General features: G+C 70.6%; 16 protein-coding genes. 10 read left to right on the forward strand and 6 right to left on the reverse strand.

Going from position 1 to position 44,239, the window contains the following annotated elements:
- A partial coding sequence (locus BM060_RS33430) for a non-ribosomal peptide synthetase (RefSeq protein WP_256257874.1) occupies window positions 1-6,218 on the reverse strand: 6,218 nt, incomplete at its 3' end.
- Entirely contained in the window at window positions 6,218-18,604 is a 12,387-nt protein-coding gene (locus BM060_RS28010) for a non-ribosomal peptide synthetase (protein WP_074985167.1), read from the reverse strand. The genes BM060_RS28010 and BM060_RS33430, both read right to left, overlap by 1 nt.
- A 278-nt stretch (window positions 18,605-18,882) precedes the next feature.
- Between BM060_RS28010 and BM060_RS28015 the strand changes: the two genes are divergently transcribed.
- Genes BM060_RS28015 through BM060_RS28050 form a run of 8 tightly spaced genes read left to right on the forward strand, consistent with a single transcriptional unit; the run spans window position 18,883 to window position 25,036 of the window.
- Entirely contained in the window at window positions 18,883-20,070 is a 1,188-nt protein-coding gene (locus BM060_RS28015; RefSeq protein ID WP_074985169.1) for a PepSY-associated TM helix domain-containing protein, read from the forward strand.
- Window positions 20,067-20,606 carry a PA2404 family protein gene (locus BM060_RS28020; protein WP_074985171.1) on the forward strand — a complete coding sequence of 180 codons (540 nt, stop codon included), beginning with the start codon at window positions 20,067-20,069 and terminating at the stop codon, window positions 20,604-20,606. Before BM060_RS28015 ends, BM060_RS28020 begins: the two co-directional genes overlap by 4 nt.
- Window positions 20,603-20,935: a hypothetical protein gene (locus tag BM060_RS28025; protein ID WP_283939431.1), complete on the forward strand. Its 333-nt coding sequence runs from the start codon at window positions 20,603-20,605 to the stop codon at window positions 20,933-20,935. The genes BM060_RS28020 and BM060_RS28025 overlap by 4 nt, the downstream gene beginning before the upstream one ends.
- Window positions 20,932-21,501 carry a DUF6162 family protein gene (locus tag BM060_RS28030; RefSeq protein WP_074985174.1) on the forward strand — a complete coding sequence of 190 codons (570 nt, stop codon included), beginning with the start codon at window positions 20,932-20,934 and terminating at the stop codon, window positions 21,499-21,501. Before BM060_RS28025 ends, BM060_RS28030 begins: the two co-directional genes overlap by 4 nt.
- A gap of 31 nt (window positions 21,502-21,532) precedes the next feature.
- Entirely contained in the window at window positions 21,533-22,474 is a 942-nt protein-coding gene (locus tag BM060_RS28035) for a metal ABC transporter solute-binding protein, Zn/Mn family (protein WP_074985176.1), read from the forward strand.
- Window positions 22,471-23,220, forward strand: a complete 750-nt coding sequence (locus BM060_RS28040; protein ID WP_074985179.1) for a metal ABC transporter ATP-binding protein — start codon at window positions 22,471-22,473, stop codon at window positions 23,218-23,220. The genes BM060_RS28035 and BM060_RS28040 overlap by 4 nt, the downstream gene beginning before the upstream one ends.
- The gene (locus BM060_RS28045; protein WP_074985181.1) at window positions 23,217-24,122 is read left to right on the forward strand and encodes a metal ABC transporter permease; all 906 of its coding nucleotides are present in this window, start codon (window positions 23,217-23,219) and stop codon (window positions 24,120-24,122) included. Before BM060_RS28040 ends, BM060_RS28045 begins: the two co-directional genes overlap by 4 nt.
- A gap of 14 nt (window positions 24,123-24,136) precedes the next feature.
- Window positions 24,137-25,036: a metal ABC transporter solute-binding protein, Zn/Mn family gene (locus tag BM060_RS28050; RefSeq protein ID WP_074985183.1), complete on the forward strand. Its 900-nt coding sequence runs from the start codon at window positions 24,137-24,139 to the stop codon at window positions 25,034-25,036.
- Between the two features lie 164 nt (window positions 25,037-25,200).
- Here the strand turns inward: BM060_RS28050 and BM060_RS28055 are convergent, their stop codons facing one another.
- The 4 genes from BM060_RS28055 to BM060_RS28070 form a co-directional block, all read right to left on the reverse strand.
- Window positions 25,201-25,956: a thioesterase II family protein gene (locus BM060_RS28055; RefSeq protein WP_074985185.1), complete on the reverse strand. Its 756-nt coding sequence runs from the start codon at window positions 25,954-25,956 to the stop codon at window positions 25,201-25,203.
- The gene (locus BM060_RS28060) at window positions 25,957-26,175 is read right to left on the reverse strand and encodes an MbtH family protein (RefSeq protein WP_074985188.1); all 219 of its coding nucleotides are present in this window, start codon (window positions 26,173-26,175) and stop codon (window positions 25,957-25,959) included.
- Between the two features lie 328 nt (window positions 26,176-26,503).
- Entirely contained in the window at window positions 26,504-27,922 is a 1,419-nt protein-coding gene (locus tag BM060_RS28065; RefSeq protein WP_074985191.1) for an aspartate aminotransferase family protein, read from the reverse strand.
- Between the two features lie 231 nt (window positions 27,923-28,153).
- Window positions 28,154-41,125 carry a non-ribosomal peptide synthetase gene (locus BM060_RS28070; protein ID WP_074985193.1) on the reverse strand — a complete coding sequence of 4,324 codons (12,972 nt, stop codon included), beginning with the start codon at window positions 41,123-41,125 and terminating at the stop codon, window positions 28,154-28,156.
- 299 nt (window positions 41,126-41,424) lie between these two features.
- Between BM060_RS28070 and BM060_RS28075 the strand changes: the two genes are divergently transcribed.
- Together BM060_RS28075 and BM060_RS28080 are read left to right on the forward strand one after the other, a co-directional pair.
- Entirely contained in the window at window positions 41,425-41,976 is a 552-nt protein-coding gene (locus tag BM060_RS28075) for an RNA polymerase factor sigma-70 (RefSeq protein WP_074985195.1), read from the forward strand.
- Window positions 41,977-42,263: 287 nt separating this feature from the next.
- Window positions 42,264-43,847 carry a sensor domain-containing diguanylate cyclase gene (locus BM060_RS28080; RefSeq protein WP_074985197.1) on the forward strand — a complete coding sequence of 528 codons (1,584 nt, stop codon included), beginning with the start codon at window positions 42,264-42,266 and terminating at the stop codon, window positions 43,845-43,847.
- The last annotated feature ends 392 nt before the right edge of the window (window positions 43,848-44,239 follow it).

The raw sequence follows: 44,239 nt of genomic DNA on the forward strand, positions 1-44,239 counted from the left end.
GCCTGGCTGGCGTCCGGCGCCGGCAGCGCGCGGCGGTCCAGCTTGCCGTTGGCGGTCAGCGGCAGGCTACCGAGGAACAGCAGGTGCGTCGGCACCATGTGTTCCGGCAGGACCGCCTTGAGCGCCGCGCGCAGTTCGTCGCGCAAGCCTTCGCATTCTCGACTGGGGACTATGTAGGCCACCAGTTGCGTACCGCCCGGCCCTTCGTGGGGCAGTACTGCCACCTCGCGCACCTGCGGTTGCTCCAGCAGGCGCGCCTCGATCTCGCCCAGCTCGATGCGGAAACCACGAATCTTCACCTGGTGATCGATGCGGCCGATGTACTCGATCACCCCATCGCGACGGAAACGCGCCAGGTCGCCGGTGCGGTACAGGCGCCCACCCTCGCCGGAGAACGGGTCGGCCACGAAGCGCGTACTGCTCAGGTCCGCACGATTCAGGTAGCCCCGCGCCAGGCCGGCGCCACCGACGTAGAGTTCGCCGATGCAGCCCGGCGCCACCGGCTCCAGCTGGGCATCCAGCAGGTACCACGACAGGTCCGGGATGGGCTCGCCGATGGGGCTGGCGGCACCGCCCTCCAGATCGGCCAGGGTGATCGGCCGGTAGGTGACGTGCACCGTGGTCTCGGTGATGCCGTACATGTTGATCAGGCGCGGCGCCTGGTCGCCGAAGCGTTCGAACCAGGGACGCAGCGCAGTGACTTCCAGCGCCTCGCCGCCGAACACCACATGGCGCAGCGCCAGGTCGATCTCCCGCGCCGGGTCGCACGCCACCTGTTGCAGCTGCTTGAACGCCGAAGGCGTCTGGTTCAGCACGGTGACGCGCTCGCGGCACAGCAGCGCCAGGAAGTCCTCCGGCGAGCGACTGATTTCGTGCGGCACGATGACCAGCTTGCCGCCGTACAGCAGCGCACCAAAGATTTCCCACACCGAGAAGTCGAAGGCATAGGAGTGGAACAGCGTCCAGGCATCGTCCTCGCCGAAGCCGAACCAGTGGTTGGTGGCTTCGAACAGACGCAGCACATTGCGGTGCGGCAGCAAGGTGCCCTTCGGCTTGCCGGTGGAGCCGGAGGTGTAGATCACGTAGGCCAGGTTATCGACCGTGGCGCGATTGGCCGGGTCGCTTTCCGGGTAGCCCGCCAGCCAGTCGGCGCCGCCCTCCAGCAGCAGGGTCTGCACACCGGGCGCCGCGGGCAGTTGCCCCTGCACCTCAGCCTGGGTCAGCAGCATGCCGATGGCGCTGTCCTCGATCATGTAGGCCAGGCGGTCCTGCGGGTAGCGCGGGTCCAGCGGCACGTAGGCGCCGCCGGCCTTGAGGATCGCCAGCAGGCCGACGACCATCTCCAGGCTGCGTTCCACGGCCAGCCCCACCAGCACGTCCGGGCCCACACCGGCCTCGATCAGCCGATGCGCCAGGCGGTTGGCCCGGGCGTTAAGCTCGCCATAGCTCAGGGCCCGGCCCTGCAAGGTCACCGCCACCGCCTGCGGGCGCAACGCGGCCTGGCGGGCGATGCCCTGATGCAGGCATTCCTCCACCGGGAAACTGCGCAGGTCCGGGTTCCAGGCCCGCAGCACGGCGTCACGCTCGGCCGCGTCGAGCAGTTCCAGCTCGCCGATGCGCGCCTCCGGGTGTGCCACCATGGCCTGCAGCAGGTTGACCCAGTGCGCGCCGATGCGCTCGGCGCTGGCGGCATCGAACAGGTCGCAGGCGTAGGTCAGCTCGGCGCTCAGGCCCTGGGCGGTCTCGCAGGTGTCCAAGGTCAGGTCGAACTTGGCGGTCCGCACCTCCCAGACCATGTCCTCGATGCGCAGCCCGGCCGGTCCCACGCTGCGCGCGCCGCTGTGGTGCTCGCGCTGGTGGTTGTACAGCACCTGGAACAGCGGCGCATGGCCAAGGCTGCGCTCCGGCTGCAAGGCGTCCACCAGTTGCTCGAAGGGCAGGTCCTGATGGCCCTGGGCCTCGACCACAGCCTGCCGCACCTGCCCCAGAAGGCTGCGGAAGCTTGTTTGCGGGTCGACTTCGGCGCGCAGTACCTGGGTGTTGACGAAGAAGCCGATCAGCCCTTCGGTCTCCAGGCGGTTGCGGTTGGCGATGGGCACGCCGACGCGGATGTCCGCCTGGCCGCTGTAGCGGTGCAGCAGGGCCTGGAACGAGGCCAGCAGGAGCATGAACAAGGTGCTGCCCTCGGCCTGCGCCAATTGCCCAAGGGCCTGTTCCAGCCCGGCCGGCAGGGCGATGCGCAAGCGTCTGCCACGCTGGCTGCGCTGGCTCGGCCGCGGGCGGTCGCCGGGCAGCTCCAGCAGCGGCTGCTCGCCGCCCAGGCGCTCGCGCCAGTAGGTCAACTGGCGCTCGCCCTCGCCGGCGGCCAGCCACTGGCGCTGCCAGGCGGCGTAGTCGGCATACTGGATCGGCAGCTCGGCGAACCTCGGCGCCTGCCCGGCGCTGCGCGCGGCATAGGCCTGCAGCAACTCCTCGACCAGCACCTGCAGCGACCAACCGTCGGCGACTATGTGTTGCAGGGTGAGGACCAGCACCCGGTCCTCGGCCTGGCTTTCCAGCAGCAGGACACGCAGCAAGGGGCCGTTGCGCAGGTCGAAGGGCCGGTGCGCCTCCGCTTCGACCAGGGCGCGCAGCGCCACCTCGTCCGTGCCCGGCGCCAGCTTGCGCTGCTCGATGGCCAGCGCCAGCCGCGGGTGGATCAGTTGGCGCGGCTCGCCGCCGACCTCATCGAAGGTGCTGCGCAGGCTTTCGTGGCGCAGCAGCAGGTCGTCCAGCGCCGCCTGCAGCGCCGCCACGTCCAGCTCGCCGCGCAGGCGCAGCGCCAGGGGGATGTTGTAGGCCGGGTTGTCCGGCTCCAGCTGCCAGAGGAACCACTGGCGCTCCTGGGCGAACGACAGCGCTGCAGCCTCGCCGCTGCGCCGCGGGATGCGCGCTTCGGCCTGCGGCGCCAGCCCGCCCAGGGCGGCAGCGAAGCCGGCCAGGGTCGGCTGTTCGAACAGCAGCCGCAGCGGCGCCTGGACGCCCAGGCGGCGGCGCACCCGTGAGACCACCTGGGCCACCAGCAGGGAGTGCCCGCCGAGGTCGAAGAAGTGGTCTTCACGGCCGATGCGCTGCACGCCCAGCAGTTCGCTCCAGATCGCCGCCAGGGTCTCCTCCAGCTCGCCCAGCGGGGCGCTGAAGGCAGCCTGCGCCAGAACCGCCTCGGGTTGCGGCAGGGCCTTGCGGTCGACCTTGCCGTTGGGGGTCAGCGGCAGTTCGGCCAGGAACACCCACTGCGCCGGCACCATGTAGTCCGGCAGGCCGGCCAGCAGGGCTTGCCTGAGCTGCTCGCGCAGCGCCGGCAGGGCATCGGCCTTGTGTCCGGCCGCCGGCACCAGATAGGCCACCAGTTGAGCGCCGCCGGGGCCGGGCTGGGCCACCACCACAGCGGCGTGCACGGCGTCCTGTTGCAACAGGTGCGCCTCGATCTCGCCCAGCTCGATGCGGAAGCCGCGGATCTTCACCTGGTGGTCGATGCGACCCAGGTACTCGATCACTCCGTCGGCGCGGTAGCGCGCCAGGTCACCGGTGCGGTACAGGCGTTCGCCCAGCCCGAAGGGGCTGGCCACGAAGCGTTCGGCGGTGAGCGCCGGGCGCTGGAGATAGCCGCGCGCCAGCCCCTCACCGCCGATCAGCAGTTCGCCGGCGACGCCTGGCGCGCAAGGCTCCAGAAACTCATCGAGGATGTACAGGCCGGTATTGTCGATGGGTGCCCCCAGGTACGGGCGGCCCTGGGCCGGCACACGGTACTGCGCCGACCAGATGGTGGTCTCGGTGGGGCCGTAGAGGTTCCACAACTCTGGCGCCTGTTGCAACAGGCGTTGCGCCAGCTCCTCGGGCAGCGCTTCGCCGCCGCAGAGCAGGCGGCAGCCGTGCAGCAGCGGCGCACGCTCGCTGTCCAGCAGCATGCGCCAGGTCGCCGGGGTGGCCTGCATCACGTTCACGGCGTGGCGCTGCACCAGGTCGAGCAGTGCTTCGGGGTCCTGCGCGGCGTCGCTGGCGGCCAGCACCACGCAGGCGCCCCGGGCCAGCGGCACGTAGAGTTCCAGGCCGAAGATGTCGAAGGAGAAGGTGGTCAGCGACAGCAACCGGTCGCCCGCCGCCACGCCGGGTTGGCGGGCCATGCTGGCGACGAAGTTGGCCAGCGCGGCATGCCGTAGCATCACGCCCTTGGGCTTGCCGGTGGAGCCGGAGGTATAGATCACGTAGGCGAGGTTCTGTGCCCCGGCCACTGGCGCCAGGTCGCCATCGGCGCGATCCTGCAGCAGCGCGTCCAGGTCGTCCAGCAGCAGGGCCGCGCAAGGCTGCTCGAGGGCGAGCTGTTCAAGTACCTGCTGCTGCGTCAGCAGCAATGCCAGGCCGCTGTCCTGCACCATATAGCGCAGGCGATCGGCGGGGTAGCGCGGGTCCAGCGGCACGTAGGCGCCGCCGGCCTTGAGCACCGCCAGCAGGCTCACCACCATGGCTACGCCGCGCTCCAGGGCGATGCCCACCAATTGCTCGGCGCCCACGCCACGCTCGCGCAGAAGGTGCGCCAGGCGGTTGGCCCGGGCATTGAGTTCCGCGTAGCTCAGGCGTGCCTCGCCGAACAGCAGCGCCGGCTCGTGGGGGGTCAGCGCGGCCTGGCGCTCGAACAGCTGGTGCACGCCCAACTCGGCGGGGAACCCGACCGGCGCCGGGTTGCACTGGAGCAGCAGGGCCTGGCGCTCGTCCGCATCGAGCATCGGCAGTTCGCCCAGGCGCTGCTGCGGGTCGCGCACCAGCGCCTGCAGCAGGTTGCTCCAGTGGCGGCCCAGGCGCTCGACGCTGGCGGCGTCGAACAGGTCCAGGGCGTAGGTGAACTCGGCGCGGATACCCTGCGCCGTCTCGTAGGTTTCCAGGCTCAGGTCGAAGGGCGCGCCGGGCGCCTCCCACGACAACTGCTCCACCACCAGCCCCGGCAGATCGGCCAGGCGCGCGCCATGGCCGGCGACGCCCTGGTGGTTGTACATCACCTGGAACAGCGGGCTGTGGCCGAGGCTGCGCTCCGGCTGCAGCGCCTCCACCAGTTGCTCGAAAGGCAGGTCCTGGTGGGCCTGGGCCTCCACCGCCACGCGCCGCACCTGCTGCAACAGCTCGCGGAAGCTGCGTTGCGGATCCACCTCGGCGCGCAGCACCTGGGTGTTGACGAAGAAGCCGATCAGCCGTTCGGTCTCCACCCGGTTGCGGTTGGCCACCGGGACCCCGACACGGATGTCGCGCTGGCCGCTGTAGCGCTGCAGCAGGGCCTGGAACGATGCCAGCAGGAGCATGAACAGAGTGACGTCCTCGCGCCGCGCCAAAGCCTTGAGCGCCTCGCTCAGTTCGGCCGGCAGCTGCACTGCGCTACGCGCGCCACGGTAGCTCTGGCGCGGCGGGCGCGGTCGGTCGCAGGGCAGTTCCAGCACCGGTTGCACGCCGCCCAGCCGGGCCTGCCAGTAGGCCAGCTGGCGCTCGCGCTCGCCGGCTTCCAGCCAGTGACGCTGCCAGATGGCGTAGTCGGCATATTGGATCGGCAGGTCCGCCAGATTCGCCGTACCGCCCTGGCGGTGGGCAGCGTAGAGGGCGATGAGCTCTTCCACCAGCACGCCCATGGACCAGCCATCGGCCGCCGCGTGGTGCAGGGTCAGTGTCAGCACGTGATCATCCGCCGCCAGGCGCAGCAGACGTGCGCGCAGCAGTGGGCCCTTGCGCAAATCGAAGGGCTGACGCGTCTCGTTTTCAACAAAAGCGGCAATGGCCATGGCCACGTCGCCCACGCCCACCTCGCTCACCGGCAGGTCCACCGACGACTCGGCGAGGATCAGCTGGCGTGCGTGGTCCTGCTCCTCATCCTCGACGAACAGCGTGCGCAATGCCTGGTGCCGGCTCACCACGCCGGCCAGCGCGGCGCGCAGCGCCTCAAGGTCCAGCTCGCCGCGCAGGCGTAGCGCCGAGGGGATGTTGTAGGCCGGGCTGTCCGGCTCCATCTGCCAGAGGAACCACTGGCGTTCCTGGGCGTAGGACAGCGGCAGGCTGTCGAACGCCGAGGCCACCTCGGGAATCGGCAGGTTCGCCGGCGAGACGCCCTCTTCCAGCATCTTCTGCAGGTAGGCCTTGCGCTTGTCGAGCGGCAGGGTGATGAAGCGCCTGGCGATCCTCAGGGCGACATTCATATCCATCAAGCTTCCTCCATTTCGTCAAGCAGGGCTTCCAGCTTGTTCAGTTTCGATGTGTCGACCTGTTCGCCGGCGCCTTGCAGCTGCTCGACGAAGACGGCCAGGGTGGGGAACTGGAACAGCAACTGCGGGGTGAGCTTCAGCCCCAGCTCCAGCTGCAGGCGCGAGACCACGCCGACCGCCAGCAGCGAATGGCCGCCCAGTTCGAAGAAGTGGTCGTCGCGGCCCACGCGCTCGAGCCCCAGGACCTCGCACCAGATGGCCGCGACCTGGTTCTCCAGCTCGCCCTGCGGAGCCACGTAGTCTTCTTGGCGGGTGCTGGCATCGGGCAACGGCAGGGCCTTGCGCTCGACCTTGCCGCTGGGCGCCAGCGGCAGCCGCTCCAGCAACATCAGGTGCGCCGGCAGCATGTATTCCGGCAGGCGCTCGCGCAGGTGCGCGGCCAGGCGGGTGCGCAGGTCCTCGGTGTCGCCGGGCCACGCGCGCGGCACCGCGTAGGCCACCAGCTGCAGGCCGCCGGCTGCGGGTAGCGCCAGTACCAGGGCCCGGGCCAGGGCCGGGTGTTCGCCCAGGCAGGCCTCGATCTCACCCGGCTCGATGCGGTAGCCGCGGATCTTCACCTGTTGGTCGGCGCGGCCGAGGTACTCCAGCACGCCGTCGGCGCTCCAGCGCGCCAGGTCGCCGGTGCGGTACAGGCGCCGGCCGGGAGCGCCGAACGGATCGGGCACGAAGCGCTCGGCGGTCAGCCCCGGGCGGCCGTGGTAGCCGCGGGCGAGCAGTTCGCCGCCCACCGCCAGTTCGCCCACCACGCCTTCGGCCACCGGCTGGCCGGCGCCGTCGAGCACGTACAGGGCGCGCCCGGGCAGGGTGCGGCCGATCGGCAGACTGGCCGGCAGCGCGGCGGCGCCGTTCAGGTAGGCGGCGCAGTCCAGACTGGTGACCGTGACCGTGGCCTCGGTGGGGCCGTAGGTGTTGAGCAGGCGCACGTGCTGCAGCCCGGCTGCGCGCCAGGCCGCCAGGCCTTCCGGCGGCATGGCCTCGCCGCCGCTGTGGACCTGGCGCAGGCGCCCATAGTCGCGAGGGCCGCGCGCGGCGAAGTCGCGGGCGAGCATGCCCCAGTACGCCGCAGTGAGGTACAAGGTGGTGATGCCCAGGTCGAGGATCTGCCGATACAGCGTCTCGCTGTCCCACACCTGTGCGTCGCGCAGCACCACCGAGGCGCCCCGGGCCAGTGGCGGGTAGAGCTGCTCGACGAAGGCGTCGAAGCTGAAGCTGGAAAACTGCAGCATGCGGTCCTCACGGTCGATGCCGTAGAAGTCCGCCGCCACTTCGACGTGGCGGGCCAGGGCCTGGCGGCTGATGGCCACGCCCTTGGGCCGACCGCTGGAGCCGGAGGTGAACATCACGTAGGCGAGGTTGGCCGGCTGCGCGCGCGGCGCCGGGTCATGGGCCGGGTGGGCGGCCCAGGTGGCCTCGTCGTCCAGCGCCAGGCACGCCAGCGATGCCGGCAGCGCCAGGCCGGCCAGCAACTCGGCCTGGCCCAGCAGCAGGCGCAGGCCGCTGTCCTGGATCATGTAGCCCAGGCGCTCGGCCGGATAGTCCGGGTCCAGCGGCACGTAGGCGCCGCCGGCCTTGAGCACCGCCAGCAATGCCACCACCAGCTCCAGGCCACGCTCCATGGCCACGCCCACCAGCACGTCGGGGCCGACACCAGCCTCGATGAGGCGGTGCGCCAGGCGGTTGGCGCGGGCGTTCAGCTCGCCATAGCTGAGTTCGCGGCCATCGAACAGCAGCGCGCAGGCCGTCGGCTGGCACGCGGCCTGCTCGGCGAAGCGCAGTTCGACGTCGCGCTCGTCGGCGTAGCGCCCGGGGTTGTACGCCCAGTCGCGCAGCAGGCGCTGGCGTTGTTCGCCCTCGATGAGTTCGAACTCGCCCAGCGCGGCCTGCGCGCCAAGCGCCGGCATCTGCGCCAGCAGGTGCGTCAGTTGACGGTCCAGGCGCTCGATGGCGGCCGCGGTGAAGTGCGCACGGTCGTAGCCGTACTGCAGCTCCAGGGTGCTGCCAGCGTTGACGCCCAGGCTCAACGGGTAGTTGGTCTGCTCGTGGCTGGCCATGGCGCCGAAGGTCAGGCCTTCGCTGGCCTGTTCCTGGAGCACGGCGGCCACCGGGTAGTTCTCGAACACCAGGATGTTGTCGAACAGCGCCTCGCCGCCCTGCCCGGCCCAGCGCTGGATGTCGTACAGTGGCGTGTGCTCGTGCTCGCGCAAGGCCAGGTTCTGCTCCTGCACCTGCTGCAGCCACTGCCCGAGGGGCTGCTCGGCGCGCGGGCTGGCGATCACCGGCAGGGTGTTGATGAACAGCCCGACCTGTTCCTCGACACCGCGCAAGTCTGCCGGTCGACCCGCCACGGTGGCGCCGAAGGCCACCGTGGCCTGGCCGCTGCAACGCTGTAACAGGAGCAGCCAGGCGGCCTGCACCAGGGTGTTGAGAGTGACTTTCTGGGCCCGGGCGAACTCGGCCAGGTCGCGGGTCCGCTCGGCATCCAGCTCGCAGCGGAACTCGGCGTGGCCGCTGCCACCCAGCTCGCCGGCAACCAGGGCGCGGGCCAGTCGGGTGGGCTCCTCCAGCGGACGTAGCTGTTCGCGCCAGAAGGCTTCATCGCGCTGCGCGTCACGCGCCTGCAGCCAGGCGATGTAGTCACGGTAGCGTCCCGCCGGGCGCCGCGGCTCGGCGCCGTGGTAGCGCTGCAGCACCTCGCCGAGCAGGTGCGCGTTGCTCCAGCCGTCCATGAGGATGTGGTGATTGGTGTAGATCAGGTGCCAGGCATGTTCGCCGCTGCGCACCAACGCCAGGCGCAGCAGTGGGGCGCGACCGAGGTCGAAGCCCTGCTCGCGCTCGGCGGCGGCCAAGCCGTCGAGGGCCTCGGTGAGGTCCGCGCGACCGCGCCAGTCGACCAGGCTGCAGGGCATCTCGACATGGCGGCGGACAAATTGCAGCGGCACCTCGCTGCCCTGCCAGAGGAAGCCGGTGCGCAGGCTGTCGTGGGCGTCCAGCACGGCCTGCCAGGCCTGGTGGAAGCGCTGCGGGTCCAGGCCCTCCACGTCCAGGCGCAGCTGGTTGATGTAGTCGCCGGCGTCCTGCCGGTACAGGCTGTGGAACAGCATGCCCTGCTGCATCGGCGACAGCGGGTAGAGGTCGTCGATTTCGCCGAGGGCCAACGGCAGGTGATCCAGCTGCTCCTGCCGCAGGTGTGCCAGGGGGAAGTCAGAGGGCGTGGCGCCCTGCCCCGGCGCCGCGCAGCAGTGCGCCAGCAGCACGCGCAGTTCCTCGGCGTAGGCGTCGGCCAGGGCCTGGATGTCGGCCTCGGCGAAGCGCTCGCCGCTGAAGCTCCAGTCGATGCGCAACTGCCCGCCATAGACCCGGCCGTTGAGCGCCAGCCAGTTGGCCATGGGCGCGTCGGGGCTCTGGTCGGCGCCGGCGGCCTCGCCGCTGGGCACGAAGAGCGCGTCCTGGGCGGCGGCAAAGCTGGCGTCGAACTGGCCCAGGTAGTTGAAGGTGATGCGCGGCTGCGCCAGCCCGGCCAGCTCGATCTCGCCCTCGCGATGGCGCAGCAGGCCGAAGCCGAGCCCCTTGTTCGGCACCGCGCGCAGTTGTTCCTTGACGCGCTTGAGCGCTTCGCCCGGCTCACCCGCCGGGCTCAGGCGCAGCGGGAAGACGCTGGTGAACCAACCGACCGTGCGGCTCAGGTCGATGTCGTCGAACAGTGTCTCGCGGCCGTGGCCTTCGAGCAGCACGGCGGTTTCGGGCTGCCCGGTCCAGCGGCAGATCACCCGCGCCAGCGCGGTCAGCAGCAGGTCGTTGACCTGGGTGCGGTAGGCCGCCGGCGCTTCCTGCAACAGACGACGGGTGGCCTCGGCATCCAGCTCGGTGTGTACCGAACGGGCATGGCGGTTGGTCTGATCGCCCTCGGGGTTGGCGCCGGGCAAGGCAAGGTCAAGGCCACGCAGCTGTTCCAGCCAGTAGCCGCGCTCGGCCTCCAACGCGCCGCTGGCGGCATGGGCCTGCAGGCGCTCGGCCCAGTGCTTGAAGGCGCTGGTCTTGGCTGGCAGGACGATCGCCTGCCCGGCCTTGGCCTGGCGGTAGGCGCCTTGCAGGTCCTCGAAGAGCACGCGCCAGGACACCCCATCCACCACCAGGTGGTGGATCACCAGCAGCAGGCGCTGGCTGCCGTCCGCCTGAGTGGCCAGCAGCGCACGCAGCAACGGCCCCTGGGCCAGGTCCAGGCTGCGCTGGGCGGCCTCGGCGTGCCGGCGCAACACCTCGTCGCCGGCCATCTCGACCTGGCGCAGCAGCCCCTGGGCCACCTCGGCCTGGTGCTCGGCGCGCCAGTTGCCCTGTTCCTCGCGGAAGTTCAGACGCAGTGCGTCATGGTGCTCCACCACGGCCTGCAGAGCGCGTTCCAGCGCTCCGGCATCGAGGCGCTCACGCACCTCCAGCAGCACCGACTGGTTCCACCAGTGGCGCTCAGGGATGGCCTCGGCGAAGAACGCCCGCTGCACCGGCAGCAGCGGCGTGGCACCGCGCACCGGCCCCTGGTCGATGCCGACGGCGCCACCGAGGCTGGCCAGCGGTGCCAGCTCGGCAATGCTCTGCGCCTGGAACAGCGCCTTGGGGGTGAAGTGGATGCCGGCCTGGCGCGCGCGGCTGACCAGTTGCAGGGAGACGATCGAGTCGCCGCCGATCTCGAAGAAGTTGTCGTCCACGCCCACCTGCGGCAACCCCAGGACATCGGCCCAGATCGCCGCCAGGCGTTTTTCCAGTTCGTTGCGCGGGGCCACGTAGGCGCCCTGTTGCTCCTGCGCGACGGGCACTGGCAGGCCCTTGCGGTCGAGCTTGCCGTTGGGCGTCAGCGGCATGCGCTCGAGGAAAAGCAGGTGCGCCGGCAGCATGTATTCCGGCAGCCGCTCCCGCAGGGCCTCTCGCAGCGCCGTACGGCAGGCCGCCTGGGTATCGCCCGGCGCCGCCAGGGCGGCATCCTGCGGCACCACGTAGCCGACCAGTTGCATGCCGCTACCGCCGCTCTGGGCCACCACCACCGCCTCGCGCACCGTCGGCAGCTCGCGCAGGCGTGCCTCGATCTCGCCCAGCTCGATGCGGAAGCCTCGGATCTTCACCTGGTGATCGACCCGGCCGAGGTAGTCGACCACGCCGTCGGCGCGGCCACGGGTCAGGTCGCCACTGCGGTACAGGCGGCTGCCGGGGGCGCCGAAGGGGTCCGGGACGAAACGCTCGGCGGTCAGCGCCGGGCGCTCCAGGTAGCCGCGGGCCACGGCCTCGCCGCCCAGGTACAGCTCGCCCGCCACGCCGATAGGCAGCGGGTTGAGCTGCGGGTCGAGGATGTAGCCGCAACGATTGCCGATCAGCTCGCCGATGGGCATGTAGGCGGCGCCACAGGGGTCGCCGCGGCGCGCTTTCCAGAGCAGCGGGGTGACCACCGTCTCGGTCGGACCGTAGCCGTTGAACAGGTACTTCGGTTGCAGCGCACGCCAGGCCAGGTCGTAGCTGGTCTGGGCCACCGCGTCTCCGCCGCAGCAGTAGATGCGCACCGGCGGCGGATTGCCGACGCGCTCGGCGTGCTCGGCCAGTTGCTGCATATACACCGGCGGGAACACGGCCACCGTCACCCCGTAGTGGCGCAGCTTCTCGTAGGCCTGTTCCGGCAGCCACAGCTCGTCCTCGCGCACCAGCACCCGCGCGCCGTACACCAGCGGGTGCATCCAACCCTCGTGGGCGCCGTCGAAGGCGAACGACATGAAGTGCATCTCGCAGTCGTCCGGGGTCATTTCGTAGCGCTCGCCGTTGGCCAGGATGTGCGCGGCCAGCGGCCCGTGCTCCACCGCCACGCCCTTGGGCAGGCCGGTGGAACCGGAGGTGTAGATGACATAGGCCAGGTTGCCGCCGGCCAGGTCCGTCTGCGGTTCGTGGTCGGGGCCGGCGTGCCAGTCGAGGTCGCGGTCCAGGGCCAGGCTGGTCAGCCCTTCGGGTAGCGGCAGGCGCGGCAGCAGGCGGCTGTCGCTGAGCAGCAGCTGCGCGCGGCTGTCCTGCATCATGTACAGCAGGCGTTCGCGGGGATACTCGATGTCCAGCGGCACGTAGGCTCCGCCGGCCTTGAGCACGCCGAGGAAGGCCACCACACTTTCCAGGCTGCGTGGCAGGGCGATGGCCACCCGCGCCTCGGGGCCGACGCCACGGGCGATCAGCGAGTGGGCCAGGCGGTTGGCGCGACGGTCCAGCTCAGCAAAGCTGAGGCTGCTGTCGCCGAACAGCAGCGCGGTGGCCTGCGGCGTGCGCCGCGCCTGGTCGGCCACCAGCTGGTGCACCAGGCGCTGGCGCGGGTAGCCGGCGCCGGTCCGGTCCCAGAGCGCACGGAGCTGCCGCTGCTCGTCGGCATCGAGCAGGCCGATGCACCCCAGCGGCTGCTGCGGGTCGGCGATGAACGCCTCGATCAGGTTCAGCCAGTGGCGGTGCAGGCGCGTCACGCCCTCCTCGCTGAACAGCGCGCTGTCGTAGCTGTAGTGCAGGCTGAGGCCGGCGCCCAGGCCCAGGGCAACGGTCAGCGGGTAGTTGGTCTGCTCGTGGCTGGCCAGGGCGCCGAAACGCGGGCCCTCGCCGGCGCCGCGCGCCAGCACCTCGGCCACCGGATAGTTCTCGAACACCAGCAGGCTGTCGAACAGCGCCTCGCCGCCCAGGCCGGCCCAGCGCTGGATGTCCACCAGCGGCGTGTGTTCCTGCTCGCGCAGCGCCAGGTTCTGCGCCTGTACCGCCCGCAGCCAGGCCGCCACCGTCAGCTGCGGCGCCGGACTGCCGACCACCGGCAGGGTGTTGATGAACAGCCCGATCTGCCGCTCGATGCCCGGCAGCTGCGCCGGGCGGCCGGCGACCGTGGCGCCGAAGGCCACGCAGTCCTGGCCGCTGTAGCGCTGCAGCAGCAGCGCCCAGGCTGCCTGCAGCAGGCTGTTGAGAGTCACCTGGTGACCCACGGCGAAGCGTTTCAGGCGCTCGGTATGCGCCGGCTCCAGGGTCCATTGCAGGCTGCGCATGCCGGCCTCGCCGGCGCGCGGCTGCGGCGCCGCGGCCTGGGCCAGGCGGGTCGGCTCCTGCAGCTCGGCCAACTGGCCTTTCCAGAAAGCCTCGCTGGCGGCCTTGTCCTGCGCCTGCAGCCAGCCGATGTAGTCGCGGAAGCGCCCGGGGCTGCCGCCCGGGGCACGCCCGGCGTAGCGCTCCAGCACTTCGCCGAGCAGCTGCGCATTGCTCCAGCCGTCCAGCAGGATGTGGTGGTAGGTGTGCACGAGGTGGTAGCGCTGCTCGTCGCAACGCACCAGTTGCAGGCGCATCAGCGGCGGCTGGCGCAGGTCGAAACCGCGCTGGCGTTCCTGCTCGGCGAGCCGGTCGAGGACCACGGCGCAATCGGCGCGGCCGCGCCAGTCCAGTGTCTCGAACGGCAGTTCGACGTGGCGCAGCACCGCCTGCAGCGGCTGCGCCAGGTCGCCCTCGCTGAGGAAACCGGTACGCAGGATGTCGTGGGCATCCAGGGTAGCCTGCCAGGCCTGGCGGAAGCGCTGCGGATCCAGCACCTCGATGTCCAGGCGCAATTGGTTGACGTACTGCTCGCTGTCCTGCTCGTAGAGGCTGTGGAACAGCATGCCCTGCTGCATCGGCGATAGTGGATAGAGGTCGTCGATTTCCCCGAGTGCCAGCGGCAAGCGGTCCAGTTGCGCCTGGTCCAGGCCCGCCAGGGGGAAGTCCGAGGGCGTCGCCCCGACGTGGCGCGGGTCGCGGCAGTGGTCGATGAGCGCTTGCAGCTCGCGCGCGTAGTCGTCCACCAGGCGCTGCACGCTGGCCGCTGCGAACATCTCCTGGCTGAACGCCCAGCTCAGGTTCAGCTCGCCGCCGTAGACCTGGCCTTCGATGCTCAGCCAGTTGGCCAGCGGCGCGCGCGGGTCCTGGGCCTGGCCGGCGCTTTCCGCGGCCGGTACCAACAGCGCGCTTTCGTCGAACTGGCGGTCGAACTGGCCCAGGTAGTTGAAGGTGATGCGCGGCTGCGGCAGCGCCGCCAGGGTCTGGGCACTTTCGGCGCCGGCCAGGTAGCGCAGCAGGCCGTAGCCGACGCCCTTGTCCGGCACGCCGCGCAGTTGTTCCTTGATTGCCTTGATCGAGGCGCCGAGGTCGGCGGCCGGGGCCAGGCGCAGCGGGAACAGGCTGGTGAACCAGCCGACGCTGCGGCTCAGGTCCAGCCCGCCGCCCAGGTCCTCGCGGCCGTGGCCTTCCAGTTGCACCAGCACGCTGGCCTCGCCGCTCCAGCGGCAGATCACCCGGGCCAGGGCGGTCAGCAGCAGGTCGTTGACCTGGGTGCGGTAGGCCGCCGGGGCTTCCTGCAGCAATTGGCGGGTGCGCTCGGCGTCCAGGGTCAGGGCTAGCTTGCGTTCGTGGCGGTTTTCCAGCGCGCCTTGCGGGTTGTCGCATGGCAGCGTGCGCGGGGCGTCGGCCAGTTGTGCCTGCCAGTAGGCCAGTTCGCCTTGGCGTTGTCGGGCCTGATCCTGCAACTGGCGGGTCCAGGCCTGGTAGGCGCTGCTGCGCGGCGGCAGCTCGGCGTCCGGCTGTGCGTACAGGTGCTGCAGGTCTTCCAGCAGGATGCGCCAGGACACACCGTCCACCACCAGATGGTGGATCACCAGCAGCAGGCGCTGGCCGCCGTCGGCCACGTCCACCAGCAGCGCGCGCAGCAGCGGGCCCTGTTGCAGGTCCAGGCTGCGCTGGGCTTCTTCGCAGAGCGCGGCCAGCGCCTCGGGCGAAGCGGCCTGGCGGCGCCACAGTGGGTTTTCGGCCTGTTCGGCATAGGCCTGATGCCAGGCACCGTCTTCCTGGCGGAAGCGCAGGCGCAGGGCGTCGTGGTGCGCCAGCAGGCGCAGCAGCGCGCGCTCCAGGCGCTCGCCGTCCAGCGGCTGGCGGGCCTGCAGCAGCAGCGACTGGTTCCAGTGCTGGCGTTCGGGGATGGCCTGCTCGAAGAACCAATGCTGCACCGGCGCCAATTCCGCCTCGCCATGGGCTGGTGCCTGTTCCACCGGAGTAGCCGCCAGGGGCTGGGCGACCTGGGCCAGGCCGCGCACGCTCTGGTGCTGGAACAGGTCGCGCGGGCTCAGCTGCAGCCCCGCCTGGCGCGCCCGGCTGACCACCTGGATGGCGATGATGGAATCGCCGCCCAGGGCGAAGAAGTTGTCGTCCAGGCCGACCTGGGGAATGCCCAGCAGGTCCTGCCAGATGGCCGCCAGGCGCTGCTCCACCTCGTTGCGCGGTGCCACGTAGTCGGTCTGGGCCACGGTCACGTCGGGCTTGGGCAGGGCCTTGCGGTCGAGCTTGCCGTTGGGGCTCAGGGGCATCTGTTCCAGAACAAGCCACTGCGCCGGGACCATGTATTCCGGCAGGCTGCTGGCCAGGTGCGCGGCCAGGGTTTCGCGCCAGTCGTCCTGCTCGGCATCGAGCACGACGTAGCCGACCAGTTGCTTGCCGTCCACGGCCAGCACCGCCGCTTCGCGCACCGATTCGTGTTCCAGCAGGCGCGCCTCGATCTCGCCCAGTTCGATGCGCAGGCCGCGCAGCTTCACCTGGTGGTCGATGCGGCCGGCGTACTCGATCACGCCGTCGACGCGGTAGCGGGCCAGGTCGCCGGTGCGGTACATGCGCTCGCCAGCCGCGAAGGGGCTGGCGACGAAGCGTTCGGCGGTCAGCGCCGGGCGCTGGTGGTAGCCGCGGGCCAGGCCTTCACCGGCCAGATACAGCTCGCCCAGCACGCCTACCGGTACGGGTTCCAGATTGCCGTCGAGGATATGGCAGCCCAGGTTGGCGATGGGCTGGCCGATCGGGACGGCGTCCTTGCCCTCCTCCACACAGGTCCAGTGGGTGACGTCGATGGCGGCCTCGGTAGGGCCGTAGAGGTTGTACAGGCCGGCTTGCGGCAGCTTGGCGAAGACCTGTTGCTGGGCATCCACCGGCAGCGCCTCGCCGCTGCAGATGATGCGTTTCAGGCTGGAGCAACTGGTGACTGCGGCGTCCTGCAGGAAGGCCTGCAGCATCGAAGGCACGAAGTGCAGCGTGGTGACGCCTTCGCGGTTGATCAGCTCCACCAGCTTCGCCGGGTCGCGGTGATCGCCCGGTGCTGCGACCACCAGGCGCGCGCCGGTCATCAGCGGCCAGAAGAATTCCCAGACCGAGACGTCGAAGCTGAATGGCGTCTTCTGCAGCACGGCATCGCCGGCGTCCAGGCCATAGGCTTCCTGCATCCAGCACAGACGGTTGGTCAATGCGCGATGGCGGTTTCCGGCGCCCTTGGGCTTGCCGGTGGAGCCGGAGGTGTAGATCACGTAGGCGAGGTTTTCGCCGTCCAGAACCACAGCGGGATTGGCCTCGCTGTAGCCTTCCAGCCAATCGCCGTCCTGATCCAGATCGATACGCTGCACGCCCTCGGCCAGCGGCAGATCGAGGTGCGACTGGCTCAGCAGCAGCTTCACGCCGCTGTCTTCCAGCATGTAGGCCAGGCGCTCGGCGGGGTATTCCGGGTCCAGCGGCACGTAGGCGCCGCCAGCCTTGAGGATGGCCATCAGGCCGACGACCATCTCGATGGAGCGCTCCACCGCGATGCCCACCAGGCTGTCCGGGCCGACGCCATGCGCTTTCAACAAGTGGGCAAGCTGGTTGGCCCGGCGGTTCAGTTCCGCATAGCTCAGGCGTTGCTCGCCGAAGGCCAGCGCCGGTGCATCCGGGTAGCGCTCGGCCTGTTCCTCGAACAGCTGGTGCACGCCGCGTTGCAGCGGGTACTCCGTGGCCGTGGCGTTCCACTGCTGCAGGATCAGTTCGCGCTCGCCGACATCCAGCATCGGCAGCTCGCCGACCGCGCGCTGCGGGTCGTCGATCATCGCCCGCAGCAGGTTCTGCCAGTGCCGCGCCATGCGCTCGATGGTCGCCGGCTCGAACAGGTCGGTGGCGTAGGTCAGCGCGGCGTACAGGCGGCCGCCCTTTTCGTAGGTGTCCAGGGAAAGGTCGAACTGGGTGGTGCGGCTCTGCCAGTCCAGGCGGCTCAGGCGCAGGCCGGCCACGTCGTCCAGGGCCTCGATGTCGGCCACCTGCGGCTGATGGTTGTACATCACCTGGAACAGCGGGCTGTGGCTGAGACTGCGCTCCACCTGGAAGGCCTCCAGCAGGCGTTCGAACGGCAGGTCCTGGTGGGCCTGGGCGCCCAGCACGCTGTCGCGCACCTGGGCCAGCAGGCCCTGCACCGGCGTCTGCGCGTCGAATACCGCGCGCAGCACCTGGGTGTTGACGAACAGGCCGATCAGCCCTTCCACCTCGGCGCGGTTGCGGTTGGCGATGGGCGCGCCGACGCGCAGGTCGCCCTCACCGCTGTAGCGCTGCAGCAGCACGTCGAAGCCGCCCAGCAGCAGCATGAACAGCGTCAGCCCCTGTTGCCGCGCGGCGGCGCGCAGCGCTTCGGCCAGGGCCGGTTCCACGGCGAATTCGTAGCGGGCGCCGCGGTAGCTGGCCTGGGCCGGGCGCGGGTGGTCGGCCGGAAGTTCCAGCACCGGGTGACGCTCGCCGAGCTGCTTGCGCCAGTAGTCCAGCTGGCGCTCCTGTTCGCCGGCCTCCAGCCAGCTGCGCTGCCACAGGGCGTAGTCGGCGTACTGTACCGGCAGCGCCGACAACTGCGCTTCACGGCCCTCGGCATAGGCGCTGTAGAAACGGCCGAATTCCTCGATCAGCAGGTTCATCGACCAGCCGTCGGAGACGATGTGGTGCAGCGTCAGCAGCAGCACGTGTTCCTGCTCGCCCAGGCGGATCAGGCGCACCCGCAGCAGCGGGCCGCGGCCCAGGTCGAAGCTCTGCAGCGACTCGCGCTGGGCTTCCTCGCGCACGCGCGCTTCCCGTTCATCCGCGGCCAGGGCGCTGAAGTCCTCGTAGGCCACCTGCAGCTCGCCGGGCATGGGCGCCAGCAACGGGGTGCCGTCCGCATCCGCGACGAAGACGCTGCGCAGGGTCTCGTGGCGCTCCACCAGGCTGGCGAAGGCGCGCTCCAGGGCCTGGCGGTCCAACGCCCCTTGCAGGCGCACGGCGCCGGGCAGGTTGTAGGCGCCGCTGTGCGGGTCCAGCTGCCAGAGCAGCCACATGCGCTGCTGGGCGTAGGAAGGCCGCTTGCGCTCGGCGCTCTCCACCCCGGCCGGAATCGGGAACAGCGAGAAGTCGACTCCCTCGGCGCCCAGGCTGTCGAGGAACATCCGACGTTTTTCCGGGGGCAGCTCGATAAAGCGGCGGGCGAGTTTCAGGGAGTGGTCTGCGTTCATCGGTTCTCTTCCGTGCACGTGGGCAGCGAGCGCCTTGGGCTCGAGTGGACTCAAGGGGGAACGGACCAGGTACGGGGAAAATTACCCTGCGAGAGAGGCAGGAGCGGGTCTTGCGACCAGTGGGATTTCCCCGAACTATCAGCGACTTATGCAAGACAAAAGTTTTTTGCATCTACCCCTAAATTCCCCGCGCAGCACCTCGTTTCACCCGAATAACGAGCATTGCGCGCAGCCACCGATGCCGCCCATGAGCCCCAGCGAAAGCCTGCAGAACCCCCATGGCAAAGAAGTCCCGTTCAAGACTCTGGTTCCTCGTCCACAGCTGGTTGGCCCTGCCCATCTGGTTCTTCGTCCTGCTGGTGTGCCTGACCGGCACCCTGGCGGTGGTCAGCCAGGAACTCGTCTGGCTGGCCAAGCCGGAGGTGCGCGCCAGCATGCCCAGCGCCGACGCCCAGGAACTCAGCTTCGACCAGTTACTGGCGGCGATCGCCCGGCAGCAGCCGGAGATCCGCGTGGAGACGCTGAACTTCCCGCAGGAGAACCATTTCGCCCTCACCGCCCGGGTCAGCTTCCCCGACGGCTCGCGCGCCAGCCTGTACGTCAACCCCTACAGCGGGACGATCCAGGGGCAAAGCACGAACTTTGACTTCCGCCAGTTCACTCGCGCCCTGCACGGCTGGTGGCTGGTGCCGTTCAACCACGGCTACAGCTGGGGCTGGTACCTGGTCTCGGTGCTGGGCCTGCCGATGCTCGCCTCGCTGGTCACCGGGCTGGTGGTCTACAAGCGCTTCTGGCGCGGCTTCCTCAACCCGCGCCTGCGCCTGAATCAGGGCGCGCGGATCTTCTGGGGCGACCTGCACCGGCTGGGTGGCATCTGGTCGATCTGGTTCATCGCGGTCATTTCCATCACCGGCACCTGGTTCCTGATCCAGGCGCTGCTGGCCGACAACCACGTCACCCTGTCCACCCAGGGAGTGCCGCCGGTAATCGCCCGAGCCGACGTGCCGCAGGGCGAAACCGCCCCGCCGCTTAGCCTCGACGAGGCGGTGCGCATCGCCCAGCGAAGCGTACCGAGCCTTCAGGCCAGCGACGTGGCCCTGCCATCCAACGCCTACAGCCCGATCTACGTCGAGGGCCGCGGCTGGTACCCACTGATGTACCAGACGGTGGCGGTCAACCCCTACACCGGGCGCATCGAGTCCACCCACCTGCTCAGCGACCGCAGCGCGCTGGAGTTCGTCACCGAGTCGATGCGCCCGCTGCACACCGGCGACTTCGGCGGCATCTGGCTGAAGCTGGTGTGGTTCGTGTTCGGCCTGATCCTCAGCCTGATGGTGCTCAGCGGCCTGCTGATCTGGAGCAAGCGCACCGCCCAGGCCACCGCCGCGCTGGTCAAGCGCCAGCGCCGGGCACCGCGCCCGCCCGGGCCGGCGCCGATGGACCAGGCGCTGGAGGGCCGGCCATGAACAAACCCGCCACATTGCCGGTCGCCTCGCCGCTGCGGAGCCTGTGGCTGCGTTGGCGCTTCCATCTCAACGTGCTGCTGGTGCTGGTGCCGCTGGCCTTCATGCCGCGCTACTTCGCCGACGTGGCGCTGTTCCGCGGCACCAGCGGCCTCGGCGAGCGCGAGTTCGGCGAGTTCCAGGTCGGCCCCTGGAGCCTGCGCCTGGCCGAGCTGCACGATGCCGCCCCGCACAACGAGGGCCCGGCCGGCTACCTCAAGGAGTTCAACGCAGCGCTCTGCGCCGCATGCATTCCCCAGGTGCGCGCGGCCTACCTGCGCGTAGGCAAGCCACGCAGCCTGCGCACTGCCGGCGCAATCTTCTTCGGCTCGCCCTACCGAATGGGCGCCTCGCTGCCGATCCCGCCGCGCACCGGCAGCGATGCCGAACTGTGGATCACCCTGGAGGGCTGGGACGGCTCGGTGCACCAGGCCGCCGTGCCGCTCTCCGTCGCCTCTCCGGCCACCCTGGCCTGGCTGAAACAACGAGGAAAACCATGATCGCCGCTTCCACTCGCCTGCGCCGTCTGGCACTGGCGGCCCTACTGCTTGGACTGGCCGGTACCGCCCAAGCGCACAACCCCGTTTGCGAATGCGAAGGCGTGGACGCCGGCAAGATCCGCTGCAAGGGCGGTTTTTCCGACGGCAGCGGCGCCCCGGGGGTGACCCTCGACGTGATCGGCTACGACGAGCGCATCCTGGTGCCGGGCAAGCTCGGCGAAGACTCCACCCTCACCTTCGAGCGCCCCGAGGGCGAGTTCTACGTGCTGTTCGACGCCGGCCCCGGGCACGTGGTGGAAATCGACCACGCCGACATTCCAACGCCATGAGCGTACAGATCGTTCGCCCGGCCGGTGCCGGCCATGAAACCCTCTACGTGCTGCTCGGCGCGCTGCTGATCGTTCTGCTTGCCGCCACCGCCATCGCCCTGCGCCAGGAACGCCACGCGACCACCGCACCCGTCGCGCACCAGCTGGACGCGCGGCGTGACCTGAATGCCGCCGAGCAGGGTATCTACGCCGACCTGCAGGTGGCCGCCGAAGAAATCCAGGCCCGCCTGGCCGAAGCGGGCGCCGCGCCAAGCCCCGCCGAACTGGCCGCCGAGGGCTTCCCACCGTTCACCCGGGACGCTGCCGCGGCCAGCCGTGGCGGCCACGCCTGGGGTCTGGCCGACGATGCCGCCGGGCTGCGCTACCTGGGACGCAGCGCCCAGGCAGGGGGGATCGGCTCCTTCCTCCTGCTGCTGCCGGCGCAGGGCGAGCCCGAAGTCTGGCTTAGCCGCGCGCAGCCAGCGCCAGAGCAGGCACCGGCGAACGCCGAGGCGCTGGTCGCCGACGGCTGGCGGCAGGTAATCAGCCAGTTCGACGCCGGGGTGACCCGCCAACACCGCCATTGACCCACAGCGACTCCACAGAAGGTTCCCTTCCATGCGCTTCTCCCGTGTTCTGCGCGGCCTGGCCGCCGCCCTCCCCGCCCGCGCGCTGCTGGCCGCGGCGCTGCTCCTGGCGCTGCCGGTCGGCCATGCCGAGCCGGCCAAGCGCCTGCGCATCGGTATCACCCTGCATCCCTACTACAGCTACGTGAGCAACATCGTCGGCGACAAGGCCGAGGTGGTGCCACTGATCCCGGCCGGCTTCAATCCGCACGCCTACGAGCCGCGCGCCGAGGACATCAAGCGCATCGGTACGCTGGACGTGGTGGTGCTCAACGGCGTGGGCCACGACGATTTCGCCGAGCGCATGATCCAGGCCAGCGAGAAGCCCGCCATCCCGCTCATCGAGGCCAACGCCCGGGTGCCACTGCTGGCCGCTACCGGCACCGCCGCTCGCGGCGCCGGCAAGGTGGTCAACCCGCACACCTTCCTGTCCATCAGCGCCTCCATCACCCAGGTCAACACCATCGCCCGCGAACTGGGCAAGCTCGACCCGGCCAACGCCACCACCTACACGCGCAATGCCCGCGCCTACGGCCAGCGCCTGCGCGCCCTGCGTGCCGCGGCCCTGGGCCGGCTGAGCCAGGCGCCGGCGGCGGACTTCCGCGTGGCCACCATCCACGGCGCCTACGACTACCAGCTGCGCGAGTTCGGCCTGGAGGTCACCGCGGTGGTGGAGCCAGCCCACGGCATCGAGCCCAGCCCGAGCCAGTTGAAGAAGACCATCGACCAGCTCAGAGAACTGGACGTGAAGGTGATCTTCTCGGAGATCGACTTCCCCTCCACCTACGTCGACACCATCCAGCGCGAGTCCGGGGTGAAGCTCTACTCGCTGTCGCACATCTCCTACGGTGAATACAGCGCCGACAAGTACGAGCAGGAAATGGCGCGCAACCTCGACACCGTGGTCCGCGCCATCCAGGAGTCCGGCGCATGACCGCCGTCGAGGCACTGGGCCCGCCGCCCGGGCCACGGGTGCTGTTCGCCGGGGTCAGCCTGGAGCTGGGCGGCAGCCGCATCCTCGACGAGGTACGCCTGGAGGTGGCGGCCGGCAGCGTGCACGCCCTGGTCGGCCCCAACGGCGGTGGCAAGAGCTCGCTCGTCAAGAGCCTGCTGGGGCAGATGCCGCACCGCGGCGAGCTGAGCCTGGAATGGCCCGGCGTCCCCGGCTGCGTCGGCTACGTGCCGCAGGCGCTGGAGTTCGAGCGTGGCCTGCCGCTGACCGTGGACGACTTCATGGCCGCGCTGTGCCAGCGCCGCCCGGCATTCCTCGGCCTGTCGCGCAACCGGCGCCCGGCGATCGACGCGGCGCTGGAGCGGGTCGGCATGCTGGCCAAGCGCGGCCGGCGCATGGGCGCCCTGTCCGGCGGCGAGCGCCAGCGCGTGCTGCTGGCCCAGGGCCTGGTTCCACCGCCGCAACTGCTGGTGCTGGACGAACCGATGTCGGCGCTCGACGAAGGCGGCATCCAGGTCTTCGAACGCCTGCTGCAGGACTGGCGCCGCACCGGGGTGACGGTGCTGTGGATCGAACACGACCTGCAGGCCGTGGCACTCCTGGCCGACCGCGTCAGCGGGCTCAACCGTCAACTGCTGTTCGACGGCCCGGCGGCCACCAGCCTGACCCCGGAACGCCTGCTCACGCTGTTCTCCACCCTGCCGCGCAAGCCGGAGGCAAGCCGATGAACGACACCTATGAGGCCTTGCGCCAAGCCATCCAGGCCTGGGCGGCGGCCGGCCACTTGCCGCAGGTCCTGGCCTACGGTTTCGTCATCAATGCCCTGCTCGCCGGCGCGCTGATCGGCCCGGTGCTTGGCGGCCTGGGCACCCTGGTGGTGGTCAAGCGCTTCGCCTTCTTCTCCGAAGCGGTGGGCCACGCCGCGCTCACCGGGGTGGCCATCGGCATCCTCCTCGGCGAGCCCTACACCGGCCCCTACGGCAGCCTGTTCGGCTACTGCCTGTTATTCGGCGTGCTGCTCAACTACCTGCGCAATCGCACCGGGCTGGCCCCGGACACCCTGATCGGGGTGTTCCTCTCGGTGTCCCTGGCACTGGGCGCCAGCCTGCTGCTGGTGCTGGCCGGGAAGATCAACGTGCATATCCTGGAGAACGTACTGTTCGGCTCGGTGCTGACGGTCAACGCCCACGACCTCGCGGTGCTCGCGGTGGTCGCCGTGCTGGTGCCAAGCCTGGCCCTGCCGCTGTACAACCGCATCATGCTGGCCAGCTTCAACCCGCAGTTGGCGGCGGTACGCGGGGTGGCGGTGAAACGCCTGGACTACCTGTTCGTGGCCCTGGTGACGCTGGTCACCGTGGCCGCGGTGAAGGTCATCGGGGCGATCCTGGTGGGCGCCCTGCTGGTGATCCCGGCAGCCGCGGCGCGCCTGGTCAGCCAGTCGCTGCGCGGCTTCTTCTGGCTGTCGGTGCTGATCGCCAGCCTCAGTACCCTGAGCGGCATCCTGCTGCCCATCGCCCTCGACCTGCCGATCCCCTCGGGCGCGGCGATCATCCTGGTCGCCGGCCTGGCCTTCACTCTCGCCGCCGTCGCCCGTGGCTGCCTGCCGCAGCTCAAGGGCAACCTCGGATGAAAGGAACCCACCCCATGACGTTCAGACCGCATGCCCTCGTCCTCCTCCTGGCACTCGCCGGTGCCCCGCTGCCGGCCGCCCTGGCTGCCGAGGCGGCACCGCCCAGTGTGCTGGCCAGCCTGCCGGTGACCTACTCGCTGGCCGAGCGCCTGCTGGCCGGCACCGAGGTACGCCTGCAGCTCATCGCCCCGGAGAACCTCCCCGCCAGCCGCCAGGCCGCCTATTTCGGTGGCCGTGGCGCGGCGGCGCTGGCCAGGGCGGCCGGACAGGCCGACGCGGTGATCGACCTGCGCTCGCTATGGACAGAGGACCCGCTCTACCCGCTGGCCCGGCGCAGCAACATCCGCATTGTCGAGATCGATGCCGCGCGCCCGCTGGACGGCGCCCTGCCGGGCGTCGCCCTGCGCCCGGGCAGCGACATCCACGCTTACCCCTGGCTCAACCCGACCAACCTCGGGCGCATGGCCGACGTGCTCGGCGCCGACCTGGAGCGCCTGGCGCCGGCCGTGCGGCCGCGCATCCAGGCCAACCTGGCTGCGCTCAAACGCCAACTGCTGGACGCCAGCGCGCGCCAGGAAGCACGGCTGGCGCAGCTGCCGAACCTCACTGTGGTCAGCCTCTCCGAACGCCTGGGCTACCTGCTCGACGGCCTCAACCTCGACCCGCTGGAACTGCCGCTGCCGGCCGACGACGCCTGGGACGAGGCGCGCATCCAGGCCTTCGTCGAGGAACTCAAGGCCCAGGACGTCGCCTTGGTGGTACACCACCGCGAACCACCCAAGCCCCTGGTCGAGGCCATCGGCGCCAGCGGCGCGCGGCTGCTGGTGATCGACAGCGACGCGGCCGACCCGGTGCAGGCGGTGGCGGAAGACCTCGGGCGGATCGTCGAGGCGCTGGCAGCGGCCAACGGCTGAGCCACGCCCACGGCGGCCCGTCTGTTCGCGAGCCAGCCCGTAGCGCATTCTGTCCATGAGCAGGAACCGGGCATGCTCCTGGTTCCTGCGAAGGGCGTGACACAAGGAAAAACGCCGTTGCTCCTTCTCCGGAGCAACGGCGTCGTCAAGGGCCGGCGCGGGTTTCAGCCGATCGCCGCGGCGCTGGCCTGCAGCAGCACGCCGCCGTTGCCGGCGCGCAGTTCGTGCAACTGGGTCTCCAGGTGAGCAAGTACTTCGGTCTCACGCTCGTGGAGGAAGAAGTGCCCACCGTCGAACCACTGCAGCTCGAAGCCCGCGCGGGTTTCCTCGCCCCAGGCCAGCAACTGCTCCTGGCTGGCCTTGTCGGCACGTCCGGCGAGCGCCCGCAGCGGGCAGGCCAGAGGCGCACGGCGCTGGTAGCGGTAGCTGCCGCAGAGCAGGAAGTCAGCACGCAGGATCGGTAGCGTCAGGCTCATCAGTTCCTGGTTGGCCAGCACCTCTTCCGGGGTGCCCTGCAGGTCACGCAACTCGGCGATCAGCTCGGCGTCACTCTTCGGCTCGGCGAAACCGCGGTCGTACTCCGCGCGCCGCGACGGCGCCGCGGTGCCCGAAGCGAACAACCCCAGCGGTGTCGGACAACCCAACTCGCGCAGGGCATAGGCGATCTCGCAGGCCAGTAGCGCGCCCAGGCTGTGGCCGAACAGCGCGTAGGGTTCCTGACGCACCTCCGCGTGAAGCTCACGTGCCAGTTGCCGGGCCAGGCGGCCGAGGTCGATCTGCAGCGGCTCGGCCATACGCATGCCGCGCCCGGGCAACTCCACTGGGCGCAACGCCAGCCAGGCTGGCAGTTTGCGCCGCCAGCGGCTGTAGGTCATGGCACTGGCCCCCGAATAAGGCAGGCAGAACAACCTCACGGCCATTCAGTTGGCCGCCTTGTCCATGTGCTGGCGCAGGCTCAGCGGGCGCATGTCGGTCCAGACCTGCTCGATGTAGGCCAGGCAGTCCTTCTTCAGCCCGCTCTTGCCCACGGCGCGCCAGCCGGCGGGGATTTCCTTGTACTGCGGCCAGATGGAGTATTGCTCCTCGTGGTTGACCACCACTTCGAATGGGATGTCTTCGCGGTCGAATACAGAAGTCATTGCGCTTTCCTCAACTGGATGGGCCGGCCGCCCCGGGGGTGGCCGCTATGGGTTAACGAAGTGGGTTGGGGGAAAATTAGGTGGTGAAGCTCTTCGTCTTCGTAGGAGCGAGCTTGCTCGCGAATGAGCCCCGCAGCGGAGTCTGTTCGCGAGCAAGCTCGCTCCTACGAAAAGCCGTGCATCCTGGAACCGTAGGAGCGGACCTTGTCCGCGAAAGCCGGAGGTTCCGGCGCGGTTCGCGGATGAGATCCGCTCCTACAGCATGCCCACCTCCAGCTCTACCTGTAGGAGCGCGCCCTGCGCGCGATTTCGCGGGCAGGGCCCGCTCCTACAATTTGCCGGCAGGCACCGCCGCGGCCAGCGCGCGGGCGAAGCGGCGGGCCACTTCGTCGATCTGCTCGGCGCTGATGATCAGCGGCGGCAGGAAGCGCACCACCGCGCCGTGGCGGCCGCCCAGTTCGAGGATCAGCCCGCGGCGCAGGCATTCGCGCTGGATGCGCGAGGCCAGCGCGGGGTTGGCCGGCGGGTGGCCGAGGCTGTCGGCGGCACCTTCGGCGTCGACCACTTCCACCCCGAGCATCAGCCCGCGGCCGCGGATGTCGCCCAGCTGCGGGTAGCTGCGCTGGAGGATGCGCAGGTGCTCGGCCAGGCGCTCGCCCATGGCCGCGGCATGGCCGGGCACGTCGTGTTCCTTCAGGTAGCGCATCACCGCGGAGCCGGCGGCCATGGCCATCTGGTTACCGCGGAAGGTGCCGGCGTGGGCGCCGGGCTGCCAGGTGTCCAGCCAGTCGCGGTAGACCACCACCGCCAGCGGCAGGCTGCCGCCGATGGCCTTGGACAGCAGCACCACGTCGGGGACGATGCCGGCGTGCTCGAAGGCGAACATGCACCCGGTGCGGCCGAAGCCAGTCTGGATCTCGTCGATCACCAGCGCCACCCCGGCCTTCTCGGTGATCCGCCGCAGGCCGCGCAGCCACTGCAGGTCGGCGGGCACCACGCCGCCCTCGCCCTGCACCACTTCCACCACCACCGCCGCCGGCAGCGGCACGCCGCTTTCCGGGTCGCTCAGCACGCTCTCCAGGTAGTGCAGGTTGGCGCGCACCCCGGCCTCGCCGCCGAGGCCGAAGGGGCAGCGGTAGTCGTAGGGGTACGGCAGGAACTGCACGCCGTTGCCCAGCACCGCGCCCAGGGCCTTCTTCGGCCCGAGGTTGCCCATCAGCCCCAGGGCGCCCTGGGTCATGCCGTGGTAGCCGCCCTGGAACGACAACACGGTGCTGCGCCCGGTGGCGGTGCGCACCAGCTTGAGCGCAGCTTCCGCGGCGTCGGCGCCGGTGGGCCCGCAGAACTGGATCTTCGCCTCGCGCGCCAGCTGTGCCGGCAGCAGGCCGAACAGGTCCTGGACGAAGGCGTCCTTCACCGGGGTGGTCAGGTCCAGGGTGTGCAGCGGCAGTTCGTCGGCCAGCACCTGCTGGATCGCCTCGATCACCACCGGGTGGTTGTGGCCCAGGGCCAGGGTGCCGGCGCCGGCCAGGCAGTCGATGAAGCGGCGGCCCTCGACGTCCTCGACGTACAGCCCGCGGGCCTTCTTCAGCGCCAGGGGGATGCGCCGCGGGTAGCTGCGCGCGTTGGATTCCTGGTGGCGCTGGCGCGCCAGCAACGGCGACTCGCTGAATTCGTAGAGGGTTTCGCCCGCGGCCGGTTCGGCATGGGCAGGCTGGTCATCGATGACGCTGGTAGCGACTTGCATGTCTTCAACCTCGAGACGTGGTGGTGTGCCACGGTTGACGGGTGCCCCGCGATGGCGGAGCGGCTGTAGTGGATAACGCAGCGCGGCGCTCGGGATTTACTGCCGGCCGCGCCCTGCCCCGGCGCCCTTTCCGCGGGCGCGGGGCGGCCTGCGCGCGGCGAACCGCGCGTGGGCTGCAGGTGTTTCGCGATACCCCCGCGGGGCCTCGGCTGCCCCGCGGGAAGTGCCGGGCTAGAGCATTTCCAGCTGCGACATCAGGTCGTCCAGGCGCGCCGCCTTGCGCTCGTCGATGGCGCTGGCGGCCTGGGCCTCGATGTAGCTGGCCAGTTCTTCCACCGTGCTGCACTCGAACATGGCCCGCAGCGGCACGTTGCGTTGCAGGGCCTTCTGCACCCGCGAGGCGATCTGCGTGGCCAGCAGCGAGTGCCCGCCCAGTTCGAAGAAGTTGTCCAGCACGCCGACGCGCTCGACCTTGAGCACCTCGGCCCAGATCTGCGCCAGGGTGGCCTCCAGCTCGGTGCGCGGCGCCTGGTAGGCGTGCGCCAGGGCCTGGCCGATGTCCAGCGCCGGCAGGGCCTTGCGGTCGAGCTTGCCGTTGGCGTTGAGCGGCATGCGCGCCAGCACCTGCCAGTGCAGCGGCACCATGTAGTCCGGCAGGTCGGCGCGCAGGTACTGGCGCACCTGTTCGAGCCAGGCGCCCTCCTCGGCCACCGTCGCGGCGGGCACCAGGTAGCCGACCAGGTACTTGCCGGCGGCGCTTTCCTGCACCGCCACGGCGGCCTCGCGCACCTCCGGCAGCTCGTGCAGGCGCGCCTCGATCTCGCCCAGCTCGATGCGGAAGCCGCGGATCTTCACCTGGTGGTCGACGCGCCCGACGTACTCCAGCACGCCGTCGGCGCGGCGCCGCGCCAGGTCGCCGGTGCGGTACAGGCGCTCGCCCGGCGCCCCGAAGGGATGCGGGACGAAGGCCTGGGCCGTGCGCAGCGGGTCGCCGACGTAGCCGCGGCCGACGCCGGTGCCGGCCACGCACAGCTCGCCCACCGCGCCCAGCGGCACCAGCTCGAAGTCGCCTTCGGCATCCAGCAGGTACAGCTGGTTGTTGTCGGTGGGGCTGCCGATGGGCAGGTAGGTGGCCTCGGTGGAGGCCGCGTCGACGCGGAAGAAGGCCACGTCGTCCGAGCATTCCGCCGGGCCGTAGGCGTTGACCAGGCCCACCTGCGGGTAGCGCTGCAGCCAGTGCCGCGCCAGTTCCGGCGGCATGGCCTCGCCGGTGGGCAGCATCCAGCGCAGGCCGGGCAGCGCCTTGTGCTCCTCGGCGAGCATGCCCTGGATCAGCGAGGGCACGCTTTCCAGCACGCTCACGCCCTGCTCCACCACGTGTTCCAGCAGGGCCTGCGGGTCCTGGGCGATGGCGTTCGGCACTATGGCCACGCGGCCGCCGAACAGCGGCGCGGCGAGGAACTGCCAGACCGAGATGTCGAAGCTCTGCGAGGCGGTCTGGGCGATCACGTCGGCCTCGCCGAGCGCCAGATACGGCACCTTGCTCAGTTGGTTGTTGAGCATGCCGGCCTGTTCCACCATCACGCCCTTGGGCAGGCCGGTGGAGCCGGAGGTGTAGATCACGTAGGCCAGGTTGCGCGGCCCGCTGTAGCGCTGCGGGTCGTGCTCGGCGGCCGCGCCGTGCTGCACCTCGTCCCACACCAGCAGGCGCGGGCGGCTGCCGCAGCCCAGCTCGGCGAGCAGCGCCAGGGCCTGTTCGTGGCAGGCGGCGCTGCACACCAGCACCGGCGTGCGGCTGAGTTCGAGGATGCGCGTCAGGCGCTGCGTCGGGTGCGCCGGGTCCAGCGGCAGGTAGCCGGCGCCGGCCTTGAAGCTGCCGACGATCATGCCCAGCAGGTCCAGGCCGCGCTCGCCCAGCAGGGCCACCGGCTGGTCGAAGCCGACGCCGGCGGCCAGCAGCGCGTGGCCCAGGCGGTTGGCGCGGCGGTTCAGCTCGGCGTAGCTCCACTGCTGGTCCAGGCAACTGGCGGCGATGCGCTGCGGGTGCGCGGCCACCCGCGCTTCGAACAGGCGCACGTAGCCCTGCTCCAGCGGGTAGGCGTGCTCGCTACGGTTGCAGTCCTCCAGCAGGAAGCGCCGTTCCTCGGCCCCCAGCAGCGGCAGTTCGGCCACCTCGCCATGGAAGCCGTCGGCCAGGGCCAGCAGCAGGCGCTTGAATTCGCCGAGCAGGCGCTCGATGGTCGGTGCCTCGAAGTAGCGCTGGTCGTAGGACAGGTGCAGGCCCAGGTCGTCGCCGGGGTAGCAGACCACGGTGAGCGGGAAGTTGGTGTGGGTGCGCCCGGAATCGGAGCTGGCCTTCAGGCTCTGCGCGCGGTCCAGCACCGCCACTTCCACCGGGGCGTTCTCGAACACGAAGAGGCTGTCGAACAGCGGCTGGCCCTTGGGCAGCTCGCTGGCTTCCTGGATGCTCACCAGCGGCAGGTGCTCGTGCTCGCGCAGTTCCAGGTTGCGTTCGAACAGCCCGGTCAGCCAGTCGCGCACCGTCTGCCGCGCGCCCGGCGCCGGCAGCTGCACGCGCAGCGGGATGCTGTTGATGAACAGCCCCACGGTGCGCTGCATCTGCGGCAGGCCCACCGGGCGCCCGGCCACGGTGACGCCGAACAGCAGGTCGCGCTCGCCGCTGTAGCGCCGCAGCACCAGGGCCCAGGCCGCCTGGGCGAAGGTGTTGACGGTGAGCTGGTAGCGCTGCGCCAGTTCGCGCAGGCGCGCGCCGTCGGCGGCGTCCAGGCGGGTGTAGCGGTCGCCGACGATCATCCCGCCACTTTCCCCGGCGCGCTCGTGGAGGATCGGCCGGTCGCTGGGGATGTAGGTGGCGCGCTCGAAGCCGTTCAGGTTCTGCTGCCACCAGCGGCGCGAGTGCTCCAGGTCCTGGCGCTGCAGCCAGGCGATGTAGTCGCGGTAGCGCGGCGCGGCCGGCAGCTGCGGCGCGCGGCCCTCGCCCAGGGCGCTGTAGATCTCGAAGAAATCGCTCATCAGCAGGCCGCGGCACCAGGCGTCGATGAGGATGTGGTGGTTGCTCATCATGAACCAGTAGCGCGCCGCGCCCAGGCGGATCAGGCGCAGGTGGAAGGGCGGCTCCTCGAGCAGGTCGAAGCCGGCCTCGCGTTCCTGTTTGTGCAGGGCCTGCAGGCGTTCCTCGTGGCCGTCGGCGGGCAGTTCGCTCCAGTCGAGGAACTCGATGCGCAGCCGGCCGGGCTTGTGGATCACCTGCAGCATGGCCTCGCCGGCGTTCCACGAGAAGGACGCGCGCAGCGCCTCGTGGCGCGCCACCACGGCCTGCCAGGAGGCGGCGAAGCGTTCGCGGTCCAGCTCGCTGTCGATGCGGTAGCGGTCCTGCATGTAGTAGATGCCGGTGCCCGGCTCCAGCAGGGTGTGCAGCAGCAGGCCCTCCTGCATGGGCGTCAGCGGGTAGACGTCGTCGATCTGCGCCGCCGGCACCGCCAGGGCGTCCAGCTGCGCCTGGCTCAGGCGCGCCAGGGGGAAGTCGGAAGGCGTCAGGCCGCCGGCGTCGTCGTCCAGGCAGTGGGCGATCAGCGCCTGCAGTTCGTCGCGGTAGGCGTTGGCCAGCTCGGCGATGGTCTGCTCTTCGTAGCGCTCGGCGCTGTAGGTCCAGCGCAGCACCAGTTCGCCGCCATAGACCTGGCCGTCCACGCTCAGCTCGTTGGGCAGCGGCGCGGCGGCGTCGTGGATGGCCCCGGTGGGCTCGTCCAGCGGGTGGAACAGGGCGTCCTCGGTGAAGCTCTGGTCGAACTGGCCCAGGTAGTTGAAGGTGATGCGCGGCTGCGGCAGCGCGGCCAGGGCGCGGCGCCCGGCCTCGTCGCCCAGGTGGCGCAGCACGCCGTGGCCCAGGCCCTTGTGCGGCACGGCGCGCAGCTGTTCCTTGATCGCCTTGATCGACGCCGCCAGCCCTTCCTTACCCGGCTCGCCGGCAGGCGCCAGGCGCAACGGGAAGGCGCTGGTGAACCAGCCGACCGTGCGGCTGAGGTCGATGTCGTCGAACAGCGCCTCGCGGCCGTGGCCTTCCAGTTGCACCAGCATCGAGGCCTCGCCGCTGACGCGGCAGAGCACGCGGGCCAGGGCGGTCAGCAGCAGGTCGTTGACCTGGGTGCGGTAGGCCGCCGGGGCCTGCTGCAGCAGTTGGCGGGTGTGCTCGCGGTCCAGGCGCAGGCTCAGGCTGCGGGCCAGGGCCTCGTCGTTGCGGCCTTGCGGGTTGTCGCAGAACCAGGCGCCGGGGGCGCCGTCCAGCTGGCCGCGCCACCAGTGCAGTTCCTCGCGCAGCGGCTCGCTGCCGGCGTAGGCCTGCAGGCGCGCGGTCCAGTCGCGGAAGGCGCTGGTCTTGGCCGGCAGTTGCGGCGCTTCGCCGGCGGCGAGTTGGCGGTAGGCCTGCTGCAGGTCTTCCAGCAGCACGCGCCAGGACACGCCGTCCACCACCAGGTGGTGGATCGCCAGCAGCAGGCGCTGGGCGCCGGGGCCGTCCACCAGCACCGCGCGCAGCAGCGGGCCGTCCAGGGCCAGGCTGCGCTGGGCGCGCTCGAAGACTTCGGCGCAGTCGTCGAAGCTCGCCACCTGCGCCTGCCAGAGCAGCCAGGCGCCATCGTCCGCAGCCCGGTGTTCGGCGTGCCAGCGGCCGTCCTCCTGGCGGAATGTCAGGCGCAGGGCGTCGTGGTGCTTGATCAGCTCCAGCAGGGCCTGGCGCAGCAGCTCGGCGTCCAGCGCCTGGCGCGGCTCCAGCAGCAGCGACTGGTTCCAGTGCGCGCGGTTCTCCAGGGGCAGTTCGAAGAACCACTGCTGGATCGGCGTCAGCGCACTCTCGCCCTGTACTTCGCCCTGCTCGGCGAGGCTGGCGCCGGCGCTGCGGGCGACGCCGGCCAGGCTGCGCACGCTCTGGTGCTGGAACAGGTCGCGCGGGCTGAACTGGATGCCCTGCTGGCGGGCGCGGCTGACCACCTGGATGGAGAGGATGGAGTCGCCGCCCAGTTCGAAGAAGTTGTCGTCCAGGCCGACCTGGGCGACGTTCAGCACCTCGCCCCAGACCGCCGCCAGCTGGCGTTCCAGCTCGCTGCGCGGGGCCTCGTAGGCGCGCTGGCCGAGGCTGGCGTCCGGCGCCGGCAGCGCGCGGCGGTCGAGCTTGCCGTTGGCGGTCAGCGGCAGGCCCTCCAGCAGCACCAGGTGCGCCGGCACCATGTAGTCCGGCAGCTGCTGCTTGAGGTGCGCCTTGAGCGCCTCGCGCAGCTCGGCCTGGGCCGCCTCGTCGGCGCCCGCCTCTGCGCAGCCCACGTAGCCCACCAGTTGCTTGCCGCTCGGCCCGTCGATGGCCAGCACGGCCGCCTCGTGCACCTGCGGGTGTTCCTGCAGGCGCGCCTCTATCTCGCCCAGCTCGATGCGGAAGCCGCGGATCTTCACCTGCTGGTCGATGCGTCCGAGGTATTCCACCTGGCCGTCGGCGCGCTGGCGCACGCGGTCGCCGGTGCGGTACAGGCGCCCGCCGGGCGCGCCGAAGGGGTCGGGCACGAAGCGTTCGGCGGTCAGCGCCGGGCGTTCGTGGTAGCCGCGGGCCAGGCCGGCACCGCCGACGTACAGCTCGCCGCCGGCGCCCTGGGGCACCAGGGCCAGGTCGGCGTCGAGGAGGCAGGCGCTGCGCTCGCCCACCAGGCTGCCGATGGGCACGCCGGCGCCGGCTTCCACCTGTTCCGGGGCCAGGGCCGCCAGGGGCATGACCACCGTCTCGGTGGGGCCGTAGGCGTTGAAGAAGTAGCGCGGCGCGAAGGCCTGGCGGATGCGTTGCAGGTGCTCGGCGGTCAGCGCCTCGCCGCCGGTGATGCACAGGCGCACCGGCAGCTGCCGGCCCTGGGTCTGCAGCCACTGGGCCAGCTGGCTGCCGTAGCTGGGGGTGAAGCCGAGGATGCTCACCCGGTGCTCGGCGATCAGCTGGCAGATGTCCTCGGCGCCCCACTGGCCCTGGGCCCGCAGCACCACGTGGGCGCCGCACAGCAGCGGCGTCAGCAGGCGCTCGCTGGCGGCGTCGAAGTTGATGGAATAGAAGTGCAGCTCGCAGTCGTCGGCGCGCATGCCGAAGCGCTCGATCACCGCGCGGCAGTGCATGGCGATCTCGCCGTGGCACACCGCCACGCCCTTGGGCTTGCCGGTGGAGCCGGAGGTGTAGATCAGGTAGGCCAGGTGCTGCGGCTGGGCGAAGGCCGGCAGCGGGCCGTCGTCCAGTGCCGCCAGGGCCTCGCCCTCCTCCGCCGGGCAGCAGCGGCCGACGCCTTCGGGCAGCGCGCCCAGGGCCTCGAACAGCGCCGGCTGGCCGAGCAGCAGGCGCACGCCGCTGTCCTCGATCATGTAGTGCAGGCGCTCCAGCGGGTATTCCGGGTCCAGCGGCACGTAGGCGCCGCCGGCCTTGAGGATCGCCAGCAGGCCGACGACCATTTCCAGCGAGCGCTCCAGGGCCAGGCCGACGCGTACTTCCGGGCCCACGCCGCGTTCGCGCAGCAGGCGCGCCAGGCGGTTGGCGCGGGCGTCCAGTTCGGCGTAGCTCAGGCTCTGGCCGGCGAAGGTCAGCGCCGGGGCCTGCGGCGTGGCCGCGGCCTGGGCGGCGAACAGGCCGTGCAGGGTGTCGCTCAGTTGCGGCCCGCTGCAGGTCAGCAGCGCGTCCTGCTCGCCGCCATCCAGCATCGGCAGCTCGCCCAGGCGCTGTTGCGGATCGGCGATCATCGCCGCCAGCAGGTTCTGCCAGTGGCGCGCCATGCGGGCGATGCGCGGCTCGTCGAAGAGGTCGCGGCTGTAGGTCAGGCAGCAGCCCAGGCGCTGGTCGAGGTCGGTGACCTCCAGGTTGAGGTCGAACTTGGTGGCGCGGGCGTCGTTGACGCAGTACTCCACGGTCATCCCGGCCAGCTGGCGGGTCTGCTGGAACTCCCAGCGCTGGACGTTGCACATCACCTGGAACAGCGGGTTGTAGGCGGCGCTGCGCGGCGGCTGCAGGGCCTCCACCAGGTGGTCGAAGGGCAGGTCCTGGTGCGACTGGCCGTCGATCACCGTCTGCCGCACCTGCTCCAGCAGCCCGGCCACGCTCATCTGCCCGTCGAGGCGGCAGCGCAGCACCTGGGTGTTGAGGAAGGCGCCGATCAGCCCTTCGCTCTCCGGGCGGATGCGGTTGGCCACCGGCGCGCCGATGCGCAGGTCCTGCTGGCCGCTGTAGCGGTACAGCAGCACGGCCAGGGCGGCGGTCATGGTCATGAACTGGGTCAGGCCGTTGCCGGCGTTGAAGCGGCGCACGCGCTCGGCCAGCTGTGGCGCCAGGTCGAAGCGGTAGAGGTCGCCGCGGTGGCTCTGCACTGGCGGCCGCGGGCGGTCGCCGGGCAGTTCCAGCACCGGATGCTCGTCGCCCAGCTGGGCGGTCCAGTAGTCCAGCTGGCGCTGGCGTTCGCCGGCCTCCAGCCAGTCGCGCTGCCACACGCTGTAGTCCAGGTACTGCACCGGCAACGGCGCCAGGGGCGATTCGCGGCCGGCCAGGAAGGCCTCGTAGAGCGCGCTCAGCTCGCGGGCGAAGATGTCCATGGCCCAGCCTTCGGTGACGATGTGGTGCAGTGTCACCACCAGGTAGTGCTCGTCCTCGGCCAGGCGGACCATGTACACCCGCAGCAGCGGGCCCTGTTCGAGGTCGAAGGGCTTGTGCGCCTCGTCGTCGGCCAGTTGCTGCAGGGCCTGCTGGCGGGCTTCGGTGTCGAGGTGGGAGAAGTCCAGGCGCTGCATGCGCAGCTCGCTGTCCGCCTGCACCTGCTGATGCGGCACGCCGTCGACGCTGGGGAAGCGGGTGCGCAGGGTCTCGTGGCGCTGCACCAGGGCTTGCAGGGCGCGCTCGAAGCAGTCCAGGTCCAGCGCGCCGCGCAGCCGCGCCATGCCACCGACGTTGTAGGCCGGGCTGTCCGGCTCCAGTTGCCAGAGGAACCACATGCGCTGCTGCGAGTAGGACAGCGGCACGCGCTGGCTGCGGTCCACCGGGCGGATCGCGCCCTGGCTGTCGCGGCTGCCGGCGGCGCGCAGCTGGCGCACCCGCTCGGCGAAGGCGCCCAGGCGGCTGGCGTCGAACAGCTCGCGCAGCGGCAGCTCGATGGCGAAAGCCTGGCGCGCCCGGGAGACGATCTGGGTGGCCAGCAGCGAGTGGCCGCCCAGTTCGAAGAAGTCGTCGTCCAGGCCCACTTGCGGCAGGCCCAGCACTTCGCTCCAGATGCTGGCCAGGCGCTGTTCCAGCTCGTCGCGCGGGGCGACGTGCTCGCGCTGCTGCCCGCTCGGTTCGGGCAGGGCCTTGAGGTCCAGCTTGCCGCTGGGGCCCAGGGGCATGCTGTCCAGGCGCATGAGTTGCGCCGGGACCATGTATTCCGGCAATGCTGCCTGCAACGCGGTGCGCAGGGCCTGGCCGTGCTCGGTCTCGGCGGGCGCGTCGGCGGTCGCGGTGTAGTAGCCCAGCAATTGGCTGCCGAGGTTGCCGGCCTGGCGGATCAGCACCACGGCCTGGGCCACGCCGGGCTGGGCCAGTAGGCGCGCGCGGATTTCGTCCAGCTCGATGCGGAAGCCGCGCAGCTTCACCTGGCCGTCCTGGCGGCCGAGGTATTCCAGCACGCCCTGCTCGCTCCAGCGCGCGCGGTCGCCGGTGCGGTACAGGCGCGCGCCGGGCGCGCCCAGCGGGTCGGCGACGAAGCGTTCGGCGCTCAGCCCCGGGCGGCCCAGGTAGCCGCGGGCCAGGCCGGCGCCGCCGATGCACAGCTCACCGGCGGCGCCCGGCGGCAGCGGGTTGAGTTCGCTGTCGAGGACGCGGCAGACCACGTTGCCCAGCGGCCGGCCGATGGGCGAGCGCGCGCCGTCCTCCAGCGAGCAGTGCCAGTGGGTGACGTTGATCGCGGTTTCCGTCGGGCCGTAGCGGTTGTGCAGGGCCACGCCGGGCAGGCGTTGCAGCACGCGGTCGCGCAGCTGCGCCGGCAGCGCCTCGCCGCCGGAGAACAGGCGGCGCAGGCTGGTGCATTCCTCCACGCCCGGCTCGTCGATGAACAGTTGCAGCAGCGGCGGCACGAAGTGCAGCGTGGTCACGCCGAACTGCCGCACCAACTGGGCGATGCGCGCCGGGTCGCGGTGTTCGCCGGGGCCGGCCAGCACCAGGCGGCAGCCCGCCAGCAGCGGCCAGAAGCATTCCCACACCGAGACGTCGAAGCTCACCGGGGCCTTCTGCATCAGCACGTCGTTGGCCTGCAGCGCGTAGGTGGCCTGCATCCATTGCAGGCGCTCGGCCAGGGCCGCGTGGGTGTTGCCCACGCCCTTGGGCTGGCCGGTGGAGCCGGAGGTGTAGATGACGTAGGCCAGGTTGGCGCCGTGCAGGTGCAGGCCCGGCGCGCTGCTCGGCCAGCCGTCCAGCTTGAGGCCGTCGAGGCACAGGGTGGCGACGCCTTCCAGGCTCGGCAGGCGCTCCAACAGGTGGGACTGGGTCAGCAGCAGGCTGGCGCCGCAGTCGTCGAGCATGTAGGCCAGGCGCTCGGCGGGGTAGTCCGCGTCCAGCGGCACGTAGGCGCCGCCGGCCTTGAGGATGGCCAGCAGGCCCACCAGCAGCTGCGGCGAGCGTTCGGCGCAGATGGCCACCGGCACGTCGGGACCCACGCCCTTGTCGCGCAGGTAGTGGGCCAGGCGGTTGGCCTGGGCGTGCAGCTCGGCGTGGCTGAGTTCGCCGCCGTCCCATTGCAGCGCCACGCGTTCGGCATATTCCGCCTGCGCACGCTCCAGCTGCTCCGGCAGCCAGCTGCGCGCCGGCTCGCAGGGCGCGCTGCCCCACTGTTCCAGGCGCGCCAGTTCCGCGTCCGTCGCCAGGGCGATGTCGCCCAGGCACAGCTGCGGCTGCGCCACCACCTGGCGCAGCAGCGCCACGTACTGGTCGGCCAGGTGCTGGATGCTGGCGGCGTCGAACAGCTCGGCGGCGTAGTCGAAGTTCAGGCGCAGGCGGCCGCGAGTGTCTTCCTCGGTCTGCAATTGCAGGTCGAACTTGGCCTCGCGGCTGTGCCAGGGCAGTTCCTCGGCCAGCAGGCCGGGCAGCCGGCGCAGGGCGGAAAGGTCGCGCTGCTGGTGGTTGAACAGCACCTGGAACGGCTGGCCGCCGTGGCCCGGCAGGGCTTCCAGCAGGCTGTCGAAGGGCAGGTCCTGGTGTTCCTGGGCGCCCAGGGTGGCTTCGCGCACCTGGGCCAGCAGTTGGCCGAAGGCCTGCCGCGGGGCGGGCGTGGCGCGCAGCACCAGGGTGTTGATGAAGAAGCCCACCAGTCCCTGGACTTCCTGGCGCTGGCGGTTGGCGCTGGGCACGCCGACGCGGATGTCGGCCTGCCCGCTGTGGCGGTGCAGCAGGGCCTGGAAGGCCGCCAGCAGCCACATGAAGACGCTGGCCTGGTTGGCCTGGGCCGCTTCGCGCAGGGCCTGGCCGAGCTTGTCGTCCAGGCGCAGGCTCAGGCGCGCCGCCGGCGAGGCGGCGTTGCCGCGCGGGTGGTCGGTGGGCAGTTCCAGTACCGGGGCTTCCTCGCCCAGCTGTTCGCGCCAGTAGGCCAGTTGGCGGGCGCCCTCGCCCGCCTCCAGCCACTGGCGCTGCCAGCTGGCGAACTCGGCATAGCCGACCGGCAGCGGCGCCAGTTCGGCGGCCTGGCCGCCCTGCGCTTCGGCGTACAGGCGGGCGAATTCGTCCAGCAGCAGGTTCAGCGACCAGCCGTCGGCCACGATGTGGTGCAGGGTCACCCACAGCTGGTGCAGGTCGTCGTCCAGGCGCACCAGGCTCACCCGCAGCAGCGGGCCCTTCTCCAGGTCGAACGGCTCGCGGGCCTCGGCCTCGCGGCGTTGTTCGGCTTCGCTGGTGTCCAGCTCCAACACCTGCCAGTGGAACTCGCCGCGCGGCTCGATGCGTTGCAGCGCCTGGCCATCGCGTTCGAGGAAGCGCGTGCGCAGCGACTCATGGCGCTGCACCAGGCGGGCGAAGCTGTCGTAGACCGCGTCTTCGTCCAGTTCGCCGCGCAGCAGCAGGCCGCCGGGGATGTTGTAGGCGCAGCCGCGGGGTTCGATCTGCCAGTTCAGCCACAGGCGGCGCTGGGCCGCGGATTGCGGCAGGTCGCCGCCGCGCGGCAGCTGGGCCATGGGTGCTTCCGCCGCGGCGCCATTGGCCAGGCGATCGGCCACGGCGGCGCTGAAGGCGGCCAGGCTCGGCGCCTCGAACAGCAGGCGCAGGTTCAGGTTGACGCCCAGGGCCTCGCGCAGCGCGGCCATGACCTGGGCGGCGGCGATGGAGTTGCCGCCGAGCAGGAAGAAGTTGTCGTCCGCGCCTACGCGCTCGACGCCCAGGTGCTCGCGCCAGAGTTCGGCGATGCGCGCCTGCAAGGCATCGGCGCCTTGCTCCGGCGCAGCTTCGGCCCGGGGTGCCTGGCCAGGGTAGACGGCGTAGGCTTCCAGGCTGCCGTCGGCCAGGCACGTGCGGCAGGCCGAGCGCTGCAGCTTGCCGCTGGAGGTGCGCGGCAGCGCGCCGGGGTTGAGCAGCGCCACCACCTTCGGCGCCTCCTGGCAGGCCTCGGCCACCGCCTGGCGGATGGCGTCGATCAGGGCCTCGGCCGGGATGCGCTTCTGCAGGGCGCGGCCGACCTCGGCGGCGATGCCGATGCCCTCCTCGCCATCGACCTGCACGGCGAAGGCGGCCACGCGGCCCTTGCGCACCGCGTCCACTTCGGTTTCCACGGCGCGCTCGATGTCCTGCGGGTAGAGGTTGTGGCCGCGGATGATGAGCATGTCCTTCAGGCGCCCGGTGACGTACAGCTCGCCGTCGCGCAGGCAGCCCAGGTCGCCGGTGCGCAGCCAGGTGCGGCCGTCGCGTTCGACGAAGGCCTTGGCCGTGGCCTCGGGGTTGTGCCAGTAGCCGTGGGCGATGCTCGGCCCGGCGGCCCAGACCTCGCCCACCTGGTTCTCGCCCAGGACGGCGCCATCGGTGGCGTCGACGATCATTACCGCATGCTCGGGCTGGCTGCGACCGCAACACATGAGCACGCTGTCGCTGCCCGCTTCGATGCGGTTCTGCGCCAGGGCCGCCTCGTCCACGCCCAGGGCGGCGATGCCCTGGCCGCGCTGGCCGCCGCTGACGAACAGGGTGGCCTCGGCCAGGCCGTAGCAGGCGAAGAAGCTGGAGGCCTCGAAGCGGCTGGCGGCGAACTTGGCGGCGAAATTATCCAGGCTGTCCTGGCGGATCGGTTCGGAGCCGGAGAAGGCCACGCGCCAGCGGCTCAGGTCCAGGCCGGCCAGGGCCGATTCGCTGACGCGCTCGGTGCACAGGCGATAGGCGAAGTCCGGCCCGCCGCTGACGGTGCCGCCGTGCTGGCTGATGGCTTCCAGCCAGCGCAACGGGCGTTCGAGGAAGTAGCGCGGCGACATCAGCACGCAGGGCACGCCGCTGTAGACCGGCTGCAGCAGGCCGCCGATCAGGCCCATGTCGTGGTACAGCGGCAGCCAGCTGACGATCACGTCGTCGGCGCCGATGCCGAAGCCGCCGCGGATCAGCCGCTCGTTGGCCACCAGGTTGCCGTGGCTGACCTGCACGCCCTTGGGCAGCGCGGTGGAGCCGGAGGTGTACTGCAGGAAGGCGATGTGCTCGGGGCGGACCTCAGTCTCCACCCAGGCCTCGGCGCCGGCCAGGTCCAGTTCGTCGACGCACAGCAGCTGCGGCGCGGCGGCGCCGGACAGCGCCGGGCAGCCTTCCAGCAGCGCCCCGCGCAGTTCGGCCTGGGTCAGCACCAGGCGCGGCACGCAGTCGTCGATGATCGACAGCAGGCGTTCCTGGTGGTGGCGGCGCGCCGACTCCGGCGGGTAGGCGGGCACCGCGACTATGCCGGCGTACAGGCAGCCGAAGAAGGCGGCAACGTAGTCCGGGCCGCTGGGGAACAGCAGCACCGCGCGCTCGCCCTGCCCCGCCCGGGCCTGCAGGGCGGCGGCGATGCAGCGGGCGCGGCGGTCCAGCTCGGCGTAACTGAGCACCACGTCGCCGGCGCCGTCTTCGGCCAGGAAGCGCAGGGCCAGCCGGTCGGGTTGGGCGCCGGCGCGCTCGCGCAGGGCCTGGGCCATGGAGATGGGATGTTCGAACGCGTCCATTGTGTGTTTCCTGCTGAGTGCACCGCGACTGGTCATCGACCGGAAAAGTCCCACTTGGGCCTTCAGCCGGTTCTCTCAGAGGTGTACGGACGATCATTCGAAATAATTAGTGTTCTCAGCTAGGCCAGCGAGCCCGCGCAGATGGCACAAAGCCAGTCTGCATGGGGCTTTCCGGCCAGCAAGAACATTCATTTACAATTGTTGACAATGATTCTCATTTCAAATACTTTCCGGCTCGGCTCGCTGGATGCGTACCTGACTAGCGATTTGCCCACCCACACTGCCGCTAGGTGATTCTCATGCTGGATGAACTGCCCACCTCCCGTTATGCCTCCCCGTTGGTCGCGACCTTCATCGAGAATCGTTCCATCCTGGTCAAGTTCGCCTCGCGCTTCCTCGGTTGCCGTTCCCATGCCGAGGACGTGGTGCAGGACACCTTCTTCCGCCTGCAGAACGCCTCCGGCGCCTCCATTCCGCTGAAGGCGCAGATGAGCTACCTGTTCCAGGTGGTGCGCAACCTGGCCATCGACCACTACCGCAAGCAGGCGCTGGAGCAACGCCACACCGGCGCACCCCAGGAACTGATGGAGGCCGAGGCGGCCTACGGCGGCACGCCGGAAACCCTGCACATCAACTTCGACACCCTCGAGCAGATCGACGAAGCCCTGAGCCAGTTGCCCGAGCGCACCCGCTACGCCTTCGAGATGTACCGCCTGCACGGTGTGCAGCAGAAGGAGATCGCCCGCGAGCTGGGGGTTTCCCCGACCCTGGTCAACTTCATGATCCGCGATGCCCTGCTGCATTGCTGCGCCAGCGTGGCCAAGGACGAACAGCCCGCCCGCCGCGCCTGAAGCCCCTTGCGCCCCGGTGCCGGATGCCGTGCATCGCCGGGGCAAGGGGCCGCCGTCCCTGGCGCGTCCCATACTCCCGACGGAATCTTCCCGCTTTACCGCCCCCGCCCCTGAATCTCCGCCAATACCTCCGGCGCGGCGCCCGGCCTTGTCCATAATGGCGCCCTAACGTCCGCAATCCACCCGCATCCAGCCATGGCGTCGAGTCCCTCGAACGCGCACTCGCGCCAGGCATGTCCGGCCGGGTGGATGGCGAGGCGATCTCCACAGTATCGACGGAATCCACCATGTCCTTGGGGCCCATGCCCAGGCTCAACCTGCGCACCTTGATCCTTCTGTTCGCCTCCCTGGCGGCCATCGCGACCCTGGCCAACGACCTGTTCGCCACCTACCGGATCCAGCGGGAGACGCTGGTCCTCAGTGCGCTGGAGCACAACCGGGCCTATGCGGCCAAGGTTGCGCTGAGCATCAACCAGAGCCTCGCCTCGTCTCTGGACCGCCTGGCCTACAGCGCGGCCGTCCTCGGGCGCGACTTCGCCGATGCGGCGGTCCGCGGCGCCGAGGTGGAACGCCTGGTCCGCCAGGACGGCAGCTTCAACACCGTGGTCATCGTCGACGCGACCGGGCGGATCCTCAGCGCCATTCCCCAATGGCTCAGCGCCAATGGCCGCAAGATCCTCTCCAAGCGTCCCCTGGAAATGCGCCAGGCGATGATCAGCCCGGCCTTCCATTCGCAGTCCGGCGAACGGGTGGTATTCGTCTCCCACCCGGTCTGGAACGCCCGCGGCGACTACCTCGGCCTGGTCGGCGGGACCATCTACCTGAACCGCGCCAATTCGCTGAACCACATCGTCAGCCGGCACTTCCAGGAGGACACCTCCTTCGTCTACCTGGTGGACGAACAGCGCCAGTTGCTCTACCACCCCGAACGCGAACGCATCGGCCAGACGATCGGCGTCAACGCCGCGGTGGACGCCGCGCTGCGCGGCGAAAGCGGCGCCATGCAGGTCACCAATCACGAGGGCCTGGAGATGCTCGCGGGCTACGCGGCGGTATCGGACAGCGGCTGGGGCGTGGTCTCGCAGCAGCCACTGAGCGTCACCCTCGGCGCCGTGCGCGCGCTGATGCTGCAGGTGCTGGCGGGGATCGTGCCGATGATCCTGCTCGGCTTCCCGCTGCTGTGGTGGATAGCCGCGCGTATCAGCCATCCCCTGCGACGGCTGGCCGACTACGCGGCGCAGTTGGACAACACCGAGCGCATCGAGGGGGTGCGCGCCTGGTACTTCGAGGCCTGGCGCATCCGCCGGGCGCTGATCATCGGCGGGCAGATGACCCAGGAGCGCATCGGCCAGCTCAACCGCCAGGCCCAGAGCGACCCGCTGACCGGCCTGGCGAACCGCCGGGCGCTGGAGGCCACCCTGGCGAGCTGGGTGGCGCGCGGCGAGCCCTTCGCGGTCATCAGCATGGACATCGACCACTTCAAGCAGGTCAACGACACCTTCGGCCATGCCGCCGGCGACCAGGTGCTGCAGGCCTTTGCCGAGGTGCTGCGGTGCAACTCGCGCAGCGCCGACCTGCCGTGCCGTGCCGGCGGCGAGGAGTTCATCCTGCTGCTGCCGGGCACCTCGCTCGGCGTGGCGGCGGAAGTCGCCGAGCGCATCCGCCTGACGACGGAACGCACGGACTTCCCGCAGGTGGGCCGGGTGACACTGTCGCTGGGCGTGGCCTTCAGCAGCGAGGGGCGGACGGACGTCGGCGCGGTGCTAGCGACTGCCGACGCCCTGCTCTACCAGGCCAAGCAGGCCGGCCGCAACCGCGTCATGGTGGCGGATGAGCGGCCGGTTGGCGTGGCGCAGCCACATCCGTCCTGAGGGGCGGTGAGTCCAATCGCGGACGGAGTCCGCTCCTACGCCTGTGCCTCCCTGGAACCGTAGGAGCGGACTCTGTCCGCGATTCGGCGGATAACGCCGTAGGCGTTATGCGCCCTACGGATTTCCGACGGGGTTGCGGCAGAGGTTGGGGCTCTGCAAAGAGCGCCCTCTCCCCAGCCCTCTCCCGCAAGCGGGAGAGGGGGCTGTCCTCAGCGAAGGGAGAATCCAGAGTCATCCTGAAACACCTATCTATCCCCGTCATTCCCGCGAACGCGGGAACCCAGTGACTGCGGGGTTCGCGAGCAAGCTCGCTCCTACGAAAAGCAAAAGCAAAAGCGCGTTTGCTCTTGGACTTCCAGAGAAATAGCCGAGCGCACCGAAACGCCCCTTCA

It is taken from the genome of Pseudomonas citronellolis (assembly GCF_900112375.1).
GTDB lineage: Bacteria > Pseudomonadota > Gammaproteobacteria > Pseudomonadales > Pseudomonadaceae > Pseudomonas > Pseudomonas citronellolis.

What these genes read in the sequence shown, in the direction of transcription:
- BM060_RS28010 (WP_074985167.1), bottom strand. Translation starts at nt 18,604, where the DNA reads ATGAACGCAGACCACTCCCTGAAACTCGCCCGCCGCTTTATCGAGCTG.
- BM060_RS28015 (WP_074985169.1), top strand. Translation starts at nt 18,883, where the DNA reads ATGGCAAAGAAGTCCCGTTCAAGACTCTGGTTCCTCGTCCACAGCTGG.
- BM060_RS28020 (WP_074985171.1), top strand. Translation starts at nt 20,067, where the DNA reads ATGAACAAACCCGCCACATTGCCGGTCGCCTCGCCGCTGCGGAGCCTG.
- BM060_RS28025 (WP_283939431.1), top strand. Translation starts at nt 20,603, where the DNA reads ATGATCGCCGCTTCCACTCGCCTGCGCCGTCTGGCACTGGCGGCCCTA.
- BM060_RS28030 (WP_074985174.1), top strand. Translation starts at nt 20,932, where the DNA reads ATGAGCGTACAGATCGTTCGCCCGGCCGGTGCCGGCCATGAAACCCTC.
- BM060_RS28035 (WP_074985176.1), top strand. Translation starts at nt 21,533, where the DNA reads ATGCGCTTCTCCCGTGTTCTGCGCGGCCTGGCCGCCGCCCTCCCCGCC.
- BM060_RS28040 (WP_074985179.1), top strand. Translation starts at nt 22,471, where the DNA reads ATGACCGCCGTCGAGGCACTGGGCCCGCCGCCCGGGCCACGGGTGCTG.
- BM060_RS28045 (WP_074985181.1), top strand. Translation starts at nt 23,217, where the DNA reads ATGAACGACACCTATGAGGCCTTGCGCCAAGCCATCCAGGCCTGGGCG.
- BM060_RS28050 (WP_074985183.1), top strand. Translation starts at nt 24,137, where the DNA reads ATGACGTTCAGACCGCATGCCCTCGTCCTCCTCCTGGCACTCGCCGGT.
- BM060_RS28055 (WP_074985185.1), bottom strand. Translation starts at nt 25,956, where the DNA reads ATGGCCGTGAGGTTGTTCTGCCTGCCTTATTCGGGGGCCAGTGCCATG.
- BM060_RS28060 (WP_074985188.1), bottom strand. Translation starts at nt 26,175, where the DNA reads ATGACTTCTGTATTCGACCGCGAAGACATCCCATTCGAAGTGGTGGTC.
- BM060_RS28065 (WP_074985191.1), bottom strand. Translation starts at nt 27,922, where the DNA reads ATGCAAGTCGCTACCAGCGTCATCGATGACCAGCCTGCCCATGCCGAA.
- BM060_RS28070 (WP_074985193.1), bottom strand. Translation starts at nt 41,125, where the DNA reads ATGGACGCGTTCGAACATCCCATCTCCATGGCCCAGGCCCTGCGCGAG.
- BM060_RS28075 (WP_074985195.1), top strand. Translation starts at nt 41,425, where the DNA reads ATGCTGGATGAACTGCCCACCTCCCGTTATGCCTCCCCGTTGGTCGCG.
- BM060_RS28080 (WP_074985197.1), top strand. Translation starts at nt 42,264, where the DNA reads ATGTCCTTGGGGCCCATGCCCAGGCTCAACCTGCGCACCTTGATCCTT.